Here is a 57,671-nt window from a genome sequence, read left to right on the forward strand (position 1 = left end):
CGAACATTCGGTTTACGTGCGCACCGACCAACGGGGTAATGGCCTCGGCACGCTGCTGATGCGCGCACTGATCGAACGCGCCCGGACCTGCGACAAACACATCATGGTCGCCGCCATCGAAAGTGGTAACGCCGCCTCGGTACACCTGCATAAGCAATTGGGTTTTACGGTCACGGGTCAGATGGCACAGGTCGGCACCAAGTTCGGTCGCTGGCTGGACCTGACCTTTATGCAACTTAACCTGTCACCGGATGCCCCAGCGCCAGCACCCCACAAGGAGTAATGCCTAATGAACGCCGCCCAGTTACGACGCGTCACTGCCGAAAGCTTTGCCCACTATCGCCAAGGTTTGGTCGAATTGCTGCTGGACGCCGTCAAGCAAGGCGCCTCGGTCGGGTTCATGGCTAATCTTCAAGCCTGTGAGGCCTACACCTATTTCGACGGGGTACGGACAGAGCTGGAAAAAGGCAACGTGCTGCTGTGGGCCGTCGTTCAGGAAGAACAAGTGCTGGCCAGTGTTCAACTGTCGCTGTGCCAAAAACAGAACGGTCTCAATCGTGCCGAAGTACAAAAACTGCTGGTGCTCAGCGCCGCACAAAGGCGTGGATTGGGCGGGCAATTGATGGGGGCCGTAGAACTGGCGGCGCACCAACATAAGCGTGGCCTGCTGTACATGGACACGGAGTCCGGTTCACCCGCTGAAAACTTCTACCGCTCACTGGGCTACACCTGCGCAGGCAAGCTGCCCGATTACGCGTGCAACCCCGATGGCGAATACAAAGCGACGGCCATCTACTACAAAACCTTGGTAAGGAAGACCGCATGATCCCCGGCGAATATCAGATTCAGCCTGGCGATATCGAACTGAATGCCGGCCGTCGCACGATCAGCCTGAATGTCGCCAACAGCGGTGATCGGCCCATTCAGGTCGGTTCGCACTATCACTTTTTCGAAACCAACGATGCCCTGACCTTCGATCGCATGGCCAGCCGTGGCATGCGCCTGAACATCCCCGCTGGCACCGCCGTACGCTTCGAGCCCGGCCAGTCGCGGGACGTGGAGTTGGTGGACCTGGCCGGCCATCGCCGGGTTTTCGGCTTTGCCGGGCGGGTGATGGGTGAGTTGGATTGAAATGATTCATTTCGCCAGACAGATATTTTCGCCGGGTACGACGTCTCGCCAACAAGTTGGCTCCTACAGAGGATCGCGTCCCCCTGTAGGAGCCAACTTGTTGGCGAAAAGCCAGCACCGACACCGATGATTTAAGGATCGCCCATGAAGATTTCCAGACAAGCCTACGCCGACATGTTCGGCCCCACCGTTGGCGACCGCGTGCGTCTGGCCGATACCGAGCTGTGGATCGAGGTCGAGAAAGATTTCACCACCTACGGGGAAGAAGTGAAGTTCGGCGGGGGCAAGGTCATCCGTGACGGCATGGGCCAGGGCCAACTGCTCGCGGCCGACGTGGTCGACACCTTGATCACCAACGCCCTGATCATCGACCACTGGGGCATCGTCAAGGCCGATGTTGGCCTGAAAAACGGCCGCATCGCCGCCATCGGCAAAGCCGGTAACCCGGATATTCAGCCTGACGTCACCATCGCGGTCGGCGCCAGCACCGAAGTCATTGCCGGCGAAGGCATGATCCTTACCGCGGGCGGCGTGGACACCCACATTCACTTCATCTGCCCACAGCAGATCGAAGAAGCCTTGATGAGCGGTGTGACCACCATGATCGGCGGCGGCACCGGCCCGGCCACGGGCACCAATGCGACCACCGTCACCCCGGGCCCGTGGCATCTGGCGCGCATGCTGCAGGCCGCCGATGCCTTCCCGATGAACATCGGTTTCACCGGCAAGGGCAATGTCAGCCTGCCCGAACCCCTGATTGAGCAAGTCAAAGCCGGCGCCATCGGCCTCAAGCTGCATGAAGACTGGGGCACCACACCGGCCGCCATCGACAACTGCCTGAGCGTGGCCGATCAATACGATGTGCAGGTGGCCATCCACACCGACACGCTCAACGAGTCCGGCTTTGTAGAAACCACATTGGCCGCGTTCAAAGGCCGCACGATTCACACCTACCACACCGAAGGCGCGGGGGGCGGTCATGCCCCGGACATCATCAAGGCCTGCGGCTTCCCCAATGTATTGCCCAGTTCGACCAACCCGACCCGACCGTTCACCAAAAACACCATCGACGAACACTTGGACATGTTGATGGTTTGCCATCACCTGGACCCCAGCATCGCCGAAGACGTGGCGTTCGCCGAAAGCCGCATACGTCGCGAAACCATCGCCGCCGAAGACATCCTGCACGACCTCGGCGCGTTCTCGATGATCAGCTCCGACAGCCAGGCCATGGGCCGCGTAGGCGAAGTGATCATGCGCACCTGGCAGACTGCCGACAAAATGAAGAAGCAACGTGGCCCGCTGCCTGAAGACGGCCCCGGCAACGACAACTTCCGGGCCAAACGCTACATCGCCAAATACACCATCAACCCGGCGATTACCCACGGCATCAGCCATGAAGTGGGCTCGATCGAAGTGGGTAAATGGGCCGATCTGGTGCTGTGGCGTCCAGCATTTTTCGGGGTAAAACCGAGTCTTATCCTGAAAGGCGGGGCCATTGCCGCCAGCCTGATGGGCGATGCCAATGCCTCGATTCCGACGCCGCAGCCTGTGCATTACCGACCGATGTTCGCCAGCTACGGTGGCTCGCTGCATGCCACCAGCCTGACCTTCATCAGTCAAGCAGCGCTGGATGCAGGGATTCCCGAATCACTGGGCCTGAAAAAGAAAATCAGCGTGGTAAAGGGCTGTCGCAACGTGAAAAAAACCGACCTTATTCACAACGACTACCTGCCAAATATCGACGTCGATCCGCAGACTTATCAGGTCAAGGCCGATGGCGTGTTGCTGTGGTGCGAGCCGGCTGAAGTGCTGCCGATGGCGCAGCGGTACTTCTTGTTCTAACGCAATAGGTTCCGATGCGGCCTGGGTTGAGGCATTAACAGACCGCCCGGAACCTGACAGTGCTTGAAACCAGACAAAGACGCTAAGATGCGCCACCTCTTTTTATAGCTACCCCAGCAAGGTAACCGGCCATGCGCCTCTCTGAATTCATCGTCCAACACGTTGACCGCATAGCCGATGAATGGGAAAAGTTCGCAAAGACCATAAAGCCCGCAGCCGATTCGATGAACCGAGTGGAGCTACGCGACCACGCCAAATCGATTTTGCTGGCAGCGGCCCGGGACATGACCACCTCGCAGACCGCTGGCGAACAGGCGGCCAAAGCCAAGGGCGAAGGCCAGGGAAAAACCTCAACACTGGATCAGGCAGCCACCAGCCATGGCGAGTTACGCCATACCGTGGGCTTTGATTTGGTTCAGATGACGTCTGAATTTCGTCATTTGCGCGCCAGCGTCATCCGACTATGGGTCGCCAGTCTGAAGTCGCCGGACCTTGCGTACTTTCAGGACATGATTCGCTTCAACGAAGCCATCGATGAAGCGCTGGCCGAATCCACGGCAGCCTATGCCGAGCAGGTGGCACGATCACGGGATATTTTCCTGGCGATTCTAGGACATGACCTGCGCGCGCCGTTACAGGCGGTCAGCATGTCCACAGAGATGCTGGCGCGTAAGCTCGCCCTTGATGAAAGCGCGCAGGCCTATGTGGCGCGCATTAAAGGTGGCACCCGGCACATGGGCGCGATGGTTCGGGACCTGCTCGAGTTCGTGCGCAGCCGCCTGGGTACCCGCTTGCCCGTCGAGCGCAAGCCCATGGACATGACCAGCGCCTGTCGCGAGGCCATCGAAGAAGCCTGCGCCGGGCAACCCGACTGCGATCCGCGCTTTTTGACCAGCGGAGACACCCAGGGCGAATGGGATCGTGGACGCATAGACCAATTGCTGCAAAACCTGATTGGCAATGCGCTACAGCACGGCTCCAACAGCCATGAGGTCAGCCTGACCCTCACTGCCGATGAGCATAACGTCACGCTGCTCATGCACAACTTCGGTGAGCCCATTGCCGAGGACGCGATCGCAACGATTTTCGACCCACTGGTGCGCAGTGCCAGCGAAGACGTCGGCCAGCCCTCAACGAGCCTTGGGCTGGGCTTGTTTATCGTCAGGGAAGTGGTCAATGCCCATCAGGGCAGCATCAAGGTCACCTCAAACGGTACCGATGGCACCACGTTTACGGTGGTATTGCCCAAAATCGCGAAATAATCGCACACCAGCCAAGGTGGAGGCACACCCCGCACCCGTTGTGGGTCTGATGCCGTCTTCGCGAATAAATTCGCTCCCACACAGCCTGCACAGAGGCATGAAATAGGTGGTAGCGAATTCATTCGCGAAGTCAGTGTCCCGGGCGCTATTGAATGGGATCACTCCACCAAAAACCGCCCCAGGCGCTGCTTGAGCATGCGGTTATCGGCCCGCAAGCGCTCGATTTCACCCAGCAGATCCAGCGCCACAGCGACCCCTTGCCATTCCAGCTCTAAATCACGCTGCAACTTGATGGCCCGCTTGGCGATGACCAAGGCGTGAGCGTCGAACAACCAATCATCCGGCTTTTGTCCCTGAGGTTCGAGGATGCCGTGTTCGACGATTTCGATCACGTAGGCGGCCGGTACATCGGTCACCTGACAGAATTCCTTCATATCCAGCTCTAGGATCAGGGTGCTACTCATGATCAGTTACTCCATTGGACCCGCGGATCAAAGGCGGCTTTTTCAGCCAGGCTTTGCCAAATCGCCTTGGTTTCTTCATCGGCAAACGTGGGCATGACAACTTTAAGTTGAGCATACAGATCGCCCCGCTGGCCCTTCTTGTCGAGCAAACCATTGCCTTTGACGCGTAACCGCTGACCGCTCTGGCTGTCAGGCCGGATGGTCAGGTGGATCTTGCCTGTCAGGGTCGGCATAGCGATTTTGGCACCCAGTGCAGCTTCCCACGGGGTCAACGGCACGGTGATGATCAAGTCGTGACCTTCAACATCGAACAGCGGATGAGGTGCCAAACGGATGACCAGGTACAAATCACCATTGGCCCCGCCGCCCACGCCCGGCGCGCCCTGCCCTTTGAGGCGGATACGCTCGCCGTCGGCTACACCGGCCGGAATTTTCACGTTCAGGGTTTTGGTGATGTCCGGCATACGTTGGCCGTCAGCGCTGTGTTGCGCGACCTTGAAGCTGACCTGTTTCGACTCGGTCGACAGGGTTTCTTCGAGGAAGATCGGAAGTTCCATCTCTACATCCTGTCCACGGCGACCGGCGCTGTGCGCGCGGCCTTGCTGAGCCCGACCACCGAAGATCGAGCTGAAAAAGTCTGAAAATTCACCACCAGCTTCATCCCCGAAACCACCTTGAGGGGCGCCACGCCCCTGCCAACCAGGCGGCCCCTGGAAAGGACGACCCTGCTGACCGTACTTGCGCAGATCATCGTATTCGGCGCGTTTGTCCGCACTTTTGAGGACTTCATAAGCCTCTGAAGCCTCTTTGAACTTGCCTTCTGCGCCCACTTCCTTGCTGACGTCTGGGTGATACTTGCGTGCCATCTTGCGGTACGCGGCCTTGATCGCCTTGTCATCCGCAGTCGGTTCCACCCCAAGAATCTTGTAGTAGTCTTTGAAGTCCATCTAACCGTCACCTTCCCCAATTATCCAGCGCAGCCCGAAACGCCCCATGCTCTGCGCATAGCATCCTCTTATTCGGTGCGTTTGGATCGATTAACGTTGATAGCTTATTTTGGCCGTCGGACGAGTTCACGTGATAGTTCAGCTGATTCCCCGTCCAAGCGCCAGTCAATACCCGCAAGATTGGGGGTAATTGCCGCCAGTTCAAGCCTTGCGTGCAGATCAACGGTCAAAATCCTCATTTAAACGCACCTAACCGACGTTTGCCCTACGCATCTGGGGTGGGCTGACATACACTGCGCGGCCGTTTTTTAACTGGAACATGAAACACATGAAAAACGAATCCCCAGCCCGTGCCTGCGGTATCGACTTCGGCACGTCCAATTCCACTGTCGGCTGGCTGCGACCTGGCATGGAGTCGCTTATTGCGCTGGAGGACGACAAGATCACATTGCCGTCGGTGGTGTTCTTCAACATCGAAGAACGCCGCCCAGCCTATGGCCGCATGGCGCTGCACGAGTACCTGGAAGGCTATGAAGGCCGCCTGATGCGCTCGCTGAAAAGCCTGCTGGGTTCCAAACTGATCAAACACGACACCAGCGTTCTGGGGACGGCCATGCCGTTCAAGGACCTGCTGGGGCTGTTTATCGGCGAGCTGAAATACCGTGCAGAGGTCACCGCCGAGCGTGCGTTCGATGAAGTGGTGCTGGGTCGTCCGGTGCACTTTGTCGATGACGACGCCGCCGCCGACCAGGAGGCCGAAGACACCCTGGTGGAAGTCGCCCACAAGATTGGCTTCAAGGAAGTCTCCTTCCAGTACGAACCGATCGCAGCGGCCTTCGACTATGAATCGACCCTCGAGCGCGAAGAGTTAGTGTTGATCGTCGACATTGGCGGCGGTACCTCGGACTTCTCGTTGGTGCGTCTGTCGCCGGATCGGCGCTTTGTCGCCGACCGTCACGATGACATCCTGGCCACCGGCGGCGTACACGTCGGCGGGACTGATTTCGACAAGCAACTCAGCCTGCAAGGCGTGATGCCGCTGTTCGGTTACGGCAGCCGGATGAAGAGCCAGGCCTACATGCCTACCAGCCACCACATGAACCTGGCGACCTGGCACACGATCAACGCGGTGTATTCGCAGAAGTCCCAACTGGCATTAGGCAGCATGCGCTACGACATCGAGGACACCGGCGGCATCGATCGCCTGTTCAAGCTGATCGAGCAGCGCGCCGGGCATTGGCTGGCGATGGAAGTGGAAGAAACCAAGATCCAGCTCACCCATGAACAAAGCCGCCATGTGGCGCTGGACCGAATTCAGCCAGGGTTGAGTGTGGAACTGAGCCGAGCGTTGTTCGAGTCGGCCATCGATGCATTGCTGACGCGGGTGCGCAACAGCGTGTCGAAGCTGCTCACTGATGCAGGTGTGAGTGTCGATCACGTGGATACGGTGTTCTTCACCGGAGGTTCAAGCGGCATTCCGGCACTGCGCAACAGCGTCTCGGCCATGCTGCCCAACGCCCGCCATGTAGAAGGCAACATCTTCGGCAGCATTGGCAGCGGTTTGGCGATTGAAGCTAAAAAGCGCTATGGCTGAGTCAGCCAGATAGAGCGTTCGCCTCCACAGAGGCATGAGATCTCTGTGGGAGCGAATTCATTGGTGAATAATCTGATACCCCGCTAAACCAACCCCTCCTGTCGCAACTCGCTTTTCAAATACGCGTAATAGATCGGCCCAGCCACCACGCCCGGCAGGCCGAAGGCCGCTTCGAAGATCAGCATCGCCAGTAACAACTCCCACGACTTGGCACTGATCTGCCCGCCGACGATCCGCGCATTGAGGAAGTATTCGAGCTTGTGAATCACGATCAGATAACCCAGCGCCGCCAGGGCCACCCAAACCGACAGCGACAAGCCGACAATGGTGATCAGCGTGTTGGACATCAGATTGCCCACCACGGGTAGCAAACCAAGCAGAAAGGTGAGAATGATCAGCGTTTTGGTCAATGGCAGATGAACGCCGCACAACGGCAGGACGACCGCGAGAAACACCGAGGTAAACGCGGTGTTGAGCAGGGCAATCTTGATCTGCGCGAAAACGATATTGCGAAACGCTTCGCTTAAAAGCTTCAATCGACCATACAACGCGGCCGCCAGCGGCTTGCGCTTTTGAACGTCGCCCACCTGCTGCAAAGCGATGATTGCGCCCAGCACCATGCCGATCAGAAGCGTGACGAACATGTGCGCCGCGCCCTTGCCAAGCAGTTGCAGGTCGCCCACATGTTTCGCCAGCCAGGCGCCCAGTGAGATACGGAACTCAGCAGCACTCACGGGCAGATAGCTGTCGATGAACGGTGGCAACTGCCCTCGGGCGCGGTCCACCAGAATCATGAATTTATCCAGTGATGCGCCGGGGTTTTCCGCTTCGTGCAATATAAAGCTGATGGCACCTGCAAACACCAAGGCCAGCAAACTAACCACCAGCGTGCCCAGCAACGCCACCGCGAGCCAACGCGCGCGCTCCCCGGCAATCAACAACTGCAACTTTGGCGTGAGCATATCGACCAGCTCGAAGACCAATAACCCGGCCAGCAGACTTGGCAACAGTTTGAGCGGTAATACCAGCAACAAACCGCCACAAATGATAATCCGACTGGCCAACAACACATGACGCAGAGAAAACGTTGGCATGACAGCCTCAAAACGAACGGCGCGAAAAGGTGGGCAGTCTGCCAGCGTTCTGAGTCGAGGACCAGCGATCCTATAGCCGTGCCGATGATCAACCGATCAAGCACCCGATAACGACCTGAATCAAGGCCGGCAATGGCAGGTTTAAATGTGCTGAGAGTGTTGCGCCACCGGTGATGGCACACCCACGATCAGCAGAGGCAAATGCAGCATCTTCATGGCGTTTTCTCCTGGGTTATCGCACTGGGCCGCGCGGTTTGCGTTGAAGTGTAGCCAACGCTCAGGCATGTGTTACAGCATGTGACTGTCAGACCTTTTTCGCCTGCCGCCGATACTGCTCAGGCGTACATCCGGCCAGACGCTGGAACATCGAGATAAACGCCGAGGCACTGCTGTAGCCCATATCGAAAGCGATTTCCTGCACCGAACGGAGGCCCTCCAGCGCCTCAATGGCCGCCAGAAAACGCAAGCGCTGACGCCAGTCGCCGAAACTCATCCCCAGTTCTCGCAGGCACAGGCGCGCCAATGTCCGTTCGCTGACATGCACCTGGCTGGCCCATTCGACCAAGGGCCGGTTATCCCCAGGATCGGCCTGCAACGCCTGGAGCACACTGATCAGACCGGGACTTTTCGCGTAAGGCAGGTAGCGTGTTTGCACCTGTGCCAGACGCAATTGATCCACTACTACCTGCGCCAGCCGGATGTCAGCGTCGCGCTCGGGGATTTTCACATCACGTTCAGCAAAGTCATTGAGGATCGATTTAAGAATGTCGCTGATCACCAGCGTGCAGGGCTCACTCGGCAAACTGGCGCAGTGTTCGAGGGAGAGATAGACCGAGCGATAGACGATGGCCTGGCGGTTGTAACAACTGTGCTCGGTGTTGGGGGGTATCCACACGGCGTATTGCGGGGGCGACATGAAGCGTTGCCCAGCGATATCCAGCTCCATCACCCCATGGGCGACAAAGTTGAGTTGGCCCCAGGCATGGCTGTGCGCCGCACTGTGGGTGTCGGCGCCAAACTCGTCGTGACGCAGGTAAACCGGGGATGGCAAGCCGGAAAAATCCGGAATCCTTAAAAGCTTCTGGTTCATGCTGTCTGTATTCAAGGGGATGTTGTCTGAAACAGAGTATAGCCATCGATCCAGACAGGCGATAATCCAAGCTCATTTTTCTGGCGGGATTGTTCTCATGCAATACCTGTATCCGTTATTGGCCATTTTGATCTGGGCCGGCAATACCGTGGTCAACAAACTGGCCGTGGGGGTGATCTTCCCCGCCGAGATCGGTTTCTATCGCTGGTTGCTGGCCGGAATCCTGTTCACGCCCTTCTTGCTCAAGCCAGTGCGGGCCAACTGGGCGATGATCAAGCCCAACCTGGGGAAAGTGTTCATCCTCGGCGTGCTCGGTATGGCCGTGTATCAGAGCCTGGCCTACTTCGCCGCGACCCTGACCTCGGCCACCAACATGGGGATCATTCTGTCGCTGATGCCGATGATGGCCCTGACGCTGTCGATCACCAGCCTCGGCAATCGCCTGACGACCGGTGCGCTGGTGGGCGCGGTGCTGTCGTTCAGTGGGGTAGTGGTGGTGGTTTCAGCCGGCAGCCTGAGCGCCCTGATCGAGCATGGCGTGAACGTCGGCGACGCGATGATGCTGGTGGCGACCCTGGCGTATGCGGTCTACAGCACCCTGCTGAAAAAATGGCAATTGCGCATGCCTCCCCTGCAACTGCTGTACCTGCAAGTGTGGGTGGCGATTATCGTTTTGCTGCCGCTGTTTATCCTGTCGCCCAAAGCAGGGCTGAGCCCGAGCAATATCCCGCTGATCCTGTACGCCTGTATTCCCACCTCGATGTTGGCCCCGCTGATGTGGATGCATGCCATCAATCGTCTGGGCCCGAGTCGCACGACGTTGTTTTTCAACCTGCTGCCCGTTGTTACCGCGCTGATTGCCGCAGTCGTGTTGGGTGAACGTCTGGCCCTGTACCACTTGCTCGGTGGTGCGCTGACCTTGGGTGGCGTGGTGCTGGCAGAGCGCTGGAAGACACCGCTGAGGGTCCGGGCACAAGCCTTATAGTCCAGCAGCTTTCAGGCGCTTGGCATGCTTGACGAATAACCCAACCGGGTCCGCGCCCTTGCCCACCAGCCCGAGTGTCTGGTTGACGATATCGAAATGGTCGAGTGGGTAGTCATCACCAATGACCGTCCCCAAGTGCGAACTGAAACGCCCGACCATACCGTCGCACTGCCCCACTTCGCGGGTGAAGGTACGGGCAAACAGGCGACAGGTGACGCTGGTACCGTCCAGACGATTAAGCCCGCGATCACTGCGTCCCGGCTGCAAAGTGCCGGACCAGGAGTAATAGCGCACACCGTTGACCAGCTCTTCGCCCTGCCCGCCCCACGTATCGGGCAAGCCTTGCGGGTAGCGGCTGTTGAACAGCGCCACGCCGGCGGCGGTGAGCGATTGATGAGACGCGTCGACATCAAACGGCAGCTTAGGCCCGCGATAACCGGTCTCCAGCAGACTCATCAGCCCGGCCAGCAGGCGCAGTGCGAAGTTGAGCAGGCGACCTCGGGCAGTGCCTGCGGGGAAGCGTCGTTCCAGATAGTCCGCCAGTTCCGAACCATGGTTGGGCCCGGCGACCGAGGTCACGGACGCCACCAGATCCGGGCGTTTCGCAGCAGCATAGCGAATGGTCAGCGCGCCCTGGCTATGCCCGATCAGGTTGACCTTGGCGGCCCCCGTGTCGTGCATGATGCGCTCTATCTGTTTTAACAGCTGCTCGCCGCGCACTTCGGTGGAATTGACTGAAGACACCATCACCGGAAAGACCTTGGCCCCGCCCCGGCGCAACCTCGACACGATACCGAACCAGTAGGGGTACACCACCAATCGAACAAACCCCAATAACCCGGGGACCATCACCAATGGATAACGCGTCGCCAGTTCTTGGGTCATAAACCTGCATCCTTTGCATTGAGGGATTCAACCATAGCGGCGCTTGCAAGATACCGGCCTAGCGTCTCGCGTCCAATTGAACGTCGCAATACGACAGCCATGCCAAATCTATAAAACTTTCTCGGTGTTCATCACTCACAGCTAAGTACCGATCACGCCAGCGTGTCCGTTTGAAGCTTTTAGCGGGCGCCTCTCAAGAGCGAGACGGAAACCGGATTAGCCCTGGAGATTGATGATGAGCAACGTTCAGCAATTATCAGATGTGAACAGCTTGCGCCAACGTGCGCGCTTGAATGTGGAAAACGGTGCGGTGACCGAGGGTTACAGCGCTGACCGCGAAACCGTATTGCGTTTGCTCAATGAGTCGCTGGCCACGGAACTGGTCTGCATTCTGCGCTACAAACGCCACTACTACATGGCCACAGGCCTGAAGGCCAGCGTCGCGGCTACCGAGTTCCTGGAACATGCTCAGCAAGAGGCCGAGCATGCGGACCTGCTGGCGGAACGGATCGTACAGTTGGGCGGCGAACCGGAATTCAACCCGGACACGCTGTCGAAAAACTCTCACGCGCAATACGTGGCCGGTCATTCACTCAAGGAAATGGTCTATGAAGACCTGGTCGCCGAGCGAATCGCCATCGACAGCTACCGCGAAATCATTCAGTACATCGGCGAACAAGACCCCACCACCCGGCGGATCTTCGAAACCATCCTTGCGCAGGAAGAAGAACATGCGGACGACATGGCGGATATTTTGAAGGATTTGTAAGCCCCCCCTACTCCCACAGTAAATATCCGATCTACTGTGGGAGCGAATTTATTCGCGAAGAGGTCATCAGATCCAACATCATTTGTGCTTGATTCACCGCATTCGCGAATAAATTCGCTCCCACACAGGGTGTCCAGTGGATGCCCAGAGGATGCGACCCGCCTGATTCACTTCACCGTCTTCGGTGCCTTGCCGGCTTTCATCTGGTCCAGCAGTGGCGCGCATTGATTCGGCTCGCCTCCGCTGGGCGCGATCAGGGCGAGCAAACCGGCAGCCGGTCCCATCACGGCGCCAAGCAGCACCATCCCCGCCCCTCTTAACAGCAGCGGCCCGGTCTGAACGCCTGCGTCAGGCTTGGCGAACGGCCCGCGGACATACAGGGGCGAACGCAACGAGAACACCCGCACGCCCTTGGATTCCGGGCTGATTTTCAGGTCCAGTTGCTCGCTGCTGAAGTTCGCGGTGCCCTTGATGTAGACGATTGCGTTCTCGGTGTCGAACACGAACAGCCGTGTCGTCGCCAGACCGTTCTTGATCCCCAGATCGGCCGCAGCACAATTGATCTTCACCGTCTGATCGCCAAACATCTTGCCGACCACATAGTTGCCGACGTTAAGCCCGGCGATCTCCATCAGCCCACGGCTGATGGCGCCGTCATTGACCAGCATCTTCAGATCACCATTGGACGTCCCCAGCAACGCGGCGACCGAATTGCCGCGCCCACTGATGTCAGCGTCACCGTTCAATTCGCCGAAGCTGGTCTTCATCGGTTCGAAGGTAGGAAACAGCTGTTTCAACTTGAAGTTACGCGCCGTGAGCTTCGCCCGCCCTTGCAGTGGCGTGGTACGCCCGTCCAGACGGATATCGGCGTCCAGCTTGCCGCCCGCCACGCCGAAACGCAGGGGTTGCAGACTCAGTTGGCCGCCATCCAGCACGACATGGGTGTATAGGTCCGTGAAGGGCAGGTCTTTGCTCTGGACGATTTTCTTGCCAGTGAACTCCACGTCGGCATCCATCACGCCCCAGCGCTCAGTATGAAACTCCTCCACCGGTAATACCTTGCCCGAGGGTTGCTTGCTGTCGCCACCGCGCTTTTTCTGGGCGGCATTGGCGTCGGCACCAATCAATGGCGCCAGGTCGGCAAGCAGCAACTGGTTGGACACCAGCGCCCCGGTCAGCTTAGGACGCGGCTGGCTGGCAACATAACCGAGATCACCCTGGATATCGCTGTTGCCAATCTTGCCGTTGAAGCCCTCGTACCGAAACGACGCGCCATCGGGCTCATGCAGTTTGGCCACCAGATGACCGTCCGTGGCATAGGCCGGCGAGTCCGGCAAGGTCACGCCCGTCAGCGGGTACAGATTACCGAGGCTGCTGCCCGCCAGCTTCAGGCGCAAATCCAGCGCGCCCAAATTTTGCGGGTCGGTCAGGCTGCCCGCAACGACGATGTGGGTATCGGCAACCTGCAGATCGGCTTGCACCGGGAAAGGTTGTGCCGCGTCTTTGAGCGCCAACAGCCCACCCACTTTGCCAGTGCCGCTGAGTTTCTGGCCGTGGTACTGCCCTTTGACCGTCAGACCGAACGCGTAATCCTGTGGCGCGGCACCTTTGTCCTGAGCTTTTTTCGCCTCGCGGCTGCCGACGATATCGCTAAACGGGATCGGTTTGCCCAGCGGATCAATGACCAGGTCCAGCTGAGTATTCAGGCGTTGGTCGTTGAGGCTGACCACGCCTTTATCGAAGCCAATCGCGCCGATATCCAACACCCATTTCGAAGGCTTGGCGTTTGCATCGGCCTTGGGCAGGTCGAAAGTCCAGTTGGCCCGGCCATCGGCCAGGCGCTCCAGCTTCGCGTCGGGGCCGGTCAAATCGATTCGCGGGATCACAACCTGCTGAAGCAACAACGGCAAGGGTGCTAAACGGAACTCAACACGCTTGAGGGTGACCATTTGTGGATTTTTAGACCACTCCGGATTGCCCAGCGTCAGGTCTTCAGCCACAAAATGCGGCCACGGCAACCATGCGCGCCAGCCCCCTTGATCCGGCTCACGCTGCCAGAGCACCGCGAGATTGCCATTGATGGCAAAGGGTCGATGCAAGGCTTCGGAGACTTTATCGTTGAGGGTCGGTTTGATTCGATTCCAGTCGAACGTGACGATCACAATGGCCAGAACGGCCAGCAGCACCACCAACGTGGCGCCAATCCCGCTAAACACTTTACCGCTGCGCGTCATTGCACGATTCTCCTGATAACCGCCTCGCTCCCGGCCTGTGCCTGGTCGCGCGCCCATACGGCTTTGCTGTTCGACTGAAAAAAACGGTGCTGGTTTGGTCGGCCTGCAAAATAAGCTGAATTCAAACCGATAGTGCCCCTCTACTTCAGGACTGGACAGCGTTTTACCTGATCAAAACCAGCGCTTTCCTACTGGTTACGGGTATTCACTTTTGCAGAAGTCGGTTCGACGAACACGAAGTTCATTTGATAGAGTGCCGCGCAGTCTCCTTTCAGATATCCGCTGCCCCATGCCGCCCCGCGCCGAACAGAAACAACAAACCCGCCACGCCTTGCTGGACGCCGCTCGCAGCTTGATGGAGAGCGGCCGAGGATTTGGCAGCCTGAGCCTGCGTGAAGTGGCCAAAGCGGCCGGTATCGTACCGACCGGGTTCTACCGGCATTTCGAGGACATGGATCAACTGGGCCTGGCCTTGGTCTGTGAAGTGGGCCAAACCTTTCGCGAAACCATTCGTCTGGTACGGCATAACAAATTCGTGGTGACCGGGATCATTGATGCGTCAGTGAAGATTTTTCTCGAGGTGGTCGCCGCCAACCGCTCGCAATTCCTGTTTCTGGCCCGTGAGCAATATGGGGGCTCGCTTCCCGTGCGTCAGGCGCTGGGAGCCCTGCGTGAAGGCATCAGCGCCGACCTTGCCGCTGACTTGGCGGGGATGCCAAAATTGCAGCACCTGGACCCCGATGACTTGGCTGTCATGGCCGATCTTGTGGTAAAAAGCGTCTTCGCCATGTTGCCTGAACTGATCGACCCACCCGCCGAAACCCTCGCCGAACACCTCACGCCCCGCGCCAAGATCACCCAGCAGTTACGCTTCATCTTCATCGGCGCCAACCATTGGCAAGGGCTTGGCAGTACCGAGTGACCTGCAATAGCGCCTTAATCAGCGAGACGCACCAATAGAGTGCTATCTGCACGCAGATGCAGCACTCTCTGCCAGCAAACCCCCATACGATAACTGTTGGCAAGCACCTTGCTCTGCCTACTGCATCGCAATTAGCTGGAGGCATTCTGATGCTGGTGATTCATCGAAGAATCGATCCTCAAGCCACCTGGGCTGCCGAGCTGCATTTGAATTTCGAGGCGCGCAGTAAAAGCCGCCTGCGTTGTTTCAGTGCCGAAGGGGAGGACGTCGGGCTATTTCTCGAACGCGGTCAGCCTCCCCTGCGCGACGGTGAATGCCTACAAGCGGAAGACGGGCGCATTGTTCGCGTGTGCGCCCGGCCTGAACAATTGCTGCACGTCACCTGCCGCAATGCTCATGAACTGACCCGCGCCGCGTATCACCTGGGCAACCGACATGTCGCCCTGCAAGTGGGCGATGGCTGGCTGCGCTTGCTGGATGACTATGTACTCAAGGCCATGCTCGACCAGCTCGGCGCCACCACCGAATCCATTGAGGCCCCGTTCCAACCCGAGCATGGCGCTTATGGCGGCGGCCATCACCATTCGCGGGCAGGCGACGAGGAGTTCAATTACCCACCGCGCATGCACCAGTTTGGTGTGCGTACGTGAACAGCGCCTGGGCGCTGCTGCGTCTGGCCAGTCCGCAGCTGCCGATTGGCGGTTATAGCTATTCACAAGGCCTGGAGATGGCGGTCGAGCAAGCGCTGGTCACTGATTCAGCCAGTGCTCGCCGCTGGATCGGTGATCAACTGTTGCTCAACCTGACCCGTTTCGAAGCGCCTTTATTACTGGCCCATTGCACCGCAGCGGCCCAGGACGATTGGGGCCAATTACTCCAACTGAGTCAGGAGCACCGCGCCAGCCGGGAAACCCGCGAGCTGTATCAGGAAAGCCGGCAGATGGGCTACTCCCTGCAACAACTGCTCAACGGCCTGCCGGAACTGGATCGACCGGCGCGGGCCTTTCTCCTGCAATTGCCTGAGCCGCATCTGGCGCTGGGTTGGGCCTTGGCCGCCCGCGCCTGGCAGATCAGCCCGCAAGATGCCCTGGCCGCCTGGTTGTGGAGCTGGCTGGAGAACCAATTGGCCGTGTTGATGAAAACCCTGCCGCTGGGCCAACAAGCCGCGCAACGCCTGACCAGCGAGTTGGTGCCATTGCTGCAACAGGCCCAACAGCAGGCCACGACAACCGACCCAGAGCATTACGGCAGCGCCGCCTTTGGCCTCTCGCTGGCGAGCATGGCCCACGAACGCCAATACAGCCGACTGTTTCGGTCCTGATTTTTTTGTGCAGAGCCCTGTAGGGCTCAATGGAGAACGTTATGAACAGCCAACCCCTGCGCGTCGGCATCGGTGGCCCGGTCGGTTCCGGCAAGACCGCCCTGACTCTGGCCCTGTGCCTGGCCCTGCGCGACCGTTACAACCTGGCCGTGGTCACCAACGATATCTATACCCGCGAAGACGCCGACTTTCTGGTGCGCAACGAAGCCCTCGCGCCCGAGCGGATCATCGGTGTCGAAACCGGCGGCTGCCCACACACGGCAATCCGCGAAGATGCCTCGATCAATCTGGAAGCGGTGGATCAGTTGAACCGGCGTTTTCCAGGGCTGGATCTGATCATCGTCGAGTCCGGCGGCGATAACCTCTCCGCCACCTTCAGCCCTGAGCTGTCGGACCTGACCATTTATGTGATCGACGTCTCGGCCGGCGACAAGCTGCCGCGCAAGGGCGGCCCCGGTATCTGCAAGTCGGATTTGCTGGTGATCAACAAGGTCGACCTGGCCCCGCTGGTGGGTGCATCGCTGGAGATGATGGACCGCGACACGAAAAAGATGCGCGGTGAAAAACCGTTCGTCTTCAGCAACCAGAAAACGGGGCTCGGTCTTGAGCAGATCATTGCCTTCATCGAGCGTCAGGGTCTGCTGACTCAGGTGGCGTGATCTCACCTTTCAAGGAACTCACTTAAGGAGCGTTAGCCATGAACACCACAAAAAGCCTGTGGGCATTGGCCCTACTGTTGACCCCGGCCTTGGCCTTCGCCCACCCCGGCCATGGTGACAACGGTCTGCTGGCAGGGATCAGCCACCCCTTGAGCGGTCTCGACCACCTGCTGGCGATGCTTGCTGTCGGCCTGTGGGCGGCGCAACAACACGGTGCTGCTCGCTGGGCGCTTCCCTGCACATTCGTTGGCACGATGCTGATCGGCGGTCTCTTGGGGTTTGCCGGCATGAACCTGCCTGCGCTGGAAAGCGGCATCGCGGCCTCGGTGTTTGCGCTGGGCCTGGCAGTGGCACTGGCGGTGCGACCACCCCTGGCGCTGGCCGTGGCCGCGACGGCGTTGTTCGCGCTGTTTCATGGCGTGGCTCACGGCCTTGAACTGCCTGCGATGTCCAACCCGTGGGCTTACGCTGCTGGTTTCGTCGCTGCGAGCGCCGCGTTGCATGCGGTGGGTTACGCAGTGGTGCGCGCCCTGCCCCAAGCCGCTTCGCCACTGGTGCGTATTGCAGGCGCTGCCTCGGCTGCAACCGGGGTTTGGTTGATGGCGGGGTAATCCGCCACGCCTGAGTTGACGCCTTCGCTAATAACTTCGCCCCCACGGATCGCATGCTTTTTGTGGGAGCGGATTTATTCGCGAATGGGTCAGCACGGTGTGCCTGATACAGCGTTGCGTTACCATGTCGCGCAAACGCCCTTGCCGTGACGCCAGCCGATGCCCGATGTTTCCCACTCTGCCTCCACGCCTGAATTGACCGCCGTGTTCACTGCCGTGCAGCGGCATCTTCAGCACGTAATCGTGCCGCTCTGGCTAGGTCCGGGCTGGAACGCGGCGCTGGCGCTGCCCTATGAAGCCGTGGATGCCGATCATCAGCCGTTGCCTCCCCAGCGCTACCGCGCCATGGCGTGTGCGCGGCAGTTGTATCTGTTTTCTAGCCTCATCGATCAGCCCTCGACGCCGGGTGCACGCGTCCGCGCAGCAGCGCTGTTCCGCTCTTTGCAACAGCACTTCCATGATGCCGAGTACGGTGGCTGGTTCTACAGCATCGATCCGCAGGGCGCGCCCCTGGATCGGCGCAAGGACCTGTACACCCACGCGTTCATCATTTTCGCCTGCGCTCATTACTGGGCCAAAGTGCATGATCCGTTGGTCGAGTCGGTACTCAATGCCGCCCTGACCGTGGTGGCCGAGCGCTTCGCCGATGGTGCCGGGTTGTATGAAGCCTGTCTCGATCAGGACTGGTCGGGCCTCGGCAGTGGCCCGTTGCAGAATCCATTGATGCACCTGGCCGAGGCCTTTCTCGCCACCGTGTCCGTGCGCGAAGACCTGAGCACTCAAGCGGCGCTGACAGGGTTGGTCACGGCGATGCAGCAACAATTCATCGACCCGGCGCACGGTGTCATGCTGGAAAAACCATTGGGCGCTGTGAATAACTGGTTCGAACCGGGGCATCAGTTCGAGTGGTTCTTCTTGCTGGAGTCCTCTGCGCTGCTGCGCAACAGTCCGCTGCACGCATCGCTGACCCGAGCGTTCGCGTTTGCCGAGCAACATGGCGTCGATCCGCACACCGGCGCGGTCAAGGCAATGCTGGAGGTGGATGGCTCGGTGCGCGATGGCACCCAGCGAATCTGGGCACAGGCCGAATACCTGCGGGCACTGGCCTTGCGGCCTGACAGCGATGCGTTACTGGAGCGGCAACTGGTCGCCCTGCAACAGCGCTTTCTGTACCCGGCAGGCTGGCATGAATGCCTGGACACCGATGGCAAGGTCAGCCGCAACGATATGCCGTCGACGACGCCCTATCATCTGGCGACCTGCTATGCAGGGCTAGTTGAGTATTTTGATGAGTTCTAAAAGCATTCGCAGCGGGACGCGTAGTTGCAAGCCTGCTCCCACAGGGTATTCCGTCAGTCTGTGGGAGCAGGCTTGCCTGCGAAGAAGCTAACTCGGTGTACCTGACTCAGCCCCGGCTGCGATCAATCGTAAAACCAGCCCAGGTCTGGCTCACCGGCATCAGCTCAAGGCTGTTGATGTTGATGTGCGCAGGCGTGTTCAGCACCCAGAAGATGGTCTCGGCGATGTCCTGTGGCTGGATTGGCTCGGCGCCCGCGTACGTTGCGTCATAACGTTCCTTGTCACCGGCAAAACGCACCAGCGAGAACTCGCTTTCGCACAGGCCCGGCTCGATGTTGGTCACGCGTACGCCAGTGCCCACCAGGTCGCAGCGCAGGTTCAGCGAGAACTGTTTGACGAACGCTTTGGAGGCGCCATACACGTGGCTTCCCGGGTACGGATAATTACCCGCGATTGAACCCAGGTTGATGATCCCGGCCCCACGCCCATGGGCAATCAACCGTGGCAGCAACAAACGGGTGCTGTACATCAGCCCTTTGATGTTGGTGTCGACCATGGTGTCCCAGTCATCCAGGTCACATTTCGGCGCAGGGTCCACACCCAGTGCCAGACCGGCGTTGTTGATCAACCCGCGCAGGGTCGCGAATTCAGCCGGCAGACCCTCGATGGCGGTCTCCATGGCCTGACGGTCGCGTACGTCCAGCACCAGGCCATGGACGTTGGTCTGCTTGGACAACTCGGCGCACAGCGCATTGAGGCGCTCTTCACGGCGGCCCGTCAGCACCAGGGACCAGCCAGCGTCGGCAAATCGACGGGCGCACGCTTCGCCAAAGCCGGAAGTGGCACCGGTAATGAACACAGTGGAAGTCATATCTTTCTCCTGATTTGGCTTGAACGCAGCGCAGCCATGATGACGAATAAGGGAAACAGGCCAGCAGAATGCCCGCCCAAGCGGGTTGCCAGCAACCCTTTGGGGATAAATCAGCCTCCTGCGCCCTCTGCAACTGTACAAAAAACACTCTATCGAGGCAAAGCCACGCCCCGTATGGGCTGCACAGGGTTTTACCCACCTTATCCACAGTCAGACCCACAGTCTTTGGGGGCAAGTGCAAATGAGCTCAAACCCTTTAATCCGGGGCCTGCACGCGGATTTCGGAAGTTTTTCACTTGACCCTGAGGTCCGCGCATGTAGCAGGCCGAAATCAGCCTGTCGAGGCTAAACCGCAAGTGACGGCCCCATGCCAGTAACTACGGCCCTTAGCCGAACCTTTCCAGTGCTTGCCCACAGACTTATCCACAGGTTGCGTCGACAAATTTACTGTACGAATAACCAGCTATAAAAATGTTGACAGAACGCGCTGGAGCTCTTGTAAAAACCACTGATCAAAAAACAACCAGAACCCTGCAAGCCACGTAGCACAAGGGCTGCAGCCAGCTACTCCCACGTTACCCACAGCTGCCTCCACAGCAATCTTGGACAAGTCAAAAGCGTGACAAAACAACTATTTGCAGCGTCTTTATGTCGCGCTTTAAGAGCTTGTGAAAATTGTTTTCCACAATTTGAAAAAAGCGCGCCCCGAGTAAATTCACCCGGGGCGCGCTTTGTATTTACCGCCTGTTTTAACGCCTGTCAGTGACCGCCGAGGTAAGCGTTCCTGACCTCATCGTTGACCAACAATTCCTGCCCGGTGCCGGTTAGTCGGATCTCGCCGTTGACCATCACATACGCCCTATCAGACAGCTTCAGGGCGTGGTTGGCGTTCTGTTCCACGAGGAAAATCGTCATCCCGCTCTTGGCCAATTCGCGCAGCGTCTGGAAAATCTGCTTCACGATGATCGGCGCCAAGCCCAGCGACGGCTCATCGAGCAACAGCAGCTTGGGCCGGCTCATGAGTGCACGGGCGATGGCCAGCATCTGCTGTTCGCCGCCGGACATGGTCATGGCACGCTGGTTGCGGCGCTCCTTGAGCCGTGGGAATAGCTCAAACATGCGCTGCATGTCTTCGGTGGCGAATTTGTCACCGATAGGGATGGTGCCCATCAGCAGGTTTTCCTCGACGCTCATGTCGGGGAATACCCGCCGCCCTTCTGGTGACTGCGCAATGCCGTGGGAGGCTATGTAGTGCGAGGTCTTCTGCGTGATGTCCACGCCTTGGTAAATGATCTGCCCGCTGGCCGCCCGTGGCTGGCCGAAGATCGACATCAACAAGGTCGACTTACCGGCACCGTTAGAGCCGATCAGGCTGACGGTTTCACCTTCGCTTATGTGCAACGAGACTTTTTTCAGGGCCTGGATCGGCCCGTAAAACACATCGATCTCTTTCAGTTCGAGGATCGGTCCGCTCATACCAACTCCTCTTCATCAGCACCCAGGTACGCGGCGATCACTTTTGGATCGTTGCGAATCTGCTCCGGGCCGCCTTCGGCGATCACGTTGCCGTGGTCGAGTACCACGATGTAATCGGAAATACTCATGACCATGCCCATGTCGTGTTCAATCAGCACCACCGTCAGGTCGTGCTCGTCGCGCAGCAACCGAATCATCTTGCTCAGGGCTTCAGTTTCTTGCGGGTTGAGGCCGGCAGCCGGCTCGTCCAGGCAAATAATCTGCGGCCGCGTGCACATGGCCCGGGCGATTTCCAGACGCCGTTGTTGACCGTAGGACAACTCCCCGGCCAGGCGGTTGGCACAATCCACCAGGTCCACCACTTCCAACCAGTAGAAGGCATGGTCCAGGGCATCGCTTTCAGCTTTACGATAGCCCTTGGTGTTGAGAATCCCGGCCACCAGGTTGCGGTTGACCCACATGTGCTGGGCCACCAACAGGTTTTCCAGTACCGACATTTCCCTGAACAGACGAATGTTCTGGAACGTCCGCGCCAGACCGGCGCGGTTGATCAGGTGCGTGCCGCCGAACATTTTATAGAACAGGCGGCTGCCAAAGCTTTTTGGCGAGACGAAGTCGGTGGCCTTGAACGGCTCACCCAGCAGCTTGATGACGTTGGTGCTGGTGCCCCGACTGTTGAGCTGGATGCGCCCGCCGCTTGCTTTGTAGAAGCCGGTCAGGCAGTTGAACACCGTGGTTTTACCAGCACCGTTAGGGCCAATCAGAGCCGAAATCGAATTGCGTTTGATCTTCAGGCTGACGTCACTGAGGGCTTTGATCCCGCCAAAGTGCATCATCAGGTTCTCTACCGAGAGAATGACTTCATCGTTCATGGCGCCACTCCTTTACGCGGCGTCACACCGGTACGGCTGATCCGGATCAGGCCACGCGGCTTCCAGATCATCATCAACACCATGAGGATGCCGAACAGCAACACACGGTATTCGGCGAAGCTGCGCAGCAGTTCCGGGGCAACAGTCAGTACGAACGCGGCGATCACGACTCCGACGGTCGAGCCCATGCCACCCAATACAACGATGGCGAGGATCAACGCCGATTCGAAGAACGAGAACGAGGTCGGGTTGACGAAGCCTTGATAGGTGGCGAAAAACACCCCGGCCAGACCCGCCGTGGAAGCACCCAGGGTAAAGGCAGAGAGCTTGACCAGTACGTGGTTCAGGCCCATGGCGCGACAAGCGATCTCATCTTCGCGCAAGGCTTCCCAGGCACGACCGACCGGCATGCGAGTCAGCCGATGCTTGATGTACAGCACCAGCATCACGACGAGGAACAGCACGCCATAGATGAGCATGAACTTTACGTTCGGGTTGTATTCAGTCCCGAAGAATTGATGGAAGGGTATCCCGCCATCCTTCGCCACACGCCCGAACTCAATACCGAAAACCGACGGTGATGGCACCGGCATACCATTCGGCCCGCCTGTGAAGGACAGCCAATTGGTCAGTATCAGGCGAATGATTTCACCGAAGCCCAAGGTCACGATGGCCAGGTAGTCGCCGTGCATGCGTAATACGGGAAAGCCGAGTATGCATCCGGCCAGCGCCGCCATGAGTGCCGACAGCGGCAACATGGTCCAGAAGCCCAGGCCAAGGTAGTGATAACCCAGCGCCAGGCCATAAGCGCCGATGGCGTAGAACGCCACGTAACCCAGGTCGAGCAGGCCCGCCAGACCGACCACGATGTTCAGGCCAAGGCCCAGCAACACGTAGATCAAGCCCAGGATCACCACCGTCAGCAGGTACTTGTCGGCGAAGATCGGAAACACTATAGCGATCACGATCAAACCCGGGATGATCAAGCGCAGCCGCGATTTGTGATCAGGCGGCAGCACATGCACGCCTGAGCCGGTGACTTCGAAGCTTTGCTGGACCTTCACGCCCCTGGCGGTCTGCATGAACAGGCTCAAGACAAAACGTCCGATCATCACCGCGCCAACCATCCAGGCCACACGCGTCGGTTGCAGGTTATAGCTATAACCTTCAAGCACTACGCCCACGATCGGGCCGAAGACAATCAGGGCAATCAACCCGGCCAGAACAGCGTCGATCAGGCTTTTTTTGACATCAATTGGTTTTTTATTGGCTGCGGACATACTTATACCTTCGCCACGAGTGGGCGACCCAACAGGCCTTGAGGACGGAAAATCAGGATCAGTACCAGCAGCGAGAAGCTGAAGACGTCCTTATAGTCAGAGTTGATCACACCGGAAAACAGCGACTCGGAAACCCCTAGAATGATCCCGCCGAGCATGGCGCCAGGCAGCGAACCAATCCCTCCGAGCACCGCCGCGGTAAAGGCCTTGATGCCAATCACGAAGCCTGCGTAGAAATCGAAGGTGCCGTAGTTCACCGTGATCAAAACACCGGCCAGTGCAGCCATGGCAGCGCCGATGATGAACACGTACGAGATCACGCGGTCGGTGTTGATCCCGAGAATCGAGGCCATCTTGCGGTCTTGTTGGGTCGCACGACACATACGCCCCAACTTGGTGTATTTGATGATGTAGGTCAGCAGGGCCATCCCGACAAACGCTGCGACCAGAATAAAGATCTTGGTGTAGGTGATCTGCACAAAACCAGTACCGATATCGAATCTCAGCCCACCGCTCAGCAGCGTAGGAATACCCTGTTGCCGTGAGCCCTGAGCGATCTGTGCGTAGTTCTGCAGGATCAGAGAAACGCCGATAGCACTGATCAGCGGTGCCAGTCGAGTGGAGTTGCGTAGCGGTTTATAAGCGATGCGTTCAATGACCCAGCCATACACACCCGTCACGAAGACCGTGAACAGCAGGGTACCCAGGATCAACAACGGAAAGGATTCCACACCGAAGTAAGTCAGCAGAGCCAGGCTGATTGCCGAGAGGTACGCGGAAATCATATACACCTCGCCGTGGGCGAAGTTGATCATGCCAATGATGCCGTAGACCATTGTGTAGCCGATGGCGATCAGACCGTAGACCGACCCGAGGGTCAGACCGTTGATAACTTGTTGCAGGAAAATACCGTCCATCATGCACTCTCACACACTTGAGAGGCCACCGCGAACCCGGTGTCGATGAGCCCTTGTGAGGCGCACCTGGCCGGGTTCATGTGGCTCAGAAGAAAAATACCGGGCCTGCACGATTGCACAACCCATTACTAAAGCTGGGTCTGCGCCCCACGATTTATGTCGAGAGACCCAGGCCTGGCGATGCGTTTATCTCACTTCTGTTTTTCTAGCTGATGGTATTTGCCTGCCGCGTCCCACTGATAAACCACGTAGTCGGAGATTTTCAGGTCGCCTTTGCCATCCCATTCCTTCTTGCCCATCACGGTTTCCACCGGATTCGCCTTGAGCCATTTGCTGGCGTCTTCACCTTTGTTCGACTTGGCACCGTTGAAGCCAGCAGCCAGGGCTTGCACCGAGGCGTAGGCATACAGGGTGTAGCCTTCAGGCTCGTAACCGGACTTGCGGAAGGTTTCTACAACAGCCTTGCTGTCTGGAATCAGGCGCGGGTCAGCACCGAAGGTCATGTACACACCGTCGACGTACGGAGCACCACCGGCAGTAGTCACCATTTCGTCAGTCACGATGCCGTCATCGGACATGAACTTGACGTCTTTCATACCTTGCTCACGCAGTTGGTGGACCAGTGGGCCAGCTTCCGGGTGCAGACCGCCGAAATAAAGGACATCAGCCCCTACCGAACGGACTTTAGTGATCGTGGCGCTGAAATCTTTCTCGCCGCGGGTCAGACCTTCTTCAAGAACCGGCTTCACGCCACGTGCGGTCAACTGCTTGGCAGTCGCGTCTGCCAGGCCCTTACCATAGGTGTCTTTGTCGTTGATGACGGCAACTTTTTTGCCTTTCAGGACGTCGACGATGTAGTTACCCGCGACGATACCTTGCTGGTCATCACGTCCGCACATACGCAACATTGCGGGCAGGCCGCGCTCGGTGACCGCCGGGTTGGTAGAACCCGGAGTGATTGCGATGATGCCTGCGTCGGCGTAGACCTCAGAGGCAGGGATGGTTGACGACGAGCAGAAGTGCCCGACAACGCCGATAACCTTGTCCTGTACCATTTTGTTCGCTACGGACACAGCCTGTTTCGGCTCGCAAGCGTCATCGCCCTGGACCAGTACAATTTTTTCGCCGTTGATGCCGCCTTTGGCGTTGATTGCATCCGCCGCAGCTTGCGCGCCTTTCATGTATTGCAAGCCGAAGGAAGCGCTAGGACCGGTCATCGGACCCGCCACACCAATTTTGACATCAGCCTGAGCAAACGAAGAAACACCCAATGCAGTAGCAACTGCGAGTGCCAGAAAACCTTTCCTGTAAAACGTCTGTGACATGGTTGGTGCTCCTGAGGTTTTTTAGTTAGCACAGCGACTTCAGCACAAGCTTTGATTCAGCTACAAGCGCAGAGCAAGTGGCGTGCCATAGGTTTTTTATTCTTAAAAAAGTCGTTGTTTTGTTGTTATTCGACCGTTTCGTGCCCATTTTTATTAGGCGTGCAACCGTCTAAACCGGAACAGGTACAACCCTCCGCATAAAAAAGAGCAACCCTCACTTATAAAACTTGCAACCCGCGCAGATACCCCCGTGCAACCTGCCTGTAACAGTATGCGTCACCGAAGTGCACACCCGAGGTGCGCGACCGCTACGAGACGCACCATTAGGAGGTTAGTTGGTGCGCGAAAAAGCGCCGCTCGTTGCCAGAAAATTCTTCTCAAATCACGATTCGCAGGCACTGGCCCGCGTGATACAGGGAAAAACCGGCTTCATATAAACAGCTACGCAGGCCGATGGCCGACACCGGCAACATCGGTGCAAAGGGAATCGGTAGCGCCTTGGCATCGCCATGGCACAGATAGTCGGCAAACGCCTTGCCCACTACGCTACCGGTGGTGTTGCCGCGACCGTTATAACCGGTAACCGCCACCAACCCCGGCGCAGGCTCGAAGAGTCGCAGCAAGTGATCGGGGGTGAACGCGATGCAACCGGTCCAGGTGCACTCCCACTCCACCGGTTTGAGGTACGGAAAATAATGCTGTTGCACCCGATCGGCCCAGGCCTTGAGGAACCAGGTCGGTTTCTGATTGCCATTGCCCAGACTGCCCAATAGCAAACGACCCTCAGCATCGCGACGAATGCTGCTGAGCACCTGACGCGTATCCCAGGAACCCTGGCCTCCGGGCAAAATCTGCTGCGCAGCCTCTTCGGTCAGCGGCGCCGATGCGACCTGATAGTAATACCCAGGAAAAAAGTTGCGGCGCAGCTCCGTCCATTCGCCTTCGGTATAGGCGTTGGAAGCAACCACCACTTTCTCGGCCAGCACCGCGCCGTGTTCGGTGATCACGCACCAGCGTTCGCCTTGGCGCTCAAGACGCGTGACCGGAGAGTGATCAAATAACTGACCGCCGAGACTACCCACTGCCTTGGCGAGCCCGCTGGTGAAGGCCATCGGGTTGAACGTGCCGGCGCGACGATCCAGCAGTGCGGCGGATATTTTCTGAGTGCCGGTGGCGTGCTCGCAGGCTTTGCCGGTCAGTAACTCGACGGGCGCACCACGGCGCTTCCATTGCTCTTCACGACTGCGCAGGTCCGCAACGCCATGGGCGTTGTGCGCCATGTGCAGCGTGCCTTCACGGCGCAGTTGGCAGTCGATGTTGTATTTGTCGATCAAGCTGAACACCAGCGACGGCGCAGCGCCGAGCATCTGATTCAACTGGCTGCCAACTTTCTTTCCGAACCCGGCTTCGATTTCGTCCGGTGGAATCCACAACCCTGCGTTGACCAGCCCGACATTACGCCCCGAGCCACCGTGGCCGGTGCGATGGGCCTCAAGCACGGCGACCCGCTTGCCCTGTTCCAGCAAATGAATGGCTGCCGACAGCCCGGTGATGCCCGCGCCAATCACGCACACATCAACCGTCAATTCACCCTTGAGCGCCTCGGCCTCGGGCCGTTGCGGTGTCAGCTTTTCCCACAGACATTCTTCGCGTAGCGGCATCGCAAAAACCCCTGAGAATACTGTGCAAAATTTTGTGTTGCTGATCCATCACTTCGCGAACAAGTTCGCTCCTACAGGATTTGCGCAGTCTCTGTAGGAGTTCAACTTGTTCGCGATAGGGGTTATCAGTCGAACGTAATGCCTTGCGCCAATGGCAATTCAAGGGAGTAGTTCACGGTCGCCGTCTGGCGACGCATGTAACCGCGCCACGCATCGGAACCCGACTCACGACCGCCACCGGTTTCTTTCTCACCACCGAAAGCACCGCCGATTTCCGCACCGCTTGGGCCGATGTTGACGTTGGCGATCCCGCAGTCGCTGCCCAGTGCCGAGATAAACTGCTCAGCTTCGCGCACGTCCGTGGTGAAAATGCACGACGACAGGCCTTGCGGCACCGCGTTGTTCAGGCGCACGGCTTCAGCGAAGTCTTCATAACCCACTACGTACAGAATCGGGGCAAAGGTTTCAGTGCAGACCACATCACTTTGCTCAGGCATTTCGACGATGGCCGGGGACACGTAGTAGGCATCAGGGAACTGCTCGACCAACTGGCGTTCGCCGCCAAATACTCGGCCGCCTTCGCTCAGGGCCTGTTCCAGGGCGTCCTGCATGTTTTCGTAGCTGTGCTTGTCGATCAGCGGACCGACCAGATTGCCTTCCAGCGGATGACCGATGCGCACGTTGGCGTAAGCGGTTTTCAGACGGCTGACGATTTCGCCCTTGACCGATTCGTGGGCAATCAAACGACGCAAACTGGTGCAGCGCTGACCGGCCGTACCGACGGCGCTGAACAGAATCGCGCGTACCGCCAGATTGAGGTCGGCGCTTGGGCCGAGGATCATCGCGTTGTTGCCGCCCAACTCAAGAATACTGCGGGCAAAGCGTGCGGCGATTTTTGGCGCGACTTCGCGGCCCATGCGCGTACTGCCGGTGGCACTGATCAGCGCCACACGCGGATCGTCGACCAGCGCTTCGCCGGCTTCACGCCCACCGATGACCACTTGGCTCAGGTACGCCGGGGCATCAGGGAAGTGCTTGAGCACGCCTTCGAACAGCGCCTGGCAGGCCAGTGCGGTCAGCGGGGTTTTCTCCGACGGCTTCCAGATCACGGCATTGCCGCAGACCAGCGCCAATGCGGTATTCCAGGCCCAGACGGCGACCGGAAAGTTGAACGCACTGATCACCCCGACGACGCCCAGCGGGTGCCAGGTTTCGCGCATGTGGTGGCCAGGGCGCTCGGAAGCAATGGTCAAGCCGTACAACTGGCGCGACAGGCCGACGGCGAAGTCGCAGATGTCGATCATTTCCTGCACTTCACCCAGACCTTCCTGAGTGATCTTGCCGGCTTCCCACGACACCAGCGCACCCAGCTCGGCCTTGTGCTTGCGCAGGGCCTCGCCGAACAGACGCATGAGTTCACCACGACGGGGTGCCGGGACTTTGCGCCAGGCTTCGAAGGCATGTTCGGCACGCGTGACGTGCTGTTCGACTTCCGCTCGGCCTTCCCAATGCACGGAAGCGATACGGCTGCCATCGACAGGTGTGTGCACGGCCTGATCGCCTTTCTGATACAGGGCGGGGTCGACACCGAGGCGGTTGAGCAAGTCGGTAAGCATGTTGTCTCCTTGATTCTGGAAATGAAAAACGGAAATCCAAAGATGGGCAAATACGTCAGGCTCTACTAATAGCTGGCCTGAGGCGTGCGAACAAACGACCATTAGGCGAGATATCATTCCGTTTATTCATGCTGCCCTCCCATCTGCACATGGCAGCCTCGAAAAACATAAGGCCTGAGCATGCTCAACAAACGTTATCTGCCATCAATCACCGCTTTGCAATGCTTTGAGGCAGTGACCCGGCACTTGAGTTTTACCCGGGCTGCAGAAGAGCTGAACCTGACGCAAAGCGCCGTCAGCAAACAAGTCGCCCAGCTTGAAGAGTTGGTGCAACACTTATTGTTTCGCCGTGTGCGCCGACGCCTACAACTGACCCCGGCCGGCGCGCTGTACCTAGGCGAAGTGCGAAAAATCCTCACGCAGGTGGAAATGTCCACCCACTACCTGCGTTCCTACGGTGGCGAAACCGAAGTGTTGCGGGTGTCCACGCCATCGACCTTCGGCGCCCGCTGGCTGGTGCCCCGGCTCAAAGGCTGGCGATTGCGCCACCCGCACATTCATCTGGACCTGATGGATGAACAGGAACCCGACGACCTGATTCAGGGCCGCTGTGACCTGGCGTTCTATTTCGGCCAGGGTGCCCGCCCGGGTGCCGAGTCGGTAAAACTGTTCAGCGAAGAGCTGATTCCCGTCTGCGCGCCCGGCAGCCTGCCGGATAAACCGTTCACCGATCCGACGCAACTGAGCGAACTGGTGCTGCTGCAAAGCGCCTCACGCCCACAAGCCTGGCATGAGTGGTTCGACAGCCAGGGTTATCACACTGAACACAGCTACCACGGACCGCGCTTCGAGACGTTCTACATGTGCATACGCGCCGCACAGGTCGGGTGCGGCGTCGCGCTGCTGCCCCGGTTTCTGGTCGAAGAAGAGCTGGCGGACGGCAAGTTGATCATCCCTTGGCCCCACGCGTTGCCCAGCCATGACGCGTATTATCTGGCCTACCCGGAGCACACCGCTGAAGTGCCGAAAATCCGGGATTTCGTGCGTTGGATGCTGGAACAGTTGGATAACCCGACAAGTTAGAGGCGACAATGCAGGCCGCACGGACTTTGTCAGCGCCTTGAAAGCGCTGCCTGAGCGTCGCGAGCCCATCCCCATCGGCTGCTCTGGAGAGCTGACAACATGAGTGAGAGCGCCTTCTCCGATCGCATCGTGCAGAACCTGCTCGACACCGACTTCTACAAGCTGACCATGATGCAAGCGGTGCTGCACAACTACCCAAACGTCGACGTGGAGTGGGAGTTTCGTTGCCGCAATGGCGAAGACCTGCGGCCCTATCTGGCCGAGATTCGTCATCAGATCGAACTGCTCTGCGAGCTGTCCATGAGCGACGCTCAACTGGGTTTTCTTGAGCGCATCAGTTTTATGAAGCCGGACTTTCTGCGCTTCCTCGGGTTGTTCCGCTTCAACATGCGCTATGTGCAGACCAGCGTCGAAGACGGTGAACTGTGCATCCGCCTGCACGGGCCGTGGCTGCACGTGATCATGTTCGAAGTGCCGCTGCTGGCGATTGTCAGCGAAGTGCGCAACCGCCACCGCCACCCAGGCACATTGCTCGTGCAGGCCCGTGATCAGCTGTATCGCAAATTCGACTGGCTATACGCCAACGCCACCGCCGATGAGCTGGCCGAACTGAAAGTGGCGGACTTCGGCACTCGTCGGCGCTTCTCCTACCGCGTGCAGGAAGAAGTGGTCCGCGTGCTCAAACATGACTTCCCCGGCCAGTTTGTCGGCACCAGTAACGTGCAACTGGCCCGTCAGTTGGACCTCAAACCGCTCGGCACCATGGCCCACGAATGGATCATGGCCCACCAGCAACTCGGTCCACGGCTGATCGACAGCCAAATTGCCGCGCTTGATTGCTGGGTCCGTGAATACCGCGGCCTGCTGGGCATCGCCCTGACCGACTGCATCACCACCGACGCCTTTCTCAGCGATTTCGATCTGTACTTCGCCAAGCTGTTCGACGGTTTGCGCCATGATTCCGGCGACCCGATAGTATGGGCCGAAAAATGCATCGATCATTACCAGAAGCTGGGCATCGACCCTATGAGCAAGACGCTGGTGTTCTCCGACGGTCTGAACTTGCCCAAGGCCCTGGACATCTTCCGCACGCTACGGGGTCGTATCAACGTCAGTTTCGGCATCGGGACCAATCTGACCGCCGATATTCCAGGGGTAGAGCCCTTGAGCATTGTGCTTAAAATGACGGCCTGCGCGGGCCAGGCCGTCGCGAAAATCTCCGACGAGCCCGGCAAGACGCAATGCCAGGACCCTAATTTCTCCGCCTACCTGCGGCATGTGTTCAAAGTGCCCGCGACCCCGATGTCCGACCCTTCCGTTTCCGCACAACCTGTTAAGGAGTGACTCATGCAAGCCGTACAGCTCCAGATCGCTGAAGAGCTCAACGTCCAACCGCCTTTCGCCGACCAGAACGCACTTGAAGCCGAGGTTGCCCGACGGATCGTCTTTATCCAGCAATGCCTGCACAACGCCAGGCTCAAGACCCTGGTACTGGGCATCAGTGGCGGCGTCGATTCGCTGACCGCCGGTTTGCTCGCGCAACGCGCCGTCGAGCAGTTGCGTAAAAGCACCGGGGACGACAGCTATCGGTTCATCGCCGTCCGCCTGCCGTATCAGGTCCAGTTCGACGAGCACGAAGCCCAGGCATCTATGGAGTTTATTGCGCCGGACGAGTCGCACACGGTCAATATCGGTCCTTCTGTGCAAGCGCTGGCTGCGCAGGTCAAGGCATTCGAAGGCCAGCACGCCAGTGCTGTGGATTTTGTGATGGGCAATATCAAGGCGCGGATGCGCATGGTCGCTCAATACACCATCGCCGGCGCGCGTCAGGGGCTGGTGATCGGCACCGACCATGCGGCGGAAGCGGTCATGGGCTTTTTTACCAAGTTCGGCGACGGCGCCTGCGACCTGGCACCGCTCAGCGGGCTGGTGAAAAATCAGGTCCGAGCCATTGCCCGCAGCTTTGGCGCCCCGCAATCGCTGGTGGAAAAAGTCCCAACCGCCGACCTTGAGGACCTGGTGCCCGGCAAACCGGACGAAGCATCCCACGGCGTCACCTATGCCGAGATCGATGCGTTCCTGCACGGCGAGTCGGTCCGCGAAGAAGCCTTCAACATCATCCGCGAGACCTACGCGAAAACTCAGCACAAACGCGACCTGCCGCTCGCGCCTTGAGATTGTGCGGGATCCCTTCGCGAATAAATTCACTCCCACAGAGTTTGCGCTGTCCTTGTGGGAGTGAGTTCATTCGCGAAAGCGGTACGTCGGGCAAACCCCAACAATAGAAAACGGAATGAACCTGCCGTTTTTTTTCGCTTGTCGGGCTTTGCCATCAAGGCTTTCATAGGCGTCTCTTTTCTGAAACCAGAGCCGCTCCCCATGTCATCTTTCGAAGGCCTGTTCTCTCTCGTCGCATCCATCGTTGGCCAACCCGCTGCGGAGTGGCTAGACGCTCACGTCGAAGTACCCGAAGGCCTGCACGCCTTCAGTTGGAGCGAGACGTCGCTGCATCGGGCGTGGCTGGCTGAAGCACTGAACCTGTGCCTGCTGCACAAGCTGGTGGAGGCGGTGCCCGTGGGCCGTGTGTATGTCGAGGAACAGGCCGGACAAGGGCGCAAAGTGCTGTTCGACCATGGCGCCATTCGTACCGTGGACTGGGTCGAAAACGGCGAACTGCCCCGTGGTCGCCAGGCATTCGCCCGTTTGCTGGAACCGCTGGGTTTTACCGATGTGCGTACGTATCCATTGACCAAACTGAACATGACCGGCTGGGGTTATCGCCAGCAGGACCTGCCGGAAGATATCGCCCAGTTCTTTGTGTCCGAACTGCACCCAGGCCGCTTCAGCCAAGCCTTTCAGGCGGCAGTCAGCCGCGTGGTCGGCTCCAGTCGTGATCCACTGAACGCCGAACACTTGAGCATCCTCAAACGCCTGCAACTGACCCGCCACTGCACCCTGGGCGAAGCGTACCGCTTGCTGCCGGGACTGTATGAAGCGTTCGGGCGTCAGCATGGCGTGGTGCAACACGCGGATTATCAGCAGGTACTGAGTGAGAGCGCCGAAATGGCCTGGATCGCCACCGAAGGCAATAGCTTCAACCACCTTACAGACCGGGTCACCGACCTTGAGACCTTGGTGGCTGAACAGAACCGCAGAGAACGGCCGATGAAGGCCCGCATCGAGGTATCGGCTTCAGGCCGGGTGATGCAGACCGCCTACAAGGCCTGCACCGTGAAGCGCGAACTGGCGGACGCCCATGGGCACTTGCACGAACATCAGGTGCCAGGGTCGTTTGTCGAATTCATCCAGCGCAAACTCGACCCGGTCGACGACACGCTCGATCTCAACTTCGACAGCAGCAATGCTCAGGGTATTTTCAAGATGACCGAGTCGAGGCTACTGAGCCTCTCCTAAACCAACTCCAGGAATGGCTTGACCGGCCTTCCGTCTTTTAAAATTTCAAAGAGCGCCTGGGCGGCGGCCGACAGCTGATGGCCAGACTTGGTCAGCACGCCGATTGATCGCTCGATCATCGGGGCGCGCAATGTGATGCAGTGTGCACCCAGCTCTTGCATCTGACCGGCACATAGCGCCGGTACCGCGCTCACGCCAAGGCCACTGGCAACCATCCTGCCCACCGTGGTCAATTGGTGGCACTCGAATTCCACCGAGAGCTTCATATTCTGGGCACTCAGGTGTTCCTCAAGCATGACGCGCACGGTCGAAGGCCTTTGCAGCGCGATAAAGGGCAGTTTCATCAGCGATTCCCAGTCGGTTTCACCGCAGTGCGCCAGGGGTGAATCTATAGGCACCACCGCGACGAAACGGTCGACGTACAACGGCGTGAACTCGAGCGATGACCCCTCCTGCGGCTCGAAAGCCACCCCCAGTTCCACCTGACGATCTCGGACCATTTCGAGCACCTGCTCGTTGATCACATCGTTCACCGTGACGTTCACCTTCGGGTATCGCGCACGAAAGGTTTTCAGAATAGGCGGCAGCAGGTTGCCCGCAAACGAGGGCATCGCCGCGATGGTGACCTTGCCCCGCTGAAGGGTGAAGCGTTGACGAAGGTCGTCTTCGGCATTGTCCCAATCAGCAATCAGTCGTCGGGCTAACGGCAACAAAGCCTCTCCCTCGGGGGTCAACTCGACACTGCGCGTCGAGCGACTGAACAGCCGGCCTCCCAGCCCTTCCTCCAGCGCCTTGATCGTCAAGCTGAGCGCCGACTGCGACAAATGCAGGCGCTCACAGGCGACAACAAAACTGAGGCTATGTGCCACAGCAAGAAATGCTCGAATCTGCTTCACAGTCATCAGCGGTGCCTCGGGATGGCGTGTTTTATTATTTTAATTTATCTATTAATCGATCTTAAAAATCAACTTAACAAATGAACGCACGGAGGTAACACTCCTCCGCAATGGCTGACCGGCCACCCGCTAAAAATAATAGAGGAGTGATTCGATGCAAGAAGTCGTCATTGTCGCTGCGACCCGTACCGCCATTGGGAGCTTTCAGGGCTCACTGGCGGGCATTCCTGCGCAGGAGCTGGGGGCTGCGGTCATCCGTCGCCTGCTTGAGCAGACCGGCTTGAACGGTAGCGAAGTGGATGAAGTCATCCTCGGCCAGGTGCTCACTGCCGGCAGCGGACAAAACCCTGCACGCCAGGCCTCGATCCTCGGCGGCCTGCCCTACGCGGTACCGGCGCTGACCCTGAACAAGGTCTGCGGTTCGGGGCTCAAGGCCCTGCATCTGGGCGCTCAAGCGATCCGTTGCGGCGATGCTGACGTCGTCATCGCGGGCGGCATGGAGAACATGAGCCTGGCCCCTTACGTGATGCCCGGTGCACGCACAGGCCTGCGCATGGGCCACGCGAAAATAATCGACACCATCATCAACGATGGCCTGTGGGATGCCTTCAATGATTACCACATGGGTATCACCGCAGAGAATCTGGCCGACCACTATGGCATCACCCGCGAGGAGCAGGATGCGTTCGCCGCAGCCTCACAGCAGAAAGCCACGGCGGCCATTGAGGCCGGTCGTTTTGCCGACGAGATCACCCCGATTCTGATCCCGCAACGCAAAGGCGATCCGCTGTCCTTCGCGGTTGATGAGCAACCCCGCGCCGAGACCACGCCAGCTTCCCTGGCCAAGCTCAAACCTGCGTTCAAAAAGGACGGCAGCGTCACCGCTGGCAATGCCTCCAGCCTCAACGATGGCGCCGCTGCGGTGTTGCTGATGAGCGCCAACAAAGCCAAAGAACTGGGCTTGCCCGTTCTTGCGCGGATCGTCAGTTATGCCAACGCTGGCGTCGATCCGGCAATCATGGGCATCGCACCCGTACCGGCGACCCAACGCTGCCTGGAAAAGGCGGGATGGGGTCTGGACGAGCTGGAGTTGATCGAGGCCAATGAAGCGTTCGCCGCCCAGTCCCTGGCGGTCGGCAAGGAGCTGCAATGGGACGCGAGCAAGGTCAACGTCAACGGTGGGGCCATTGCCCTTGGCCACCCCATTGGAGCTTCAGGGTGTCGGGTTCTGGTGTCTCTGCTGTACGAAATGATCAAGCGTGACGCGAAAAAAGGTTTGGTCACCCTGTGCATTGGCGGCGGTCAGGGCGTGGCAATGGCGATAGAACGGGCATAACCCGGCACGCTTTCAACGGGTAAAGTCCGGGTCCACGACACCCGTACTTTACCGGGTGAAAAACCAGGCGCGACCTCGGTTGCGCCTGGCCTGATCCTCGCTGGCCTGAATAACATAAGCGTTCCGCTAATGAGCGCCTGAACCCTCAAAAAAGAGTTTTATGTAGCGACGTCAGTCCGACGTTAATTATCCAGCGCTCCCCCTTCACGTTTGATTCCATAACGTTTAATACGCAGGTAAAGCGTGCTTTTGGCGATGCCCAGTTCCTTCGCTACCAACGTAAGGTTGCCTCGACACTGCTCAATCGTTTTGGAAATAACCTGACACTCTGTTTCCTTCAGGCTGCCTCTGGGGCTTTCGCTGTGCTGAACAACCGTTTTTTGCACATAGGAAGGCAGGTCCGAAAGTCTCAAGGTTGCGCCGCCCATCAGCAACATGCCCTCTATTACATTGCGTAGTTCCCGGACGTTACCCGGCCAGGCATAGGCCACTAGATGCCCAAGCAGGTCGTCTTCCATGTGTGGAACTTGAACGCCGTGTCGATGGGCTCGGCTTACTAGCAAGTGTTCAACCAACCGTGGAATATCTTCCTTGCGCTCGCGCAGTGGAGGAATCGTTACACTGGTCACCGCGATCCGATAAAACAAGTCATTGCGAAAACGTTGATTGGCCACATCTTCGCGCAAATCACGGTGGGTTGCCGCGACCAGCCTAAAGTTTACTTTGCGTGCTTCTGTCTCGCCCAGCCGGTATATCTCCCCCTCTTCCAGCACCCGAAGAAGATAACTTTGCAACTCCAAGGGCATTTCGCCGATTTCATCCAGAAACAGTGTGCCCCCGTCTGCGGCTTCAATCTTGCCTTTCATGCCTCCACGGCGAGCCCCGGTGAACGCCCCTTCCGCATAACCGAACAATTCGCTGGAGAGCAGATCCTTGGAAAGACTCCCACAGTTAATGGAGACAAACGGCCCGTTTCTGCCAACACCTGAATAATGAATACCTTGCGCAAAAGCTTCCTTGCCGACCCCTGTTTCCCCGTGCAAAAGGACCGATACGTGGGAGTTGGCCAGTTGTTTAGCTTTTCGCAGAGACTCGACAAGCGCCGGGCTCTCCCCGACGATGCTGTCGAACCCTGTGCGTTTTTCACAGTCTTCGTTGCGGGCCAATGTGGTAATAGACGGTCGAACCAGTGCTCTACTCGGCACCCGTATCAATGTGCCTAAACGCACACCTTGCGCGCTAACTGACTGCAGCCAGTCGACAGATAACCACTGCGGTAAAACGCCCATCAAGCGTCCGTAATCATCCACGCACAATGACGGTATACGGCAGTTATTTGCGACGTTGAAATCGATGCCTCGGGCAGTCAGCGCCCCGTAAGCCTGAGCATTGGCCTTGATCAGGAAACCACTGGCATCGAACAGCATGATCCCCTCGCCCGCTTCTCTCCATAGATCGACAGAGGCGTCCAATAGCCGGTAGCGATTGGCGGCGTTTTGCTTGGCCAATGCGGACTCGATCCGGTCGGCCGTGGTCACCGCCAGCGCAAGCATATGGCGGTTGTAGGTCTTCGACTCTCCCGAAACGTTCAGCACACCCAGAATCTGGCCATCGGAAGGGTCACGGATGACCGTGGCCGAACAGGTCCACTGCTTGATGCCTTCACAGAAATGCTCCGCCGCGTGAACCTGGACGGGGCCTTCCAACAACAGCGCGGTGCCAATGGCATTGGTCCCGCAAACGTCTTCGCCCCAGGGGCTGCCAGGGAGCAAATGAATGTGCTCGGCGCTCCTTAGCGTATAGGGGTCGCCGCCCGTCTCGATAATCATGCCGCTGCTGTCGGCTAAAACGATGACGGTGCCCGTCTGCGCAAGAAACTGGTTGGCCATGGCCATCGCCATTGCACTGACGTCCAGCAGGCGTGCCTGACCACCACGGATCACCGCGAGCTGTGCCTGGGTTACCGGTTCCGGTGCATGTCGAAGCGTTGGGTTGACGCGTTTGTCCAGGCAGCGCCGCCACGAGTCCCCCACCGGATAGCGCAATACAGAAGCAGGTGTTTCGACGCCGCTGAGGACGCCCTCCCACGCAGCCAGGATCTGACCATCGTGTTCTGGTCGTGGGTAGACGAAATCCGGGTGCGAAGCATTCATCAACACATCCTCCTTTCTTATTATGTATGTGCCCGCCTGGCAGCACAGCGGGGGCGCAGCGTTCTATATAACAACGAACGCCACTTTTAGGCCATGTCCCTCATAGCAGTTCGCCCTGACTGTACCCCTTCACCTGCGCGCCCTACCACCCTCCACAGACGAAGAGGACGAACGGCGTCGGGCGGACCGTGCTGAACGCGGCTCAAGAATATCCCTGTTTATAGGAATATGGACCGAATGAAAGTCATCCACTCATCCGTCCGAGAATCAAACGCCCGACCCATAAAACAATCCGAAACCCGTCGGACTGATACCTTAATCATTTAAAAATCAAGCAGTTACAAATAATTAATTTGCTGGCATGCCGATTGCTCTTTCTTACTCGGCAGCCGCAACAATCTGTCCGTACACAGTGATGCGTCACACGCTCAAGAGCCTAAGCCGGTAACGGCAATACGGAAGACTGTGCTGTTCAAGCTCTGGTCAACTGATAACAAACAAAAGGACATAGACCCGTGACACTACAAATCAATATTGATAACGGTGGAACGCTCACCGATATCTGCATACTCACCGATAACGACGTCAAGAAAACCAAGGTACTCACCACGCCCTATGATTTAAGCAATTGCTTTTTTGAAGGTTTGAAAAAAGCGTCCGGCGTGCTCTATGGCGAACCCGATGTGCAGCGATTACTTGAGGAAGTGGACCTGATCCGCTACTCGACAACGCAAGGCACTAACGCAATATGTGAACGAAAGGGCCCCAAGCTCGGGTTGATTACCAGCCTTAACAACCACGAACTTTCAGACCAACTAAGGCAGCACGACGCCGACTTATATGACGCCTTGGTCGGGGTACGCGTCAGTTTGCTGGACACCGATTCTCTGGGCATCGAACAGGCAGAGATGGAGATTGTAAAATCCATCAATGCACTGACGGCGGCAGGCGCCAATCGCATCGTTGTCAGTTTTGCGGATAAAAACTTCGAAGCGCTGGAAAACATCTTCCGCAAGGTAGTACTTCGTAAATACCCTCGTCATCTGCTGGGCGCCGTCCCTACGTTATATGGCAGCGACCTGAGTATGGATGCGGACCCGATACGCCGTACCTGGACCGCCCTGATCAACTCCTTTCTTCATCCCGCGATGGAGCAGTTTCTGTTCAATGCAGAAAACCGCTTGCGTGCGTTCAACACCAAAAATCCGTTGTTGATTTTTCGCAACGACGGCGATGCTTCTCGCGTCGCCAAGACCGTGGCCGTGAAGACCTACAGCTCCGGTCCTCGCGGTGGCATGGAGGGGATGAAGTCTTTTGCCAAACGCTACGGGATGAGCGACGTTGTCGCGATTGATGTCGGTGGCACGACGACAGACATCGGCCAGTGCATCAACGGCAACGTGGCCGAAGTGCGACGCGGTCGGGTCGAAGGTATCAGCGTTTCATTCCCCCTCAGTGAAATTACCAGTGCCGGGGCCGGCGGCAGTTCGGTGTTCAAGGTTGTAGACAAGAAAATCGTGATCGGCCCGGACAGCGTCGGCGCAGTGCCCGGACCGGCCGCCTTTGGTCGCGGCGGCACGCAAGCGACGATTACCGATGCCAGCCTGCTATCCGGTTTGTTCGATCCAAAATCCTATTTTGGTGGCGGCATGCAACTGGATCTGGACCGTGCGGCAACCGCCATCGCCATCCATATCGCGACCCCCTTGGGGCTGGAACCCGATGACGCACTGAGCGCGATGGAAACCGCGTATGAAACCAAAATCGCTCAGGAAGTCCTCCGCGTCACCCAGGTCAGTAAAGAGACGGTGCTGCTGGCTTTTGGGGGCGCAGGCCCACTGAATGCCTGCGGTGTGGCTGAAAAAGCAGGAATCAGTCGTGTTGCGGTTCCCTGCATGGCGGCGGTGTTCAGTGCTTTTGGCATTGGCACTTGCGATATATCGCACCGCTACAGCGCTGTGCTGGACGCCGATCAACGCACCCAGGCGGGTGTCGATGCCGCACTGGCAGAGCTCAGTATCAAAGCCGGGCGCGACATGTTTGCCGAAGGCTTTCAACCGGGCGATTACGACATCGAATCACGTCTGTTCGTCACCGACACCAAGGGCAAAGAGTTCGTTCATCCCCTGGATAACGAGTCGAGCGCGCGCCTTGCATTAGCCGAGGCACACAGCGCGGAACTGGAAGTCACGGCGATCAAGCGCCTGCGTCAGGACGCTCATCAGGCCGCTCAGTTCACGCCGATCACCGCCGCCACAAGCAGCATTACCCGCCATGTACTCACGCGCGACCAAGGCCGTATCGATGTTCCGGTTTATCGACTGGCGGATTTGAAGGCCGGCGATTATGCCCAAGGGCCGGCGATTCTCGAAGAAGACTTCTTCACCTGCAAGGTGCTCGACGGTTGGACGTTTGCCATCAGCGACCACCAAGACATCTTATTGAACAGGAAGGCATGACCATGAAAGTACAGATGACTGAATACCTGCGTCTGGACCTGGACGCCGAGCTCTGGGAATGCCGCGTCTGCGACCACATCATCGGCACCGCTCACACAGGGTACAAGGAAGGCATGCTGGTGTATGACCGCGATCCACGGGACATCCATCCGCCCATCCTCGCGCCGGAAAAGTATCGCTATACCTTCAGCCCGGACCCGGAGTGGGTGCGCATCCTGGAATATTACTGCCCGAAATGTGGCACTCAGGTAGAAACCGAATACGTCCCGCCTGGCCACCCACCCCTGCATGACATGCAGCCTGATCTACCGGCCTTGCGCGCGCAGTGGGCGGGCCGTACCGAAGTCACTGAGGTTGCCGTCGGACCCGCTGTAACCCACAGCTCAGACGACCACAAACACTAAGCAATTCACTTCCACTCACTACAAAAACAAGGGAAATGATATGAGACGCGTTTCTGTCGATATCGGTGGAACATTCACGGATTGCTTCGTGGTCTGGGATGGCAAATACATCGAAACCAAGGCTCTGACTACCCATCACAACCTTGCTCTGGGTTTCAATCAGGCGCTGGGTAAAGGCTGCAAGATTTTGGATCTGGAGTTGGCCGACGTCCTCTCCAACGTGGACTCGGTTCGCTATGCGACCACGCTGGGCACCAACGCATTGATCGAGCACAAGGGGCCCAAGATCGGCATGTTGGTCACCTGTGGCTACGAGGCGACCGTCCCGCTGAGCCGTGGCCGCGGCTATGGCGAAGGCCTGGATATCCTGGGCCAGACCGACATACCCAATGCCAGCCGACCCAACCCGCTGGTGCTTCCCAGCATGATTCGAGGTGTGCGCGAGCGCCTGGATTTCGAGGGCAACCTCGTCATGGCCCTTGATGAAGACAACGTTCGTTTGCAGATTCGCGAACTGGTGAATCGCGGCGCCCAGATCATTGTCGTCTCGCTGATCAATTCCGTGGTCAACCCGGAACACGAGCAACGCATCGAAGAGATCTTGCAGGAGGAATATCCCTCTCACCTGCTGGGCGCTATCCCCATCATCCTGTCGCACCAGGTATCGGGGCGTAAGGGCGAATATGTACGCTCGGCATCGGCAGTCATAGACGGGTATCTGCACTCCACCATGTACCACGCGCTGTCGACGCTGGAACAGAATCTGCGCACGCACCGTTACGAGCAGCCGATGCTGGTTATTCATAACTCAGGCGGCATGGCCCAACTCAACTCCACCGATGCACTGCAAACCATTCACTCCGGCCCTGTATCGGGCATCGCTGCCTCCGAGCATCTGGCCATGCAGGCCGATCTCGGAAACGTCGTTGCCACCGATATGGGCGGCACCAGCTATGACATCGGTATCGTGGTCGATGGCGGCGTCAAACACTATGACTTCAACCCGGTCATCGACCGCTGGATGGTGTCCGTACCAATGGTGCATCTGGTGACGCTCGGGGCGGGCGGCGGTTCAGTGGCCAGCTATGACCGCATGTACAACACGGTCAAATGCGGGCCCGAGTCAGCAGGTTCAGACCCAGGCCCGGCCTGCTACGACCGTGGCGGCTTGAAGCCCACGGTGACCGATGCCGATTTGGTGCTGGGCTACCTCAACGCAGAGAACTATGCGGGAGGCTCCATCCCCCTGAATACGCGCCGCGCCGTCACCGCGATTGAAGACGCCATCTGTGAAGAGCTGGAGTGCGAAGTGATCGAGGCAGCGTTGCTCATCCGCGAGAAAGTGGATGACAACATGGCCAACGGTCTATTCACCGAACTACGTGCCCGAGGCTACGACCCGAAAGACTTCACCATGTTGGCCTATGGGGGCAACGGGCCGCTGCACTGCTGCAGCATCGCGCAAAACCTCAACATCGACAAAATTCTCGCGCCACCCTTCAGCTCGGTGTTCTCGGCCGTGGGCGCGGGCAACATTCACCAACTGCACATCCACGAAAAATCGCTGTACATGGTGCTGTACGACTCCAACTCCCGTCACCTGTTCAACGACTACGACCGCTTCAACGATATCGTGTCCGAACTCAAAGAGAGAGGCACACAGGACCTTCTGCGCCAAGGTATTGCGCGCCCGGACATCCGTCATAACCTGGAACTGGACATGCGCTACGGCAACCAGTTAGTCCAGACAACGGCGGTCATTCCACAGCACACCGTCCATGGCCCCGCCGATGTCCTGGCGTTGATAGAACAGTTTGCCAGTGACTATGGCAGCCGTTTCGGGGAAGGATCGCAGGCCCCGGAAGCAGGCATACGCATCAACACCATTCGCGTGGCCGCTTTTGTACACCATGAAACCGTGCAATTCGGCAACATCAAGCCCGTACCTGTAGAGCAGCGCAAACAACCCCCTGCACCTTCCTCCACTCGCAAATGCTACTTCGCAGGCCACAAAGAGGCCTTCGATACCCCGGTATGGAATCGTTCAGACATTGATCCTGGGGTGCAAATACGTGGCCCGGCCATTGTGGCCTCTGAAGTCACCACCTTCCTGGTCAACCCAGGCTGGAACTTCGTCGCCGCACTGCAAAACGCCTCTTGGTTTCTTCGCGATCAACTCACGCATTGACGCATTGATCAGCTGAAACTTTATGAACTCAAGAAAGGATCTAGACATGAACGATCTTGCTATCAAAGTCCCTAGCCTGACACCCAGTGCAGCAGATGCGGCGCTCATCAAGAAATTCCTTGAAGACACGACGCTGTTCCTCGCCCCTGACCCGGAAATCATGAACAACCATGATTTGATGCCTCGCTCGGAACAAGAAGACATCAGCATCCGTAAAGACTGTGATGCCCACACCATCGCCAAGATTCGTGACCGACTCCAATCCGGTTGTGATGAAGGCTACGAGATGGTCGAACAGATGGGTGCCGCGCCCGGTGCTAAATGGGGCGACGTCATCACCGGCGTCTACTCCGCATCCGGGGATCTGGCCATCGCCAGCGCCGGCGGTGTGCTGCTGTTTTCAGCGCTGGTGCACCACCCCATCAAGTTCATTATCAAGAACTGGATCAACGAACCCACGGTGGGCGTACGCGAGGGCGATGGTTTTATTCACAACGATTCGCGCTATGGCAACGTGCATAACACCGACCAGAGCATGATTCTGCCCATCTTCCATGACGGCAAGCTGGTGTGCTGGGTGGCCGCCACGGTTCATGAAGGGGAAAACGGTGCCATCGAGCCCGGCGGCATGCCGTCCATGGCAGAAAGCCCGAGTGACGAAGGGCTGAAAATGAGCCCGTTCAAAGTGGTTGAAAACTACCAGATAAAACGCGACCTGCTGACCTTCCTGCAAAACTCGGTACGCGAACCCAAGCTCCAGTACGAGGACATGAAGGTCAAACTCTACGGCTGCCTGCGCATCAAGCAGCGTATCGAAGACGTGCTCAAGACTGACGGCCCGGATGCACTGATCGCGACCCTGCGCCTGACCATGGAAAACGTGCGCACCGAAGTCAAACGCCGCATCAGCGAATGGCCGGACATGACCGTGCGGACCTACATCATTCAAGACTCCACGTTGCGCGAAAACTGTATCGCCAAAATCAACTGCCAACTGACCAAGAAGGGCGATCGACTGATCTTCGACTTCCGGGGTTCGGCACCGGAGTTTACCAACCGTCCCACCAACACGGTTCTGGCCGGGCTCAAGGGCATGCTCTCGCAGTTGGTCATGTGCTACATATGGCCCGACCTGCCGCGTGGACAAGCGGCCTTTGCACCTATCGAGGTCGTCACCGACCCCTACTCCATTCTCAACTCGTCTTACAACGCGCCCAACTCGCAGAGCCTGATGTCCATCTTCACCGGGTTCACGGCGGGCCAACATGCCGTCGCCAAATTCCTCTATAGCTGCCCGGAGAAGTACACCAAGGTCCATGCCCCTAGCTTCAACATGATCAACACCTTTATCTGGGGTGGCGTCAGCCAGCATGGCGAAACGCTCGGCAACCTGTGTGCCGACCTCAATGGCATGGGCGGCGGAGCACGCGTGGACATGGATGGCGAGCCAGGCTTGCAACCTATCTTTGCCACGATGGCCGACGTCGGCGAGCAAGAACTCAACGAAGAAGACGTGCCATTCCTGCAACTGGTCTCCAAGAAAATGACCCGCGATGCCATCGCGCCGGGTAAATATCGGGGTGGGCAGGGCTACACCATGATTGTGGCCACCAAGGACAGCGAAGAGTGGGGCTTCATGACCACCGCCCAGGGCGCCAAGGTTCCACCGCTCCAGGGACTCTTCGGCGGGTATGCCTGCGGCACCTATCCGCTATCCAAAGTCAAAGGCGTGGACGTTTACGATGTTCTGCTTAATGAACCGGAAAAGTTCAAGCACTCCATCGAGGAGATCATGAACGAGCAATCCTTCGAGGGGGCCGATTACACCACGCACCACATGGGCATGGGCTTTGAAATATCCAACCGGGGCGAGCTGTTCATGATTGCCCAAGGGGCTGGCGCAGGCTACGGCGACCTGCTGGAACGGGACCCCGCATTGATCGTTAAAGACCTGGAAGAAGACCTGATCTCACATGGCGTGGCCGAACGTCTGTACAAGGTTAAGATCGCTCCCGATACGCTGATTGTCGACCATAAGGCCACCCAGGTGCTGCGCGACAACGAACGCAAGGACCGGCTCTCCCGGGGTATTCCCTATGCGGAGTTCATCAAGACCTGGAACAAACCCAAACCACCGGCTCACCTGCCCTACTTCGGCTGCTGGGGGGACGATGCAGACATACTCTACATGGGCACCCCGGACAAAACCCGCCGGGCCAACGAGCCTATGCCCAACTACATGCGCCATCCCAAAGATGTACGTATCGAAGAGCTGGAAGCGCGGCTTTCAGCTGTCGGGGCGTCGATGGATGAAAAAAGATGAGCACGCCATTTGCCGAGCAGTTGCCCAAACCGGCAGGCAACGGGGCCATACGCTTATGGCTTAAATCATCCGCCTATACACGGAGGCTGCTTCAAGGCTCTGCGGAGGCCGATGTATGGACCCATGCGGCGAGTTTTCTCGCCTGGTTTTCCCAGTCGCACGGGCTGCTCAAACCGGAGGTAGCGATCCTTGAAGTAGGCGAGCTTTTTGACGCTTGGATCGCCCGCAACGGTGGGCTGGAAAGCCGCCTGGGCAAGCGCCGTCGGCCCACCACCGCGTTACGCGCCCTATTGGCAGAAGAGGAGCCTAAAGCCTTGCTCGCCGAAGTCATCGACGCGGTCGATTCCCACCTGCGTGGACGGGTACCGCTCGTGCTGGCGATGCCTTCGCCACGGCATTGGCTGAGCCATGCCAACCGGCTGGCCAATCAACCTGACGAAGCGCCCGATGCCGACACCGTAGAGGATGCCAGCATTTACCTGGCCGACCTGCTGCGCGCCGTCTCCACCAAGCCGGTGAGCGGTGTGCTACTCGAGGAAGCCGCAGGCGATACAGCCTTCAGCGCCGCCGACCTGGAACGCTACAGTTCTGTCGTCAACGTTGCGCGGCATTATCGCTGGTCGCTCGCCCTGCGCTTGCCTCCGGGCACGCCCGTGCCCAGCCGCAGACTGGAGGACTTCGATGCGGTGATTGCACAGGGCGTGCGGGGCACGGGCGTGTCGTCCAAAGGACGGGACATCAGCGCCGAGTTTACTCACAGCCCTCCCCACCCTCTGGCTGACGGTGAGTTTTACTTTGCATCGGTCGATCCCGGGCTGCATCCCGAGTCAGTACTGGAGACCCTGGAGTTGTTGCGCAAGCGGGCCTGAGTTGCATCGATACAGCGTCGCCCCACGAGTCTGGCCGGTATCGGGCCCGTGGGGACACGCCATTAATAACAACAATCGTATGATCGGCTTTTGGAGACTATTCCAATCATGAAGACCCCTACGCCTGCTCTTTCTCTTGTCACCAGCACCCCTAAAAAAGAAGCAATAGACCGTGTGCCTGTCACCGTACTGACCGGCTTCCTCGGCTCGGGCAAGACCACACTGCTCAACCACTGGGCAAGCCAGCCTGGCATGTCGGGCGTTGCGCTGCTGGTCAATGAGTTCGGCGATGTCGGCATTGATCATCACTTGGTGGACCATGTCAGTGATCAGATCGTGCTTCTGGATTCAGGCTGTCTGTGCTGCCGCACCCAAGGCGATCTGATTGGCGCCCTCAAATCCTTGTCCGAGCGTAGCGCGCGTCAGGACATTGCGCCCATCACCCGCGTCATCATCGAAACCACCGGTCTGGCCGACCCGGTGCCGATCATTTACACCTTGATGGAGGATGCTTTCGTCAGAGCCCGTTATTTGTGCGATGGCGTCGTCACGACTGTTTCTGCGATGCATGGGCATGAACAGCTTGAACACTACTCAGAAACCACACGGCAAATTGTGGCGGCGGATCGCCTCTTGATCACCAAGTGCGACCTCGCAGGAACCCAGGCAGTGGAGGCGCTGCAAGCCAGCCTTTCACAACTCAACGCACACGCGGTTCAAACGCTGGTGCGCAGGGGGCAGGCGCCTCTGGACGTGTTAGCGGGCAACGGCCTGTATGGGCGTTCGCACCTTCAGAAAGTCAGCCTGCCGAACTGGATGGGAACACCCCACATTCCGCTTGTGGCAGACCTTGATTTGACACGTGTCAGTAACGATAGCGATCAAGACCACAGCAGCGTCCAGCGCCTTCATTTACCCCCACTCACTCGGCATCACACCGACGAGACTCACAGTTTTGTCGTGCGCTTTACCCAGGAAGTCCCTTGGTTCGGATTCTCACTGGTAATGGGACACATACTGCGTAAATACGGTAAACACTTGTTGCGCGTCAAAGGCTTGATGCTGGCTGCAGATGACCCGCGCCCATTGGTCGTGCAGTGTGTGCAAGACGTTGCTTATCCGCCCGTACGTCTGCCTGCGTGGCCAAAGGAAGGGGCGTTTGCCGACGGGTGTAGCCGGCTGGTATTCATCACTCGCGGCTTGCTGAAGGATCAGATTGAATCCCTCTGCGACGACTTGTCCAACTTGCCGGCAGATCGGCCCGCGCTAAGACAAAGTGCGGCGGATTTAGCCCTGCCGACACGCTGCTGGTTTTCCCAGCGAGTCCCCGTCATGAACAACCAAAAACTACAACACGGTGGATGGTTCGTTCAGTCAACACAACTGAAGTGACCCAAGGAGGAAAACCTGCAATCGCTCATGACCTGCCATGCCGCCAACCGTACGTGGACACTTGTCGGAGATCAGCGCAGGCACCGTCGCCCGGGAGGCGCAGTGAGCTGCAATGAACTGGCGGGAAAAACCATTCGCATGACGTTAAAAATGGCTGAAGCGTCATAGCCCGACGCAGGGTCGGGCTATGGTGCTTGCTTAAAACGCTTATTACTTAAGCGTGATAGTGCCTTTCATCATGCTGATGTGGCCTGGGAATGTGCAGAAGAACGCGTACGGTCCAGCATTGAGCTTCGACACATCGAAGGTCACCGAATCTTTTTCGCCAGCACCAATGATTTTGGTGTGGGCAATGACGCGAGCATCGCCGTCTTTCAGGTAGTTCTTGTCGACACCCATGGCAATACCGTCGGTAGCGATGGGCTGCGCATCAGCTTCTTTGGCCAATACCCAGTTATGGCCCATGACTGCTTTTGCCATGCTGCCGGAGTGGGTCAGATTAACGGTGAACGTCTTGCAGGTTTTGTCGACAGTGATTTCTTTAGTGCTGTAGGACATCTGGTCCGTGGAATCGATGTCGACCTTGCACTCTGCCGCTAACAGGTGGCTACTGGCTAACGTCAGCAGGGATACAGCAACAAGTTTACGAAGCATGGTGAATCTCCAAGGCAGGGTAATTTTTTGAAGAAAACTGTCCGGCGGAAGACTGCCTGATCTGCGGTCAAGTTCCAATGATCTGCGTCAATGCAACGCATGCCATGGGCTGCAGCTATCGACGTCATCAACACAATCAACCAACCAGGCGAGTGGCGGTGCCATAACATGGGCCATCATCACTCTCTGGAGCACACATCATGCACCTCAACAGCCTGTTTCGCAGCTTGTTTGCTGCATATGCCTGTGGCGCCAGCGGTACCTATGAGCGCCATTACGATTAACCCGGGCGCGACTGGCGCTTGGACTGATCTGTCCGAGCCCTTACTCTGTGAGCGTCGATGACCCTGGAGTAAGCAATGTCTTTAACGTCTGTATGTGTATTTTGCGGTGCCAGTACCGGCACCCACCCCGCCTACCGCGAAGCCGCCATTGCGCTGGGTCGTGCGCTGGCTGAACGTAAGCTGACCCTGGTCTATGGCGGCGGTGCCGTCGGCCTGATGGGTATCGTGGCCGATGCCGCCTTGGCGGCGGGCGGCGAAGTGATCGGGATCATTCCTCAAAGCCTGAAAAATGCTGAAGTGGGCCACGAAGGCCTGACCCGCCTGGAAGTCGTCGATGGCATGCACGCCCGCAAAGCGCGTATGGCAGAGCTGAGCGATGCCTTTATCGCCTTGCCGGGCGGCTTGGGTACGCTGGAAGAGATGTTCGAAGTCTGGACCTGGGGCCAACTGGGCTATCACGCCAAACCGCTGGGCCTGATGGAAGTGAACGGCTTCTACAGCAAACTGACCGGTTTTCTCGACCACTTGGTCAGCGAAGGTTTCGTCCGCGAGCCGCACCGCGGCATGCTGCAGGTCAGCGAGTCGCCGAGCGAACTGCTGGACGCCCTTGATGCCTGGATACCCCTTGCGGCGCCAAAGTGGGCAGACCAAAAGCCGACCTGATCAGCAGGTCAAAAGTCGTGCAGAGACCGTTGAGTACACAACGCCGTGTGCCCGACCCCGTTCTCAGGCAGAATAGCGGCATTTCCCGCCTTATACAGAGGACCGCCCATGGCTAAACCTAACTATTCCTTCGCCAAACGTCAGAGAGATCTGGCAAAAGAGCAGAAGAAAGAGGAAAAGCTGCAGAAAAAGAATGCTGCCCTGACTGAAACCGGCGTGGAAGGCGAAGCCGTTGAAGGCCAAGAGCCTGCCGACGATGCTGAGGCGACTCCAGAGCAAACGCCTGCCAGCTGAACCTGCGGGGCTTCGCCAATCGACGAAGCCCGTACGCCACGTCTGTCGCTCAAGCGACAGACCATGGCCTCCCACCTTCTAAGCACCTTCACGACAGTTGATTACCCTGAGCGCTGACTGGCATCACCGTCACGCGAACCTCCGGGTCATGGCTGCCGCCCCCCAGAATCACCCCACGCAACGGCGACACATCGGAAAAATCCCGGCCCCAGGCCAGGCTGATGTGCTCCAACGCAGGCTGCACATTGTTGGTCGGATCAAAGTCGACCCAACCCAGCACCGGACAAAATACCGAAATCCAGGCATGCGAAGCGTCCGCACCGATCATTCGTGGCTGACCCGGCGGCGGCTGAGTGAGCAGATAGCCACTGACATAGCGTGCCGCGAGGCCGCGTGAGCGCAGACAGGCAAGCATCAAGTGAGCAAAGTCCTGACACACCCCGCGTCGATTTTCCAGCACCTCAACCAGCGGCGTTGCCACCTGAGTGGCCTCATCATCGAAGGTGAACTCACTGAAAATTTTCTCCATCAACGCCTGCGCGCACAGCAATAGCGGCTGATCGAGGGCAAAACAGCTTTCAGAGAAATCGACGAAGGTTTGTTTCAAATGCACATAGGGCGACTCGAAACGGAACCGGCACGCTTCAAGAATCGCCGGCGACATCGGCCGCCCGCTGTAGGTCAACGCGCTTCGCGTGGCCTCCCAACCGGCGGACTCGCGAAAGTCCAGCGGCGGCCGGGCCAGCACTTCGATCCGCAATCGCGCGCTGACCTTCAATTCATCATGCGGTCTTTCGAACGCCAGACGCGTAAGCGGGTTACCAAACACATCCAGTTCGTCCCGCCGAGAGGTCGGCGTTGGCGTGATCAGCAATTGCTGCTCGGTGCAACGCTGCCAGGGGCAAGGCCGTGGCCACAAATGCGCCAATTGCTGCGCCAGAGACACCGGGCTGTCGTATTCGTAGTGAGTGTCGTGAAGAATCTGGTAATGGGCACTCATCAGACGGATACCGTGCGCTGGCTAACATCATCGACGTGGGCAAAATGGCGCAGGGCCAATCGGTCCGATACTTGGCCGCTGGCCTCACCGATGCTCTGCAGCAAATCGGCCAGACCATTGAGTACAGCGCGCACGCTGCTTTGGCCGAACAATGGATTCTCCAGGCTGCCAAGGTCGAAGATCGACAGACGCTTGATCAGCAACGGCAGACTGGCATCACGGGGCGCGCCGAAGTCATCGTTCAAACGGGCCAGCGAACGCGACACCAGCTTCAGCTGGAATAACACCGCGTGCGGGTTTTGCTCATCGAGCAACAGCAGGTCGAGCACCGGAATCAGTTGCGGCACCGCCAGGTAACGCGAGCGATACGTGATGCTGCTGTTGCCCAGCTCCAGCAACCATTCCAGGCCCGCGTCATCGTTAACCGCAGCATCGCGCAGGAATGCCGCCAGGCTGGTGCTGAGAAACCGTAGACGTTCGATGCGCCGACCGATCATCAAAAAGCGCCAGCCTTCATCGCGGGTCATGTCGTCCAGAGCAAAGCCGGACAAGGCTGCCAGCGACATCACCAGACGATTGAGGAAATCCAGCAGTTCGCCAAAATCGGGCTCGTCGGTTTCCAGACTCATGGCTTCGCGTTGCAGCTCAACCAATGCCTGCCAGTTTTCTCGCGACAGCTTGCCGCGCACTTGCGATGCCGCCCACTGCAGACGTTGCAGGTTGGCACGCAGGCTGAATGACCAGTCTTCGCCCAACAGTGCCGCGAGCAAACGCTCGTGCAGCTCGCCCCCTTCTTCCTCGTCTGGCAGCAGGTGCAGGCTCTCGCCCAGCTTCACCGCCGCTTGCAGGGCCAAAGGGTCATCGCCATCGACATAGCGCGCCAGCATGATCCGCAGCAACCGCGCACTGACATCGCAACGCTCGCAATAGCGGCCGAACCAGAACAGATTCTCCACCACCCGCGATGGCAGATAAGGGTCTCGACGGATCAGGTCGCGCACACCGAGGGCGCGCTGACCTTTCCACGGTTCGACACCATAGACCCGCTCACCCAACACCCAAGTGTCCTTGCTCGCCCCGCCGCTCTGCATCGACACCACCTCGGCATCGGCTTGCGCCGCCACCCGGGTCAATCCGCCCGGCAGCACCCGATAACCGTCTGCGCTGGCGACGGCGTACACCCGCATCCCAATCGCCCGAGGCTGCAACTGACCGCTGTCAGCGTGCCAGACCGGCGCGTGGGACAGCTGCGCCAGTTCTTGCGCAACATAAGCGTAAGGCCGAGCCCGCATCCGTTGCGCTAATGCCTGTCGCTGCTCGGCATTCAAATCGCGGCCAAACACCGGTGTGAAACTTTGTGACGGGAACGCCGGCTTGATCAGCAGTTCTGGGAGTTTTGCCAGTGCCTGCTCCAGCACCGGAGGCTCGCCACACCACCAGGTGGCCACGGACGGGAGGATCAATTTTTCACCAAACAGGTGCTCATTGATTTTCGGCAGAAAACCCAGCAAGCCGGGAGACTCCAGAACGCCGCTGCCCAAGGCATTGGCGACCAGCACGCGTCCTTGGCGCACCGCTTCCAGCAAGCCGGGAACGCCCAGCGCAGAGTCGGTGCGCAATTCCAGCGGATCGCAGAAGTCATCATCGAGCCGACGCATGATCGCGTGAACCCGACGCAGGCCACTGAGCGTTTTCAGGTAGACCGTGGCGTCGCGCACCGTCAGATCGCCGCCTTCTACCAGTGGATAACCCAGTTGGCGAGCGAGATAAAGGTGTTCGAAGTAGCTTTCGTTGAAGCGGCCGGGGGTCAACAGCACCACCAGAGGCGCCTCTTTGTCGCTGGGCGCCTGGCGCACCAGCGTCTCCTGCAAGGCGCGGAAAAAGCTCGACAGATGCTGCACCTGCAAGTCGCGGTACATGTCCGGGAACGCGCGCGAGACGATTTGCCGGTTCTCTAGCGCATAACCGGCACCCGAGGGCGCCTGAGTACGGTCGGCGGTTACCCACCACCGGCCATTAGAGCTGCGGGCCAGATCCACGGCGTACATGTGCAGGAACGTGCCTTCGGGCGGCCTCATGCCCTGACACGGCCACAGAAAATTGTTATGCCCGAACACCAGCTCCGCCGGCAGCAAACCGTCGGCGATCAACTGTTGAGGGCCGTACAGGTCGGCCAGCACCGCATTGAGCAACCGCGCCCGCTGAGCGATGCCTGCGGCGACGTGCTGCCATTCCTGAGCGGGTATCAGATGCGGCAGCAGATCCAGCTCCCAGGGCCGGTCTGCGCCTTTTGGATCGGCGTAGACGTTGTAGGTCACCCCGTTTTCCTGAATCTGACGCGTGAGCAACGCCTGCCGCTGCATTAATTGTGCGGGCGTGCTGCGTTGCAGATGCTCATACAGACGCTGCCAATGTGGGCGAACAGCGCCGCTGACATCCAGCATCTCGTGATAAGTGCCCGCAGTGAGCGGATAACGGACAAGCAGGTCGGGCATGAAGGGCTCGGCAGACAACAAAAGACGTCAGATTAGTGCAGACAGATATCACGCGTATGGGTAAACCCTGCGCGTGAGATCTCCCTGAATGGGCTTGTTTTAATGGCGACGCATATCCAGCGTCATGGGCAGTTCATCATTAATGCTCAACAACGGCACGTGCAGCTTGCCGGCGCTATGACCGATACGGAAAAAACGCGACAGACGCCGGCTTTCGGCTTCGTTGGCATTCACCGGCAACGTCTCGTAATTACGCCCGCCTGGATGCGCGACATGATACTCGCACCCTCCCAGCGAACGTTGCATCCACGTGTCGAGCAGGTCGAACACCAGCGGCGCGTGCACCGGAATGGTCGGCTGCAAACAATTGGACGGTTGCCAGGCGCGATAACGCACACCCGCGACGAACTCGCCGACACGCCCTGTCGGTTGCAGTGGCACCGCGATGCCATTGCAGGTCAGCATGTAGCGCTGCGGCGGCAAGCCGTTGACCTTGACCTGCAAACGTTCCAGCGACGAGTCGACATAACGAACGGCACCACCCGCAGCCCCCTCTTCGCCCAGCACATGCCAAGGCTCCAGTGCCTGACGCACTTCCAGTTCGATACCGCTGACCGCGTAGTCGCCGACTTTCGGGAACCGGAACTCCAGATGCGCGGCAAACCATTCGGCACGCACTGGATAACCGGCGGCATTCAGCTCGACGATGACATCGGCAAAATCCTGCTCGATAAAGTGCGGCAGCATGAAGCGGTCGTGCAGTTCGGTGCCCCAACGCGCCAACTTCCCGGGTGCATAAGGCTCACGCCAGAAACGCGCGACCAGCGCCCGCAGCAATAGCTGCTGGGCCAGACTCATGCGGGCATGGGGTGGCATTTCAAAAGCGCGCAGCTCCAGCAGGCCCAAACGCCCCGTTGCGCCATCCGGCGAATAGAGCTTGTCGACACAGAACTCAGCGCGGTGCGTGTTGCCGGTGACATCGATCAACAGGTTTCGCAGCAGCCGATCCACCAGCCACGGCGCACATTCCTCGCCGGGTTCCGGCATTTGTGCGAAGGCGATTTCCAGCTCGTACAACGAGTCGTTGCGCGCCTCGTCGACACGCGGCGCTTGCGAGGTCGGGCCGATAAACAACCCGGAAAACAGGTACGACAACGAGGGATGATTGTGCCAATAGCTGAGCAGGCTGCGCAGCAAATCCGGACGCCGCAAAAAGGGAGAATCCGCCGGGGTCGCGCCACCAAGGACGAAGTGGTTACCACCGCCGGTACCGGTGTGGCGACCATCGATCATGAATTTTTCGGTGGTCAGGCGTGTCAGTCGCGCCTGTTCATAGAGAAATTCGGTGCGTTCGACCAACTCATCCCAACTGGCAGAAGGCTGCACATTGACTTCAATCACGCCAGGATCAGGGGTGATCCGGAAGTTCGACAGCCGTGGATCACTCGGGGGTTCATAACCTTCAAGCAATACCGGGCAGTGCAGCTCCTCGGCAGTGGCTTCGATGGCAGCGACCAGCTCAAGGTAATCCTCCAGCTTCTCCAGCGGCGGCATGAACAGGTACAACCGCCCTTCCCGTGCTTCAGCGCACAGCGCGGTACGGGTCAGCCAATGGGCCGACTCCGCAGTCTCGGGCTCACGCTCTTCGTTGAGGTTGACCTGCTCGGTCAGGCCGCTCAACTGCGACTGCACCTGAGCGCTGCTCGGCAGTTCGGCGAAGTCCTGGTTATGGTCAGTCGGGTGAATGAACGGGTATTCCGACGCTTTGACCCACGGTTGCGAGGCCAGCGGCAATCGGTAACCCAATGCCGAATCCCCCGGCACCAGTCGGCAATGTTCGTCACGCAGGAACCAGCGACCGCTTTGCCATACATCGCCAGCAGTCGCGCGGGTCAGCGGCAGCACCTGGCCGATGACCTTATCCAGACCTTGGGCGAAGACTTTACGCAGGCGATCACGTTCCAGCTTGTCATCGAGACGTGAATCCTCGGCACTGACATTCAGAGGCAACGCGCCTTCGCGCCACAGGTAATAGAAATTGTCTTCGTAAGCCGGGAAAACGAAACGCCCCGGCAGCTTCAGGCGCCCGGCAACGCTGGCGAGAAAACGTCCGGCCATCTCGCCATCGGCGCCGTAGTCTTCGCCTTCATCGGCAATCAGTGCGTTGTTATGCCATACAGGCTGGCCGTCTTTGCGCCAAAAGCAGTTCAGCGACCAGCGCGGCAGTTGCTCGCCGGGGTACCACTTGCCTTGACCGAAGTGCACGATCCCCAGCGGCGCGTAGTGCTTACGCATGCGCTGATAAAGCTCGGCCGAGAGCTTGCGCTTCTCTGGCCCCAGCGCTGCGGTGTTCCATTCATCGCCGTCGCGGTCATCGATGGAAACGAACGTCGGTTCGCCGCCCATGGTCAGGCGCACATCGTCAGCGATCAAATCGGTGTCGATCTGGTGCCCGAGGGCCTGGATCGCCAGCCACTGCTCTTCGCTGTACGGCTTGGTGACGCGAGGCGCTTCCCAGATGCGCTCGACCGACATTTCATGGGTGAACTCGGTTTCGCACGGCTCGACCAAGCCACTGATCGGCGCCGCAGAAGACGGCTCGGGGCTGCATGCCAATGGAATATGGCCTTCGCCAGCGAACAGACCGGATGTTGCATCAAGTCCGACCCAACCAGCGCCGGGCAGATACACCTCGCACCACGCGTGCAAATCGGTGAAATCGACATCGGTGCCAGACGGCCCGTCGAGTGCTTCGACATCCGCCTTGAGCTGGATTAGGTACCCCGACACGAAGCGCGCGGCCATGCCCAAGTGACGCAGCAACTGCACCAGCAACCAGGCCGAATCGCGGCATGAGCCGGAAGCGTTTTCCAGGGTGAATTCCGGCGTCTGCACGCCGGGCTCCATACGAATCAGGTAGTCGATGTCCTGGCTCAAGCACTGGTTCAGCGCCACCAGAAAGTCGATGGCAGGCAACGGCGTACGATCGATGCTCGCCAGATAGGCTGCGAACTTCGGCGTGAGTGGCAATTGTTCAAGGTACGGCGCCAGCTCACGCTGTTCGTCACGGGCGTAGGAAAAGGGGATTTTTTCCGCGTACGGCTCAAGAAAAAAGTCGAACGGGTTGAACACCGCCATCTCGGCGACCAGATCAACTTCAACGCGTAATTCATTGGTCTTTTCGGGGAAGACCAGACGGGCCAGGTAATTACCTTGAGGGTCCTGCTGCCAGTTGATGAAGTGCTGCTCCGGCAGGACTTTCAAGGCATAGGACAAAATGCGCGTACGGCTATGAGCCGCCGGACGGAGTCGAACGATCTGTGGACCCAGCTCTACTGCGCGGTCGTAGCGGTAATGCGTGACATGGTGCAAGGCGATATGAATCGACACGGCGTGCCTCCTGCGAGCCTGGACGGTAATGGAACCGCGCAAGACTTATGCCATCCGGGCAAATACTGCGGTTCCTTGGTACAGCAGCAGCGCGGGGCACCATTAAAGCGCCATGCCTGACCTGCGGTGCAAGCGTTGCACAGAAACAGGGCAAGACGGAGGGATTTTTACGGAGGGGAGTGTCAGTAAGGTCTTTTGTGACCGATAGGCAGTCTTCGCAGCGGGACGCGGAGTTGCAAGCCTGCTCCCACAGGTCAATGAGATCCTTGTGGGAACAGGCTTGCCTGCGAATGGCTTAGCGCGGAACCACTGGCTTGCGCACAGGGCGCTGGCTCTTGCCGCCTTTGGCGGCCTCGATACGCTCTTTGGTCGCTTGCTTGTTGCGGGCAAACGCCGCCGCTTTGGCCTCTTCGCGCTTGTCCCACGGGTTGCCGCCATCGCTGGCGCGTGGTGGCAGGCCAGTATGCTGGGTCTGAATCAGCGTGGTCTTGGCGACTTTGTGGCTGCCGACCGGCGTCGAGTTCTTGCGACGGGCGCTCTCGTAGCTATCAGTCGCAGGTTGATGCAGCGGGATCAACTGATTCTTGCCTGGCCCAATCAGGTCGGCGCGGCCCATGCGTATAAGGGCTTCACGCAGCGTCGGCCAGCCTTTCGGGTCGTGGTAGCGCAGGAACGCCTTGTGCAGTCGGCGCTGCTCTTCGCTTTTAACGATGGTGACCGAGTCGCTCTTGTAGGTCACTTTGCGCAGCGGGTTCTTGCCCGAGTGATACATGGCGGTGGCGGTGGCCATCGGCGACGGGTAGAACGCCTGCACCTGATCGGCGCGGAAACCGTTGCCCTTGAGCCACAGGGCCAGGTTCATCATGTCTTCATCGGTGGTGCCCGGGTGAGCCGCGATGAAGTACGGAATCAGGTACTGCTCTTTACCGGCTTCTTTCGAATACTTCTCGAACATGCGCTTGAACTTGTCATAGCTGCCAATGCCCGGCTTCATCATCTGGTTGAGTGGACCTTCCTCGGTGTGTTCCGGGGCGATCTTCAGGTAACCACCAACGTGGTGAGTCACCAACTCTTTGACGTACTCCGGCGACTCGACGGCCAGGTCGTAGCGCAGGCCGGAGGCGATCAGGATTTTCTTCACGCCTGGCAACGCACGGGCGCTGCGGTACAGCTGAATCAGGGCCGAGTGGTCGGTGTTCAGATTCGGGCAAATGCCAGGGAACACGCAGGACGGCTTGCGGCAG

The 57,671-nt window shown here is 58.6% G+C and carries 48 protein-coding genes (2 of these 48 running past the window's edge); 27 read left to right on the top strand and 21 right to left on the bottom strand.

All coding sequences use genetic code 11. The annotated features are described in order from the left end of the window. The 5 genes from AC1ME2_RS10385 to AC1ME2_RS10405 all read left to right on the top strand — a co-directional run. A protein-coding gene (locus AC1ME2_RS10385; protein WP_480440908.1) for an N-acetyltransferase family protein crosses the window boundary here: on the top strand, nucleotides 1-283 show its 3' portion. It extends 251 nt beyond the left edge of the window; the window shows 283 of its 534 coding nt (coding positions 252-534); its start codon lies off the left edge, out of view; it ends in the stop codon at nucleotides 281-283. Between the two features lie 6 nt (nucleotides 284-289). Continuing rightward, the gene (locus AC1ME2_RS10390; RefSeq protein ID WP_480440909.1) at nucleotides 290-826 is read left to right on the top strand and encodes a GNAT family N-acetyltransferase; all 537 of its coding nucleotides are present in this window, start codon (nucleotides 290-292) and stop codon (nucleotides 824-826) included. Further along, on the top strand, nucleotides 823-1,131 hold the full coding sequence (locus tag AC1ME2_RS10395; protein WP_219062485.1) for an urease subunit beta: 309 nt from the start codon (nucleotides 823-825) through the stop codon (nucleotides 1,129-1,131). The genes AC1ME2_RS10390 and AC1ME2_RS10395 overlap by 4 nt, the downstream gene beginning before the upstream one ends. A 144-nt stretch (nucleotides 1,132-1,275) precedes the next feature. Beyond that, nucleotides 1,276-2,976 carry an urease subunit alpha gene (gene ureC, locus AC1ME2_RS10400; RefSeq protein WP_480440910.1) on the top strand — a complete coding sequence of 567 codons (1,701 nt, stop codon included), beginning with the start codon at nucleotides 1,276-1,278 and terminating at the stop codon, nucleotides 2,974-2,976. A gap of 131 nt (nucleotides 2,977-3,107) precedes the next feature. Beyond that, nucleotides 3,108-4,238: a sensor histidine kinase gene (locus AC1ME2_RS10405; protein WP_480440912.1), complete on the top strand. Its 1,131-nt coding sequence runs from the start codon at nucleotides 3,108-3,110 to the stop codon at nucleotides 4,236-4,238. 158 nt (nucleotides 4,239-4,396) lie between these two features. On the opposite strand, the gene AC1ME2_RS10410 is transcribed toward AC1ME2_RS10405, so the two are convergent. Both AC1ME2_RS10410 and cbpA read right to left on the bottom strand, forming a co-directional pair. After that, the gene (locus tag AC1ME2_RS10410; protein ID WP_480440913.1) at nucleotides 4,397-4,702 is read right to left on the bottom strand and encodes a chaperone modulator CbpM; all 306 of its coding nucleotides are present in this window, start codon (nucleotides 4,700-4,702) and stop codon (nucleotides 4,397-4,399) included. 2 nt (nucleotides 4,703-4,704) lie between these two features. After that, complete coding sequence (gene cbpA / locus AC1ME2_RS10415) at nucleotides 4,705-5,649, bottom strand: curved DNA-binding protein (RefSeq protein ID WP_480440915.1); 945 nt, start codon at nucleotides 5,647-5,649, stop codon at nucleotides 4,705-4,707. 328 nt (nucleotides 5,650-5,977) lie between these two features. Here cbpA and AC1ME2_RS10420 point away from each other — a divergent pair, with 328 nt between their 5' ends. Further along, nucleotides 5,978-7,243: an Hsp70 family protein gene (locus AC1ME2_RS10420; protein WP_480440916.1), complete on the top strand. Its 1,266-nt coding sequence runs from the start codon at nucleotides 5,978-5,980 to the stop codon at nucleotides 7,241-7,243. Nucleotides 7,244-7,326: 83 nt separating this feature from the next. Here the strand turns inward: AC1ME2_RS10420 and AC1ME2_RS10425 are convergent, their stop codons facing one another. Further along, the gene (locus AC1ME2_RS10425; protein ID WP_480440917.1) at nucleotides 7,327-8,337 is read right to left on the bottom strand and encodes an AI-2E family transporter; all 1,011 of its coding nucleotides are present in this window, start codon (nucleotides 8,335-8,337) and stop codon (nucleotides 7,327-7,329) included. A gap of 304 nt (nucleotides 8,338-8,641) precedes the next feature. Further along, nucleotides 8,642-9,427: an AraC family transcriptional regulator gene (locus tag AC1ME2_RS10430; RefSeq protein WP_480440918.1), complete on the bottom strand. Its 786-nt coding sequence runs from the start codon at nucleotides 9,425-9,427 to the stop codon at nucleotides 8,642-8,644. 97 nt (nucleotides 9,428-9,524) lie between these two features. Here AC1ME2_RS10430 and AC1ME2_RS10435 point away from each other — a divergent pair, with 97 nt between their 5' ends. Further along, on the top strand, nucleotides 9,525-10,412 hold the full coding sequence (locus AC1ME2_RS10435; protein ID WP_480440919.1) for a DMT family transporter: 888 nt from the start codon (nucleotides 9,525-9,527) through the stop codon (nucleotides 10,410-10,412). On the opposite strand, the gene AC1ME2_RS10440 is transcribed toward AC1ME2_RS10435, so the two are convergent. Further along, the gene (locus tag AC1ME2_RS10440; protein WP_480440921.1) at nucleotides 10,407-11,297 is read right to left on the bottom strand and encodes a lipase family alpha/beta hydrolase; all 891 of its coding nucleotides are present in this window, start codon (nucleotides 11,295-11,297) and stop codon (nucleotides 10,407-10,409) included. The two genes, AC1ME2_RS10435 and AC1ME2_RS10440, sit on opposite strands and share 6 nt — an antisense overlap. Before the next feature lie 235 nt (nucleotides 11,298-11,532). Here AC1ME2_RS10440 and AC1ME2_RS10445 point away from each other — a divergent pair, with 235 nt between their 5' ends. Further along, nucleotides 11,533-12,066, top strand: a complete 534-nt coding sequence (locus AC1ME2_RS10445; protein ID WP_480442081.1) for a ferritin-like domain-containing protein — start codon at nucleotides 11,533-11,535, stop codon at nucleotides 12,064-12,066. Nucleotides 12,067-12,233: 167 nt separating this feature from the next. On the opposite strand, the gene AC1ME2_RS10450 is transcribed toward AC1ME2_RS10445, so the two are convergent. After that, a complete protein-coding gene (locus tag AC1ME2_RS10450) occupies nucleotides 12,234-14,300 on the bottom strand; it encodes an AsmA family protein (RefSeq protein ID WP_480440922.1) in 2,067 nt (688 codons plus the stop codon). Nucleotides 14,301-14,589: 289 nt separating this feature from the next. Here AC1ME2_RS10450 and AC1ME2_RS10455 point away from each other — a divergent pair, with 289 nt between their 5' ends. From AC1ME2_RS10455 to AC1ME2_RS10480, 6 genes are all read left to right on the top strand, one after another. Next, nucleotides 14,590-15,222 carry a TetR family transcriptional regulator gene (locus tag AC1ME2_RS10455; protein WP_480440923.1) on the top strand — a complete coding sequence of 211 codons (633 nt, stop codon included), beginning with the start codon at nucleotides 14,590-14,592 and terminating at the stop codon, nucleotides 15,220-15,222. A 149-nt stretch (nucleotides 15,223-15,371) separates the two neighbouring features. Beyond that, nucleotides 15,372-15,872, top strand: a complete 501-nt coding sequence (ureE, locus tag AC1ME2_RS10460; protein WP_480440924.1) for an urease accessory protein UreE — start codon at nucleotides 15,372-15,374, stop codon at nucleotides 15,870-15,872. Next, entirely contained in the window at nucleotides 15,869-16,543 is a 675-nt protein-coding gene (locus AC1ME2_RS10465) for an urease accessory protein UreF (RefSeq protein ID WP_480440926.1), read from the top strand. Before ureE ends, AC1ME2_RS10465 begins: the two co-directional genes overlap by 4 nt. Nucleotides 16,544-16,584: 41 nt before the next feature. After that, entirely contained in the window at nucleotides 16,585-17,202 is a 618-nt protein-coding gene (ureG, locus tag AC1ME2_RS10470) for an urease accessory protein UreG (RefSeq protein WP_480440928.1), read from the top strand. Nucleotides 17,203-17,240: 38 nt separating this feature from the next. After that, nucleotides 17,241-17,813: a HupE/UreJ family protein gene (locus AC1ME2_RS10475; RefSeq protein WP_480440929.1), complete on the top strand. Its 573-nt coding sequence runs from the start codon at nucleotides 17,241-17,243 to the stop codon at nucleotides 17,811-17,813. Nucleotides 17,814-17,972: 159 nt separating this feature from the next. Beyond that, the gene (locus AC1ME2_RS10480) at nucleotides 17,973-19,112 is read left to right on the top strand and encodes an AGE family epimerase/isomerase (RefSeq protein WP_480440930.1); all 1,140 of its coding nucleotides are present in this window, start codon (nucleotides 17,973-17,975) and stop codon (nucleotides 19,110-19,112) included. 106 nt (nucleotides 19,113-19,218) lie between these two features. Here AC1ME2_RS10480 and AC1ME2_RS10485 read toward each other — a convergent pair whose 3' ends face one another. The 8 genes from AC1ME2_RS10485 to amaB all read right to left on the bottom strand — a co-directional run bounded on the left by AC1ME2_RS10485 (nucleotide 19,219) and on the right by amaB (nucleotide 29,130). Beyond that, nucleotides 19,219-19,983, bottom strand: a complete 765-nt coding sequence (locus AC1ME2_RS10485) for an SDR family oxidoreductase (protein ID WP_480440931.1) — start codon at nucleotides 19,981-19,983, stop codon at nucleotides 19,219-19,221. A 759-nt stretch (nucleotides 19,984-20,742) separates the two neighbouring features. After that, nucleotides 20,743-21,459 carry an ABC transporter ATP-binding protein gene (locus AC1ME2_RS10490; protein ID WP_480440933.1) on the bottom strand — a complete coding sequence of 239 codons (717 nt, stop codon included), beginning with the start codon at nucleotides 21,457-21,459 and terminating at the stop codon, nucleotides 20,743-20,745. Continuing rightward, nucleotides 21,456-22,331 (bottom strand): ABC transporter ATP-binding protein, encoded by an 876-nt coding sequence (locus AC1ME2_RS10495; RefSeq protein ID WP_480440938.1) that lies wholly within the window; start codon nucleotides 22,329-22,331, stop codon nucleotides 21,456-21,458. The genes AC1ME2_RS10490 and AC1ME2_RS10495 overlap by 4 nt, the downstream gene beginning before the upstream one ends. Next, nucleotides 22,328-23,611, bottom strand: coding sequence for a high-affinity branched-chain amino acid ABC transporter permease LivM (livM, locus tag AC1ME2_RS10500; RefSeq protein WP_480440941.1), 1,284 nt, complete (start codon nucleotides 23,609-23,611; stop codon nucleotides 22,328-22,330). Before livM ends, AC1ME2_RS10495 begins: the two co-directional genes overlap by 4 nt. Nucleotides 23,612-23,613: 2 nt before the next feature. Further along, nucleotides 23,614-24,528, bottom strand: coding sequence for an ABC transporter permease subunit (locus AC1ME2_RS10505; protein ID WP_480442083.1), 915 nt, complete (start codon nucleotides 24,526-24,528; stop codon nucleotides 23,614-23,616). A gap of 191 nt (nucleotides 24,529-24,719) precedes the next feature. Continuing rightward, nucleotides 24,720-25,853, bottom strand: a complete 1,134-nt coding sequence (locus AC1ME2_RS10510; RefSeq protein ID WP_480440943.1) for a branched-chain amino acid ABC transporter substrate-binding protein — start codon at nucleotides 25,851-25,853, stop codon at nucleotides 24,720-24,722. A gap of 377 nt (nucleotides 25,854-26,230) precedes the next feature. Continuing rightward, nucleotides 26,231-27,514: an L-pipecolate oxidase gene (amaA, locus tag AC1ME2_RS10515; protein WP_480440945.1), complete on the bottom strand. Its 1,284-nt coding sequence runs from the start codon at nucleotides 27,512-27,514 to the stop codon at nucleotides 26,231-26,233. Nucleotides 27,515-27,639: 125 nt separating this feature from the next. Beyond that, the gene (gene amaB, locus AC1ME2_RS10520) at nucleotides 27,640-29,130 is read right to left on the bottom strand and encodes an L-piperidine-6-carboxylate dehydrogenase (RefSeq protein WP_480440947.1); all 1,491 of its coding nucleotides are present in this window, start codon (nucleotides 29,128-29,130) and stop codon (nucleotides 27,640-27,642) included. A gap of 180 nt (nucleotides 29,131-29,310) precedes the next feature. Here amaB and AC1ME2_RS10525 point away from each other — a divergent pair, with 180 nt between their 5' ends. From AC1ME2_RS10525 to AC1ME2_RS10540, 4 genes are all read left to right on the top strand, one after another. Beyond that, complete coding sequence (locus AC1ME2_RS10525) at nucleotides 29,311-30,213, top strand: LysR family transcriptional regulator (protein ID WP_480440948.1); 903 nt, start codon at nucleotides 29,311-29,313, stop codon at nucleotides 30,211-30,213. A gap of 99 nt (nucleotides 30,214-30,312) precedes the next feature. After that, entirely contained in the window at nucleotides 30,313-31,557 is a 1,245-nt protein-coding gene (pncB, locus tag AC1ME2_RS10530) for a nicotinate phosphoribosyltransferase (protein ID WP_480440950.1), read from the top strand. 3 nt (nucleotides 31,558-31,560) lie between these two features. Beyond that, the gene (nadE, locus tag AC1ME2_RS10535) at nucleotides 31,561-32,388 is read left to right on the top strand and encodes an ammonia-dependent NAD(+) synthetase (RefSeq protein WP_480440953.1); all 828 of its coding nucleotides are present in this window, start codon (nucleotides 31,561-31,563) and stop codon (nucleotides 32,386-32,388) included. Between the two features lie 204 nt (nucleotides 32,389-32,592). Next, complete coding sequence (locus AC1ME2_RS10540; RefSeq protein WP_480440955.1) at nucleotides 32,593-33,627, top strand: 2-oxoadipate dioxygenase/decarboxylase family protein; 1,035 nt, start codon at nucleotides 32,593-32,595, stop codon at nucleotides 33,625-33,627. Here the strand turns inward: AC1ME2_RS10540 and AC1ME2_RS10545 are convergent. Then, on the bottom strand, nucleotides 33,624-34,529 hold the full coding sequence (locus AC1ME2_RS10545; protein ID WP_480440957.1) for a LysR substrate-binding domain-containing protein: 906 nt from the start codon (nucleotides 34,527-34,529) through the stop codon (nucleotides 33,624-33,626). The genes AC1ME2_RS10540 and AC1ME2_RS10545 overlap by 4 nt on opposite strands. 148 nt (nucleotides 34,530-34,677) lie before the next feature. Between AC1ME2_RS10545 and AC1ME2_RS10550 the strand changes: the two genes are divergently transcribed. Beyond that, nucleotides 34,678-35,859: an acetyl-CoA C-acetyltransferase gene (locus AC1ME2_RS10550; RefSeq protein ID WP_480440960.1), complete on the top strand. Its 1,182-nt coding sequence runs from the start codon at nucleotides 34,678-34,680 to the stop codon at nucleotides 35,857-35,859. 182 nt (nucleotides 35,860-36,041) lie between these two features. Here AC1ME2_RS10550 and AC1ME2_RS10555 read toward each other — a convergent pair whose 3' ends face one another. Continuing rightward, complete coding sequence (locus tag AC1ME2_RS10555; RefSeq protein WP_480440963.1) at nucleotides 36,042-38,012, bottom strand: sigma-54-dependent Fis family transcriptional regulator; 1,971 nt, start codon at nucleotides 38,010-38,012, stop codon at nucleotides 36,042-36,044. Between the two features lie 515 nt (nucleotides 38,013-38,527). Between AC1ME2_RS10555 and AC1ME2_RS10560 the strand changes: the two genes are divergently transcribed. The 6 genes from AC1ME2_RS10560 to AC1ME2_RS10585 all read left to right on the top strand — a co-directional run bounded on the left by AC1ME2_RS10560 (nucleotide 38,528) and on the right by AC1ME2_RS10585 (nucleotide 47,647). Beyond that, nucleotides 38,528-40,471 (top strand): hydantoinase/oxoprolinase family protein, encoded by a 1,944-nt coding sequence (locus AC1ME2_RS10560; protein WP_480440965.1) that lies wholly within the window; start codon nucleotides 38,528-38,530, stop codon nucleotides 40,469-40,471. A gap of 2 nt (nucleotides 40,472-40,473) precedes the next feature. Then, entirely contained in the window at nucleotides 40,474-40,875 is a 402-nt protein-coding gene (locus AC1ME2_RS10565; protein WP_480440966.1) for an acetone carboxylase subunit gamma, read from the top strand. 40 nt (nucleotides 40,876-40,915) lie between these two features. Further along, nucleotides 40,916-43,063 carry a hydantoinase/oxoprolinase family protein gene (locus AC1ME2_RS10570; protein ID WP_480440968.1) on the top strand — a complete coding sequence of 716 codons (2,148 nt, stop codon included), beginning with the start codon at nucleotides 40,916-40,918 and terminating at the stop codon, nucleotides 43,061-43,063. A 46-nt stretch (nucleotides 43,064-43,109) separates the two neighbouring features. Continuing rightward, on the top strand, nucleotides 43,110-45,386 hold the full coding sequence (locus AC1ME2_RS10575) for a hydantoinase B/oxoprolinase family protein (RefSeq protein WP_480440969.1): 2,277 nt from the start codon (nucleotides 43,110-43,112) through the stop codon (nucleotides 45,384-45,386). Further along, nucleotides 45,383-46,255: a hypothetical protein gene (locus AC1ME2_RS10580; protein WP_480440971.1), complete on the top strand. Its 873-nt coding sequence runs from the start codon at nucleotides 45,383-45,385 to the stop codon at nucleotides 46,253-46,255. The genes AC1ME2_RS10575 and AC1ME2_RS10580 overlap by 4 nt, the downstream gene beginning before the upstream one ends. A 108-nt stretch (nucleotides 46,256-46,363) precedes the next feature. Next, a complete protein-coding gene (locus AC1ME2_RS10585; RefSeq protein WP_480440972.1) occupies nucleotides 46,364-47,647 on the top strand; it encodes a CobW family GTP-binding protein in 1,284 nt (427 codons plus the stop codon). A 210-nt stretch (nucleotides 47,648-47,857) separates the two neighbouring features. Here AC1ME2_RS10585 and azu read toward each other — a convergent pair whose 3' ends face one another. After that, nucleotides 47,858-48,301 carry an azurin gene (gene azu / locus AC1ME2_RS10590; RefSeq protein ID WP_480440973.1) on the bottom strand — a complete coding sequence of 148 codons (444 nt, stop codon included), beginning with the start codon at nucleotides 48,299-48,301 and terminating at the stop codon, nucleotides 47,858-47,860. 359 nt (nucleotides 48,302-48,660) lie between these two features. Between azu and AC1ME2_RS10595 the strand changes: the two genes are divergently transcribed. Continuing rightward, the gene (locus AC1ME2_RS10595; protein WP_480440974.1) at nucleotides 48,661-49,248 is read left to right on the top strand and encodes an LOG family protein; all 588 of its coding nucleotides are present in this window, start codon (nucleotides 48,661-48,663) and stop codon (nucleotides 49,246-49,248) included. A 108-nt stretch (nucleotides 49,249-49,356) separates the two neighbouring features. Continuing rightward, nucleotides 49,357-49,542, top strand: a complete 186-nt coding sequence (locus tag AC1ME2_RS10600) for a hypothetical protein (RefSeq protein ID WP_480440976.1) — start codon at nucleotides 49,357-49,359, stop codon at nucleotides 49,540-49,542. Nucleotides 49,543-49,630: 88 nt separating this feature from the next. Here AC1ME2_RS10600 and AC1ME2_RS10605 read toward each other — a convergent pair whose 3' ends face one another. From AC1ME2_RS10605 to AC1ME2_RS10620, 4 genes are all read right to left on the bottom strand, one after another. Then, the gene (locus AC1ME2_RS10605; protein ID WP_480440979.1) at nucleotides 49,631-50,542 is read right to left on the bottom strand and encodes a transglutaminase family protein; all 912 of its coding nucleotides are present in this window, start codon (nucleotides 50,540-50,542) and stop codon (nucleotides 49,631-49,633) included. Further along, nucleotides 50,542-53,037, bottom strand: coding sequence for a circularly permuted type 2 ATP-grasp protein (locus AC1ME2_RS10610; protein ID WP_480440980.1), 2,496 nt, complete (start codon nucleotides 53,035-53,037; stop codon nucleotides 50,542-50,544). The genes AC1ME2_RS10605 and AC1ME2_RS10610 overlap by 1 nt, the downstream gene beginning before the upstream one ends. A gap of 99 nt (nucleotides 53,038-53,136) precedes the next feature. Further along, nucleotides 53,137-56,427 carry a transglutaminase family protein gene (locus AC1ME2_RS10615; protein WP_480440981.1) on the bottom strand — a complete coding sequence of 1,097 codons (3,291 nt, stop codon included), beginning with the start codon at nucleotides 56,425-56,427 and terminating at the stop codon, nucleotides 53,137-53,139. Nucleotides 56,428-56,722: 295 nt separating this feature from the next. Further along, nucleotides 56,723-57,671 carry the final stretch of a YgiQ family radical SAM protein gene (locus AC1ME2_RS10620; RefSeq protein WP_480440983.1) on the bottom strand. 1,352 nt of this gene lie beyond the right edge of the window, so the window shows 949 of its 2,301 coding nt (coding positions 1,353-2,301); its start codon lies beyond the right edge, outside the window; its stop codon occupies nucleotides 56,723-56,725.

The organism is Pseudomonas sp. ASL9, assembly GCF_056680335.1.

Bases quoted from the DNA above. Each gene is read 5' to 3' on its own strand.
- ureE (WP_480440924.1), top strand. From the start codon at position 15,372: ATGCTGGTGATTCATCGAAGAATCGATCCTCAAGCCACCTGGGCTGCC.
- AC1ME2_RS10550 (WP_480440960.1), top strand. From the start codon at position 34,678: ATGCAAGAAGTCGTCATTGTCGCTGCGACCCGTACCGCCATTGGGAGC.
- AC1ME2_RS10425 (WP_480440917.1), bottom strand. From the start codon at position 8,337: ATGCCAACGTTTTCTCTGCGTCATGTGTTGTTGGCCAGTCGGATTATC.
- AC1ME2_RS10395 (WP_219062485.1), top strand. From the start codon at position 823: ATGATCCCCGGCGAATATCAGATTCAGCCTGGCGATATCGAACTGAAT.
- AC1ME2_RS10570 (WP_480440968.1), top strand. From the start codon at position 40,916: ATGAGACGCGTTTCTGTCGATATCGGTGGAACATTCACGGATTGCTTC.
- AC1ME2_RS10580 (WP_480440971.1), top strand. From the start codon at position 45,383: ATGAGCACGCCATTTGCCGAGCAGTTGCCCAAACCGGCAGGCAACGGG.
- amaA (WP_480440945.1), bottom strand. From the start codon at position 27,514: ATGCCGCTACGCGAAGAATGTCTGTGGGAAAAGCTGACACCGCAACGG.
- AC1ME2_RS10585 (WP_480440972.1), top strand. From the start codon at position 46,364: ATGAAGACCCCTACGCCTGCTCTTTCTCTTGTCACCAGCACCCCTAAA.
- AC1ME2_RS10600 (WP_480440976.1), top strand. From the start codon at position 49,357: ATGGCTAAACCTAACTATTCCTTCGCCAAACGTCAGAGAGATCTGGCA.
- AC1ME2_RS10410 (WP_480440913.1), bottom strand. From the start codon at position 4,702: ATGAGTAGCACCCTGATCCTAGAGCTGGATATGAAGGAATTCTGTCAG.
- AC1ME2_RS10525 (WP_480440948.1), top strand. From the start codon at position 29,311: ATGCTCAACAAACGTTATCTGCCATCAATCACCGCTTTGCAATGCTTT.
- AC1ME2_RS10545 (WP_480440957.1), bottom strand. From the start codon at position 34,529: ATGACTGTGAAGCAGATTCGAGCATTTCTTGCTGTGGCACATAGCCTC.
- AC1ME2_RS10595 (WP_480440974.1), top strand. From the start codon at position 48,661: ATGTCTTTAACGTCTGTATGTGTATTTTGCGGTGCCAGTACCGGCACC.
- AC1ME2_RS10505 (WP_480442083.1), bottom strand. From the start codon at position 24,528: ATGGACGGTATTTTCCTGCAACAAGTTATCAACGGTCTGACCCTCGGG.
- AC1ME2_RS10490 (WP_480440933.1), bottom strand. From the start codon at position 21,459: ATGAGCGGACCGATCCTCGAACTGAAAGAGATCGATGTGTTTTACGGG.
- AC1ME2_RS10485 (WP_480440931.1), bottom strand. From the start codon at position 19,983: ATGACTTCCACTGTGTTCATTACCGGTGCCACTTCCGGCTTTGGCGAA.
- amaB (WP_480440947.1), bottom strand. From the start codon at position 29,130: ATGCTTACCGACTTGCTCAACCGCCTCGGTGTCGACCCCGCCCTGTAT.
- ureC (WP_480440910.1), top strand. From the start codon at position 1,276: ATGAAGATTTCCAGACAAGCCTACGCCGACATGTTCGGCCCCACCGTT.
- AC1ME2_RS10605 (WP_480440979.1), bottom strand. From the start codon at position 50,542: ATGAGTGCCCATTACCAGATTCTTCACGACACTCACTACGAATACGAC.
- AC1ME2_RS10390 (WP_480440909.1), top strand. From the start codon at position 290: ATGAACGCCGCCCAGTTACGACGCGTCACTGCCGAAAGCTTTGCCCAC.
- AC1ME2_RS10445 (WP_480442081.1), top strand. From the start codon at position 11,533: ATGAGCAACGTTCAGCAATTATCAGATGTGAACAGCTTGCGCCAACGT.
- AC1ME2_RS10510 (WP_480440943.1), bottom strand. From the start codon at position 25,853: ATGTCACAGACGTTTTACAGGAAAGGTTTTCTGGCACTCGCAGTTGCT.
- livM (WP_480440941.1), bottom strand. From the start codon at position 23,611: ATGTCCGCAGCCAATAAAAAACCAATTGATGTCAAAAAAAGCCTGATC.
- AC1ME2_RS10420 (WP_480440916.1), top strand. From the start codon at position 5,978: ATGAAAAACGAATCCCCAGCCCGTGCCTGCGGTATCGACTTCGGCACG.
- ureG (WP_480440928.1), top strand. From the start codon at position 16,585: ATGAACAGCCAACCCCTGCGCGTCGGCATCGGTGGCCCGGTCGGTTCC.
- AC1ME2_RS10480 (WP_480440930.1), top strand. From the start codon at position 17,973: ATGCCCGATGTTTCCCACTCTGCCTCCACGCCTGAATTGACCGCCGTG.
- nadE (WP_480440953.1), top strand. From the start codon at position 31,561: ATGCAAGCCGTACAGCTCCAGATCGCTGAAGAGCTCAACGTCCAACCG.
- azu (WP_480440973.1), bottom strand. From the start codon at position 48,301: ATGCTTCGTAAACTTGTTGCTGTATCCCTGCTGACGTTAGCCAGTAGC.
- AC1ME2_RS10575 (WP_480440969.1), top strand. From the start codon at position 43,110: ATGAACGATCTTGCTATCAAAGTCCCTAGCCTGACACCCAGTGCAGCA.
- AC1ME2_RS10495 (WP_480440938.1), bottom strand. From the start codon at position 22,331: ATGAACGATGAAGTCATTCTCTCGGTAGAGAACCTGATGATGCACTTT.
- AC1ME2_RS10475 (WP_480440929.1), top strand. From the start codon at position 17,241: ATGAACACCACAAAAAGCCTGTGGGCATTGGCCCTACTGTTGACCCCG.
- AC1ME2_RS10440 (WP_480440921.1), bottom strand. From the start codon at position 11,297: ATGACCCAAGAACTGGCGACGCGTTATCCATTGGTGATGGTCCCCGGG.
- cbpA (WP_480440915.1), bottom strand. From the start codon at position 5,649: ATGGACTTCAAAGACTACTACAAGATTCTTGGGGTGGAACCGACTGCG.
- AC1ME2_RS10610 (WP_480440980.1), bottom strand. From the start codon at position 53,037: ATGCCCGACCTGCTTGTCCGTTATCCGCTCACTGCGGGCACTTATCAC.
- AC1ME2_RS10435 (WP_480440919.1), top strand. From the start codon at position 9,525: ATGCAATACCTGTATCCGTTATTGGCCATTTTGATCTGGGCCGGCAAT.
- AC1ME2_RS10540 (WP_480440955.1), top strand. From the start codon at position 32,593: ATGTCATCTTTCGAAGGCCTGTTCTCTCTCGTCGCATCCATCGTTGGC.
- AC1ME2_RS10565 (WP_480440966.1), top strand. From the start codon at position 40,474: ATGAAAGTACAGATGACTGAATACCTGCGTCTGGACCTGGACGCCGAG.
- AC1ME2_RS10555 (WP_480440963.1), bottom strand. From the start codon at position 38,012: ATGAATGCTTCGCACCCGGATTTCGTCTACCCACGACCAGAACACGAT.
- AC1ME2_RS10430 (WP_480440918.1), bottom strand. From the start codon at position 9,427: ATGAACCAGAAGCTTTTAAGGATTCCGGATTTTTCCGGCTTGCCATCC.
- pncB (WP_480440950.1), top strand. From the start codon at position 30,313: ATGAGTGAGAGCGCCTTCTCCGATCGCATCGTGCAGAACCTGCTCGAC.
- AC1ME2_RS10405 (WP_480440912.1), top strand. From the start codon at position 3,108: ATGCGCCTCTCTGAATTCATCGTCCAACACGTTGACCGCATAGCCGAT.
- AC1ME2_RS10450 (WP_480440922.1), bottom strand. From the start codon at position 14,300: ATGACGCGCAGCGGTAAAGTGTTTAGCGGGATTGGCGCCACGTTGGTG.
- AC1ME2_RS10455 (WP_480440923.1), top strand. From the start codon at position 14,590: ATGCCGCCCCGCGCCGAACAGAAACAACAAACCCGCCACGCCTTGCTG.